Here is a 57,671-nt window from a genome sequence, read left to right as displayed (position 1 = left end):
TGCCGTTGAGCAAGTTCTTATTAAAATGCAACAAGAAAGGCTTGTTTTGCAATCGGTGCCCAATTCTCAATTGGTATCTTTTAGTGCTAGCGACAAAATCATTTGGGAAGAAGAAGCAAAAGAATGTTATTATCAAGGAGACTTGTACGATGTGGTTCGATCCGAATTAAAGAACGGCCAAACGTATTATTACTGCGTAAAAGATGGCGACGAATCTGAGTTGGTAAAAAACTACACAAGCCATTTCCCAAATCAGCAAAAAAGAACAGCTCAAATTAGTACGCTTACCTATTTTTTTGAATACAAGGAGTTTTCTATTGCTCCGGTATCGTTCAAAATTATTCGAGCAAAATCCCTTTTTTTAGTCTCCATTCCGGAAGACATTCATAAAGAAATACTCATTCCTCCTCCAAATTGTTAGTGCATTTGTTCACTGACCTACATTTTGATTTCATTTTCTAATTTAATGCATACATGAAAAGAGTATTTTCTTTCATGCTCTTGTCGCTTTTATTTATTGCGGCAAAAGCACAACAAATCATTTCTTCAGTAATAATCGACGCCAGCACTAACCAGCCACTATACGGAGCTACAGTTTCTATCGGGGCACAAAAAGTAACAACCGATGTAAACGGAGCCTTCAAAATCAATTGCGATGGCGCAAAACAAATTACCATTTCATTTATTGGCTATAAAACAGCTGTATTGGCTGTAACCAACTGCAAACTTCCGGCCACTATTTCACTGGCATCTACTTCTACTTTGCTGGAATCAGTAGAAGTAAGCGGCAGTACCAACAAAGCAACACTGTACCAGCCGGCTGCCATTTCGAAAATTAATATGACGGAATTGAATCGAGGAACGGGCTTATTTCTCGATGACGCTATTCAAACCAATATGACGGGAGTTATCATGAACCGTCGCTCTGTTGCCGGCGGACAACAATTCAATATTCGTGGATACGGCAATGGTACGCGCGGTACCAGAGGCGTGAGTAGTAATTTCGACGGACAAGGATACAAGGTCTACTTCAATGGCATAGCCCTTACCGACGCGGAAGGGATCACAACTTTTGATGATATTGATTACGGATCATTGCAACAAGTGGAGGTTATCAAAGGACCAGCAGGTTCGCAATACGGATTGGCTATAGCAGGTGTGGTGAATATCAGTACACGCAAAGCCGAGAAGAACAAAACATCGTTGAGTCAACAGGTGTTGTTGGGAAATTATGGTTTGAAGCGGTTTACCACCACCTTGCAAGCGGCTGGCGACAAGTCGTCACTGTTACTGATGTACGGCAAACAATCTTCAGATGGCTATACTATTCACAATGCTTCTAAGAAAGACTTTGTAAGCTTGGTTGCCGATTTTCAACCCACCGAAAAGCAAACCATCAGTACTTTTTTGGGCTACAGTAACAGCTATGATGAAAGAGCGGGCGAGTTAACGATTGCTCAGTACGAGGGAAACGATTATTCCGGTAATATTGAGTATATCAAACGAGATGCACACAGCAAAGTAATTACCTATCGTGCAGGGACCAGTCATTCCTATGTTTTTAATCGAGTTTGGTCGAATACAACCAGTTTGTTTGGAACTGCATTTAATAGCAATGCAGCTTCTGCTTCAGGTACTACCGATAAAGCAACACTTAACGTTGGCTTACGTTCTGTTTTTAATACCAATTTAGATTTGGGAAATGGAATCAGTTTGAAAGGGGCCACAGGAATTGAAACACAGAAGCAAGTAGCCAACACCATGGGTTATAGCATGAAGAAAGACCCTAAGGATACCACTACAACATGGACTTATGGCCGAAGCCCCTACTGGGTATTGAACGCTGCAACATCGAATGTGTTTACCGATGTAACCAACAGCCATCTTTTTACTGAGTGGACACTTTCGCTGCCCAAAGCATTTTCTATCACCGCCGGTATTGGAACATCCAGAATGAATATCTATTTAAACGATCGTTTTAATACTTCTACAGCAACCAAACCCGATAAGTTTGAAAAAACCTATAAGGATATGGTTTCACCGCATATTGCTATCAATAAAGTAATTAGCGATAAGATCTCGATTTTCGCTTCTTATAGCAAAGCCTACAAAGCGCCCGTTTCTTCCTACTTCTTTATAAGCACACCTGCAGTTGCCACTACTCCTGCAACCCCCGCTACTGCTTATTTGAATGAAGTGTTGAAGCCTGAAATCGGAAATCAATTCGAAATCGGAACCAAAGGGCAATTGTTCAAAGACAAATTCCAATATGAATTGGTGTATTTCAATACCGTATTCTCCAATAAAATGACGGCCGTATCAGTTCCGTCTCCTCTTTCAAGTACTACAACATTGTATAGTTATGTAGTAAATGGAGGTAAGCAAATTCATAAAGGAATAGAAGCTTCACTTCGTGTTAATGCATACGAGAGCAAGGGTGGATTTGTTCGCAGCTTCCGACCCTTCACCAATCTTACCTATTCTGATTTCAAATATGGCAACAACTTCACCATTCAAAAATCGGCTACGGTTACTGAAGATTACAGCAACAAAGCGGTTGCGGCTGTTTCAAAATACGTGTTCAACTTTGGCGTAGACCTCAGCTTTGCAGCTGGTTTTTATGCAAACATCACTTATAACTATCGCGATAAAATGCCCATCACTTCTTTGAATGATGTGTATACTACGAGTTATAATTTGTTGAATGGAAAATTAGGGTACAGCAAATCATTGGGAAAACATTGGAACATTGATTTGTCGGCCGGCGTAGCCAATGCAACCAATACCAAGTATTTTATCATGGTATTTGCCAATCAGTTGCCGGATGCCTATGTGCCTGCAGCAAGAAATGCGCAGGGATATGGATCAGCTATGTTAAAATATAATTTCTAAATTTAATGGGAGGGTTTTCCTCCCTTTTTTATTGTATGAAAAAAATACTTGTAGCAGCAGCATTGATTAGTTTGATAGCTGCTTGCGGCCGATTCAAAAACAAGTCAAAAGATGGCGATAGCGAAAGAATTGTTTGTTTGTCGAAACAGCTAACAGAATACGCTTTTGCTTTAGGTCAAGGCCATAAGTTGGTGGGTGTTGATTTGAGTTCAACTTATCCCGACAGTGCCAAACTGTTGAAAACCGTAGGCTACCATCGGGCTCTGAATGCAGAGGGCATTATTTCTTTGAATCCGGATCTGGTGATTCACAGTAATGATATTGGTCCGGAAGGCATTATCCCTCAACTTGAAAAAGCAGGATTAAACATCAAAGTTTTTGGTGGCGCTAATACCATTGATAGCAGCAAGCTATTATTGAAAGAAATGGGTGCTTATTTTAAAGTGCCGGCTAAAGCAGATTCTTTGATCAAGATCATGGAGGCTGATTTAACAAGGGCAGATAGCATTCGCGCTGCAAGTAAGTTCAAGGATACTCCTTCTGTAATGATCATTCATTTTGGGCGAGCTAGTAATATCTACTTTGTAATGAGTGGAAGAAAGGGCCCAGGCGATCTATACATTCAATTGGCGGGAGCAAAAGTGACCGGATATGATGCCAAAGGTGCACGTCAAATTAGTGGTGAAGCAGTAGCTGCTGCGAATCCGGATATCATTATTGCAACTGATTTTGGGTTCGATCAACAAGGCTCGATAGATAAGTTTATTGAACAAGTGCCCGGAGTAGCGCTTACGAATGCCGGAAAGAACAAGCGTATCATTCGTTTTGAGGAACACGATCTCGTTTATTTCGGTCCAAGAAGCGGAAAGAATATTTTGAAACTAATGGAATTGATACATGGCCAAAAATAAATGGCTCAATTGGTTGTTACCTCTGCTTCTATTGTTGGTGATTATAACTGCCACTGCAATAGGAGCAGTTTCTATTTCATTGGAAGATATGTACAACGCCTTGTTACATAAATTCCAAGGTCAGAAAGCGGCATCGGTATATGAAGGAGTGTTCTTGTATTTGAGAACACCTCGGGTATTGCTTTGCGTTATTACAGGTGCTGCTTTGGCAGTATCCGGGGTACTAATGCAAGGCCTGTTTAGAAACCCGATTGTTGAACCCGGCATGGTAGGAACCAGTGCCGGAGCTGCTTTTGGTGCATCAGTAGTCTTTGTGCTCGCTGCAAGTTGGGAGGCTTCGGCGAAAATCTATGCTTCGCTTACCATCGTCCCTTTATTTGCGTTTGCAGGGGCCATATTATCCACCTTGTTGGTGTATCGTTTGGCGGGGAATACAAAATCTGTTTCACTTGTACATTTGTTATTAATAGGAATTTCAGTGAATGCCGTTGCGCTCAGTGGAACCGGCTTCATGAGTTATACAGCCCGTGATCCTCAAGCGCGTAGCATTACCTTCTGGAATTTAGGAACCTTTACCGGTGCTAGTTGGACGCAGGTTGCCATAACGGGAAGCATCGTAGGTCTTAGTTTGATTTTTTGCCGTCGCTATGCTGCCCCATTGAATCTTTTGTTATTAGGTGAATCTGAAGCCGCCTATTTGGGAGTATCCGTTTCCAAACTAAAGCGTCAATTGCTTATTGTAAACACATTGCTCGTTGCTATAACCACGGCTTTTGTGGGGGTGATCAGTTTTGTAGGATTAATAGTGCCGCATATATTGCGTTCCTTGATTGGCAGCGACCATCGAAGATTGATACCTTACTCCGCAATGGCAGGAGCCATTGTAGTAGTATTGGCCGATCTTTTGGCGCGTATGTTATTGGCTCCAGCGGAAATTCCAATTGGTATCATTACTTCATTAGTGGGTGCACCCTTGTTTATAGTTTTATTGAAACGTTCTTCCTTTCTTCTAAAAAACAATCAAAGTTGATCACCATAAAAGACATACAATTTAGCATAGGTCAAAAGCAGATACTTACCGGTATTTCAGCTCAATGGAATAAGGGACGTTTTCATGCAATTGTGGGTCCGAATGGTTCGGGGAAGTCAACTCTGTTGAAACTGTTAACCGGAATTACAAAGCCGAGCCGGGGAGTGGTAGAATTATTTGGAAAGAATATAGAGCAGTATAGTACATCGGAATTGTCGAAGTTAAGAGCGGTGTTGAGTCAGCAGCAACCCATCGATTTCCCCTTAACTGTTTTTGAAGTGATCATGATGGGGCGGTATCCTTATTTCGATTTTCAACCCAATAAAGCAGATGAAGAACTGGTGTTAAAGCTTGCAGCTCAATTATCGCTTACTGCGTTTTTAGATCGTTCTTTTCAAACTTTAAGTGGTGGAGAGCAGCAGCGCGTTCAGTTTGCGCGGGTTTTGGCGCAATTAGATGGATTGAGGGCAGGGAAACAAGCTTGTTTGTTGTTGGATGAACCGTTGAATAATTTGGATATTAAATATCAGCATCAATTGCTGAAGGAATTAAAAGCTGCCATGCACGAGGATATGATTGTAGTGGCGGTGATTCACGATCTAAATTTGGCCTTGCAGTATGCGGATACACTTTCTGCAATGAAAGATGGGGAACTTGTTTTTTGTAAGAATAGAATTGAGATCAATGAATATGAGTGGGTGGAGGATGTGTTTGGGGTGAAGGTGGAGATGGGGAAGGGGATTGTAGTGAAATAGAGTTTTGAGTTTTTCGCAGCTTCGCTGCTTGCTGAGTCACAAAGTGACACAAAGGGAAATAAGTAGCACAAAGGGTTCATGTTTTTAGGAAGACTGATTCACCCCGTTGCTCATTAAATTTTATTTTTTTAACCGTAGCGGCGCGGCGTCCTTCGACAAGCTCAGGAACCGCTCAGGGCATGATCGCGGCGGAAACGCAGCGCTGAGAAGCTGACCGTATTTGTTCCGTCATAATCTATACCATAGATACACAGATTAGAGCTTGAGTTTCTAATCTGTGCTATTTTTTATTGAATCGTTAGGGTTATCTCGAATCGCTGCGCTCTTCCCGAATAAGCTGTGCTTTTCGGGACAGGCGGATGATTTTTTTCGCGGAGCGAAAAAAATCACATCCCGTATTGAGCTAAGAATTTGATGCGCATGATTTTCAATTGTTCCCAATTGAAATTGCCATCAGCGAGTTCTTCGAGTGCTACTTGTAAGGAAGATGTTTCGCAACCTTTGAAGTATTCGAGAATGTCTTCTTGTTCTTCTTCGTCCAACATTTCATCAATGGCGTAATCGAGGTTGAGGCGGGTGCCGCTTGCTGCGATGGTTTCCATCTCTTCCAATAATTCATCCATTCGCATACTTTTATTAGCTGCGATGGTTTCCAGTGGAATTTTCTTATCGGTTTGTTGAATGATGTACACTTTGTTACCGCTCTTGTTCACGACGCTCTTCATCACAAAATCATCGGGACGAACAATGTTATTGTCTTCCACATATTTCGCAATCAACTCCACAAAGGGTTTACCATAGCGAAGTGCTTTTCCTTTGCTTACTCCCGAGCATTTGTCGAGATCCGCAATAGTAGTGGGGTAGAGCGTTGCCATGTCTTGCAGAGAAGTTTCCAGGAAGATAACGAAAGGAGGCAGGGCCTTTTTCTTTGATTCTTTCTGACGCAACTCCTTCAACATTTCAAACAAGCGTTCATCCGTTGCACCACCGGCATTTGCTTCTGCGCCTTCATCGTCATCGGCATGTGCTTCTTCAAACAAATTGTTCATCACCATCATGAACGAGTGCGGTTTTTTCGCGAAGGCTGTTCCTTGTTTGGTGATTTTTAATACGCCGTAATCTTCGATGTCTTTACTCAACAGTTTCTCCAACAACATTTGACGAATCAAGGAATTCCAGTAATGATCGGGTTGATCGTTACCGATTCCGAATTCAGCAATGCCGTCGTGACGGAACATCGTAATATTTGGAGTTAATCTTCCAATTAAAATGTTCACTACGTATTCTGTGGCGAAGCGTTCGTCCAACGCTTTGATCACTTTGAGTGCTTTCACTACATTGTCTTGCGCTTCGTGTTTTTCTTTTGGATGCAAGCAGTTATCGCAAGCATTGCAATTCTCTTGCTCATAGGTTTCGCCGAAATAACTCATCAATACTTTTCGTCTACACACTCCACTTTCGGCAAAGGCTACGGTTTCATTGATCAATTGCGCGCCTACCTCACGTTCGCTCAATGGCTTGTCGCGCATTAAGTGTTCGAGTTTCGATACGTCTTTATGAGAATAATATAAAATACAACGGCCTTCCAAACCATCGCGACCGGCGCGGCCGGTTTCTTGGTAGAAGTTTTCGATTGATTTCGGAATGTTATAGTGGATCACGAAACGGATATCGGGTTTGTCGATGCCCATACCGAAGGCGATGGTGGCGCAAATCACTTGTACGTCTTCGTTCAGGAATTGGTCCTGACGCTCTGCTCTTAGTTTGCTATCTAAGCCTGCATGATACGCAACGGCTTTGATGCCGTTTGCCATAAGTATGTCGGCCATTTCTTCGGTGGTCTTTCTATTCAAGGTATAGATGATACCACTCTTTGTTTTCATACTCTTGATGAAGCGTACGATGCTTTCATCAGTTTGTGCTTTCTTGATCTTGGGTTGTACTTCGTAGTACAAATTGGGACGGTTGAAAGAGGAGATGAAAATTTGTGGGTCGCGAAGGCCGAGGTTTTCGGTGATGTCAATTTGAACTTTCGGAGTAGCGGTAGCAGTGAGAGCAATCACGGGAATATCGGGATTGATCTGTTGCATCATTTCATGAAGACGGCGGTATTCCGGACGGAAATCATGTCCCCATTCTGAGATACAGTGTGCTTCGTCTACTGCGAAGAATGACAATTTAAGATCAGAAAAGAATTCAAGGTTTTCTTGTTTGGTGAGGGTTTCCGGTGCCACATAGAGCATCTTGGTATGACCAGCCAACAAGTCGTCATGAACTTCTTTGATTTCTTTTTTGGTAAGGGTGGAGTTGAGGAAGTGGGCGATGCTGTCTTTGCTGCTATAACTGCGAACCAGATCTACCTGGTTTTTCATTAATGCAATCAGGGGGCTCACGATGATGGCTACGCCTTCACTTAAAATGGCAGGTAGTTGATAGCACAAACTTTTACCACCGCCGGTTGGTTTGATAACAAAAGTATCTTTTCCAGCCAGAAGGTTTTGGATGATCGCTTCTTGGTTGCCCTTGAATGCGTCGAATCCAAAATGTTCTTGAAGCGCTTCGTGAAGCACTTCGCTGCTATATTTAGAACTTGATTTCTTTGGTTTTGCTGCCTTTTTAGGGGCTGCTGTCGATTTTTTAGTTGCCATGCTCTGTTGTTTCCATCACACAATTGGTTTTTCTTAAGGTACCAAAAAAGCCGGACATAAAATGAAATTCAACCCTTTGGATTATAAATAATCCTCATATTCGGCAAGCAAGTAAAAGAGCCCGATTTTTTTGGAGGGATGCGAAGTTACTAAAATAGTGGGCTATCTGGTACTATTAAAATGGTAAAAAACAAGTCATAATTCAACAAAAGGGGCAAAAAACGATAATTTTGCGACCTATGACGGACAGATCACTCATTAAATCGGTGGCAGCCAGAACAGTAAAGCTGGAAGCCCAGGCGATTGCCAATTTGGAAACCTTTATTGATGCCGACTTTGTGAAAGCCGTGGAAGCGGTGTATCAGATGAAAGGAAGATTGGTGGTAAGTGGGATTGGCAAGAGTGCAGTAATTGGGATGAAAATAGTGGCCACTTTGAATTCTACCGGTACGCCGGCGGTTTTCATGCATGCTGCCGATGCCATTCATGGTGATTTGGGGATGATTCAGAACGATGATGTGGTGTTGATTATCAGCAAAAGCGGGGAGAGTCCGGAGATCAAAGTATTGGTTCCATTGGTGAAGAATTTCAAGAATATTGTGATTGGCATGGTGGGCAATACGGAGAGTTTCTTGTCGAAGAACAGTGACATTGTTTTGAATACAACGGTATCGCAAGAAGCTTGTCCGAATAATTTGGCGCCTACCTCAAGTACTACGGCTCAGTTGGTGATGGGAGATGCCATGGCGGTAGCTTTGATGGAGCTGAAAGGCTTTACCAGCGAGGATTTTGCGAAGTTTCATCCTGGTGGTGCGTTGGGTAAGAAATTGTATTTGCATGTGGCAGATTTGTATAAAAATAATGAGAAGCCGGTAGTGAGTCCGAAGGATTCTATTAAAACAGTAATCTTAGAGATATCGAAAAAGCGATTGGGTGTAACGGCTGTGTTGGATGAGAAGGGAGTGCTATTGGGGATTATTACGGATGGTGACGTGAGAAGAATGCTGGAGCATCATTCAGAATTGGGGGGAATTGTTGCGCAGGACATTATGACGAAGACCCCAAAGACAATTGAATCGGATGTGTTGGCGGTGGTGGCATTGGATGAAATGAGAAAGCAAGATGTGAACCAATTGGTGGTATTGGAGCAGGGAAACTATGTAGGCATTATTCATTTGCACGATTTGATACGCGAGGGATTGATATAGGTGTTATCTTTATAAAGAAGTGGCTCCTAACAAATTATGTAACCAAATCCTATGTTTACAGATACGAAACGGGAGTTCAGTTCGTTAATACCTAGAAACCAAGGGAAACATGAATAAAAACCAGTATGTGGCCATTATGGCCGGCGGAATTGGGAGTCGATTTTGGCCCATGAGCAGAACCAACTTGCCAAAGCAGTTTTTGGATATTTTGAATACGGGCAAAACTCTAATTCAAGCCACATACGATCGATTTGCTGCATTCATTCCGGCAGAAAATATTTACGTAGTTACTTCCAACGAATACATCAATATTGTAAAGAAGCAATTGCCTCAATTGCCTTTGCAGAATATATTAGGAGAGCCATCAAGAAAAAATACAGCACCTTGTATTGCTTATATTTCATTTAAGGTTCAAGAATTGGATCCCAATGGAACCTTGATAGTGGCTCCTGCCGATCATTTGATTCTAGATAATATTGCTTTTACGAAAGTATGTTTGGAGGCCTTGAGTTTTGTACAGAAGCACAATGCGCTCATAACTTTGGGAATCAAGCCAACCTATCCGAATACGGGTTATGGTTATATTCAGTATGAGCAACAGGAAGTAGCAAACAACGTGTATAAGGTGAAGACCTTTACGGAGAAGCCAAACCTAGAGCTGGCCAAGGCTTTTATATCGAGTGGTGAGTTTTTATGGAATGCGGGTATTTTCGTTTGGCAGGTGAAGAATGTGATCAAGGCCTTTGAGAAGTTTTTGCCGGAGATGTACGATGTGTTTCATGCCGAGCGAGAATTTTTTAATACTACGGAAGAGGTAACGGCAATAAATAGGATTTATCCGCAGTGTACCAATATTTCTATTGACTTTGGTATTATGGAGAAGGCCGATAATGTGTATGTGATTCCGAGTAGTTTTGGATGGAGTGATTTGGGAACTTGGAACAGTGCGTATGAGAATTTGGAGAAGGATTATTTGGAGAATGCGGTTGCCGGAGACAATGTGATTGTGTTTGACAGTTTAAGAAACATGGTGCATTCGCAGAATGATAAGTTGGTGGTGTTGCAAGGCTTGGAGGATTTTATTGTGGTGGATAGTGATGATGTGTTGTTGATTTGTAAAAGGGAAAAAGAGCAGGATATAAAGGAGTATGTGGCGGAGGTGAAGCGCAACAAGGGCGATAAATATTTGTAGTGAAAAGGTGGATTTAGTGTTGATATTTTTGGTAGAAAGGCGGGGATGACTTATTTTTGCGTCCCTGTTGAGCGATTAGGAAATATAACTAGTTAATTATCAGGCACATATTAGAACTGGTGCGGTAGCTCAGTCGGTAGAGCAAAGGACTGAAAATCCTTGTGTCGGCGGTTCGATCCCGCCCCACACCACAAACACTAACAAAAAGCCTTATAAATCAATAATTTATGAGGCTTTTTTTATTTGGGGTACACAGTGGGGTACACTTTATTTGGTCCAAATAATTACAAATCAACATTACTAATATAATAATATTTTGCCACTACGCCTTCTCTTGCCCACACAAATGCTTTTTTATTTAGGGTACACAGATTTTGTGATTTCCCTTTCAGGATTCTGATTTGACTTATCTATGTTATAAGATAAGTCTATTGAATTAAAATGTGAAGGGAATAGCTTTGATTTCTAAATTTTCATCTCAAATAAGGGTGTTTAAAAAATAAAGCTACGGGGGAATATGAAGGGTATTGAAATAAATTTAAAAGAATCACATAAATTGAGCCACTCAAATAAAGACTAGGTAATGAACTAATTATTTTGTTTTACTGAGACAAATATTTATTATAACTCCAGCTCTTTATTTTAAATGCACCAGAACTACTGAATATGAAAAATGAAATAACATCTTAAGAATTCCTTTACTGGAGATCAAATTGGCTCTTTTCATTGGCATAATATATCAATTCATCATTTGAAGCCTACAAAAAAACATATAAAGGATCACGCATTAAAACTCTTTAATGAAAAAGGATTTGTGAATGTACGTCTACAACATATCGCAGATGCTGCTTTTGTGAGTGTAGGCCATCTTGCGTATCATTTCAAAAATAAAGATTTAATCATTGAAGATCTTTATGATGAGTTAAGAAGAAATCAAGAAGGGTTATTGAATAAGTTTAGGGTGGTTCCATTATTTGAAGACATCAACTGTTATTTGATTGAAATATATATGCAACAGTCAGAGCATATTTTCTTTTATGCTGATATGCTTGAGGTGTTGCGATCATTTCCAGAGATACAAACCAAACATTCCAAACACCTGATGTGGCAATCTGCACAAATTAAAATGATGATTGCATTTAATTGTGCAAGGGGGTCAATGATAATGTTGACTGACCAACAGCAAGATTATCTTGCATGGCAGTTGCGCTCTATGATTGATATGTGGCATTATATTAAAAAAACCGAAGGGAAGAATGATGTATTATTACAACATTTTTTGGAAGATATTTGGGGTATTCTAAATCCATTTTTTACCGATATGGGTACCAGAGAATATCATCAGCTATCTGGGGGTATATAATTTTAATGTTTCTTTAGAGTATTTTTTCTAATTTCAAGCAAATAAATTTTAGAATTGTTTTCGAGATTTAAAATTGATTCTGAAGTATATGCTTCCATGTTGAAGTATATTGATGGATTTTCCTCTACTGAAGTAAATGGATTGAATGAGGATGCAACATTTATTAATGAAGATTTCTGGCTTCAAAATACCGCAGTAATAGAAAATGTAGAACGCAGGAATGGAGAATGGAATATCTATCTCATTTTTGCCCACCACCTTATTCCCCTGAAATTCATAAAGCGCAAGATTGTTAATATGTCTTGCCCCAAAAAAGCATTCCTGACTGCACATTATATGCGCAGACAGGCAGCAAAGGATCAAAGAGGAACTTTAGTATTAAATATGAAATTATTCCAAACTAATTTCAGTTAATTATGAGTGGTACAAAAGAAAAAATAATAGCCGAAAGCAAAGACCTTTTTTTTGAAACTGGTATTGCTAACACTAGGCTACAACAAATTGCAGATGCCTGTAGCATCAGTGTTGGTAACCTTGCCTATCATTTTAAAAACAAAGAGACAATAGTTGAGGCAGTGTATGATAATCTCTTTGAAGAATTGTCATCAATTTTATCTCAATATATTAACCATAAGCATTTACAAGGGTTTGATATTTTGTTTTCCCGACTCTATTTCTTTTATGAACATAATCGGTTTACTTTCAATAATACTTGGGAAATTGAACGCAACCATCCGGAGATTCAAAAAGAATGGCTCACTGTCAATAATAAAATTCTACAACAGTTAAAACGAAAAATTCAAGTTTGTCAGCAAGATGAAATCTTCAAACCCGAGCCTGTAAAGGGAAATTATGACTTACTAGCCCACAGTCTACTGATTCTGATCAACAGCTGGATTCCTCAACAAATACTACGACAAATGCCAGTTACAGAGAAATTATACAAAAATTGTTTATGGAATCTTCTTTATCCAAATTTTTCAAAAAAAGGGGCTTCCATTTATCATGAGATTATTGTCCCCGAAAGATTTATATAAAAAATTTGCTAGGTTAGAAAATTCTTTCTAGATTTAGAAATAATTTTCTAAATCAACAGTATAAAAACGATTGCTTATGGCTAATGTTTTATGGTTACAAGGTGGTGCCTGTAGTGGTAACACAATGTCTTTTTTAAATGCTGAGGAACCTACGGTTGTAGAATTGGTTGTGGATTTCGGTGTCAATATTTTATGGCATCCATCCATAGGTTTGGAGATTGGCCATCAGGTAACTCATCTTTTACATGATATTTTGGCAGGTAAAGTACAAATGGATATTCTTGTTTATGAGGGTTCTATAATTGAGGGACCGAATGGAACAGGGACTATGAACTATTTCTGCGACAGACCAATGAAAGATTGGGTGAAAGAACTTGCAGCAGTAGCTGGTTATGTAGTAGCCATTGGAGATTGTGCTACTTGGGGAGGTATCCCAGCAGTACCACCTAATCCTAGTGAAAGTACAGGTATGCAGTTTCTAAAAAAAGAAAAAGGAGGTTTCCTTGGAGCTGATTATAAATCAAAAGGCGGACTACCTGTTATTAATATTCCTGGTTGTCCTGCGCATCCAGATTGGATTACTCAAATTTTGGTAGCCATTTCTACAGGTAGAATTGGAGATGTATTGATTGATGAATTTCATCGTCCTAAAACATTCTTTACAGATTTTGTACAAACTGGGTGTCCTAATGCCATCAGTTTTGCCCAAAAAATGGATGGCGGCTTTGGTAAAAGAGGCGGATGTCTCTTTTATGAAGTGGGCTGTCGTGGACCAATGACCAGAGCAAGTTGTAACAGAATTTTATGGAACAGAACAAGTAGTAAGACCAGGGCTAATCATCCATGTCTGGGTTGTACTGAACCAGGTTTCCCGCACAATGATCTTGTAAAAGGTTCTGTATTTAAAACCATGAAGTATCTAGGCTTCTTGCCAAAAGAAGTGCCGACTGGTGTTTCCAAACTCGGCTATTACTCAAGAGCTGGAGTTGAAAAGGTAATGGGATCTATAGAACGGGTTATGGGAACAGAACAGGAACATTTTGAAACCAGTAAATAATCTTCAAATAAAATTCAAATAAAGAATATGTCTACAGTAAAAGAACTGAATATATCTCCAGTTGGTCGCGTTGAGGGTGATTTGGATGTAAAAGTATACATGGAAAATGGAGTTGTTACCCGTGCACACACGCAGGCTGCGATGTTTCGTGGTTTTGAAAGAATCATGCAGGGCAAAGATCCGCAAAGCGGATTAATTGTAACCCCACGTATTTGTGGTATATGTGGTGGATCGCATTTATATTGTGCATCCTCAGCTTTAGATACGGCATGGAAGACACAACTTCCTCCTAATGCATTACTTTTAAGGGCATTGGGTCAGGCTACTGAAACAATACAGAGTATACCCCGTTGGTTTTATGCCATTTTTGCAACAGATATGGCAAATAAAAAATTTGCTAACAAAAAACTCTACGATGAAGTTGTAAAAAGATTTGCCGCCTATGTGGGTACATCATTCCAATCAGGAGTTACTGCCAGCGGTAGACCGGTTGAGGTGTATGCACTTTTTGGAGGTCAGTGGCCGCATAGTAGCTATATGGTCCCTGGAGGTGTAATGTGCGCCCCTACTTTAAAGGATATTACAAGGGCACATTCCATTATGAATCAATTCAGGAATGACTGGCTTGAAACTACTTGGCTGGGTTGTTCTATTGAAAAATACAGAAGGGTACAGAGTTGGGACGACTTAATGGCGTGGGTAGACGAAAATGAAAGCCAACGTAATAGTGATTTGGGGCTGTTCATTAGGGCTTCATTAGAATTTGGACTTGATAAGTTTGGTCAGGGTTGTGGAAATTATGTGGCTTATGGTACTTATTTGCACAAGGACAAATATAATAATCCAACAATTGAAGGTAGAAATGATGCTTTGATTAGTCCTTCAGGATATTATGACAGTCACTCAAAAAAATATAGCGACTTCGATCATCTGCAAATTAAAGAACATGTTACGCATAGCTGGTATCAGGATCACAAAGCAGCTCATCCATGGGAAGAACCTATACCAACTCCAGTGACTTCACAAAATCTTGAAGAGACTGATTTCAGTGGAAAATATAGCTGGTCAAAAGCTCCGAGATATATGGATAATTCTGCAGAAGCTGGCCCGTTGTCAAGATGTTTAATGTATGCAAAACCAAATAATCTGGAACACCAAACCAAGGACTTTCTTATTAAGGATGCTATGGATAAAATGGGACCGAGTGTATTCTTAAGAACATTGGCGCGTGTACATGAAGCTCCTATGTTATATGATAACATCGATACTTGGTTAAGACAAATCAGACTAGATGATGAATTTTATATCAAGCCTGAGGAAAGAGATGGCAAGGGCTTTGGAGCTACTGAAGCGGCACGTGGCGCATTGGCACATTGGATCGAAATTGAAAATGGTGTGATAAAGAACTATCAGGTAATGGCACCTACCACCTGGAATGTAGGTCCAAATGATTCAGAAGGAAAGTCAGGCCCTATTGAATCAGCCCTTGAAGGAATTGAAATTGAAGATGCTAACGATCCTGTTGAAGTTGGTATGGTGGCTCGTTCTTTTGATAGTTGTTTGGTTTGTACTGTACATGCACATGATGCTAAAACTGGCAAGCAGTTAGCTAAGTTCAAGCTCTAATTTCATAAATACCAAAAGAAAAAGCCTGACGAAAGTTGGGCTTTTTCTTTGAAGTAACTAAATTTTTTTAGCTTTTGCCACGAATTTCTACCCTCCATACATTAATATTGGAATAAGAATGAGAAGTAAAGCAACAGCCATAATGGGCTTTGGAAATCCATGTCGAAGTGATGACGCCATTGGTATTTATGTTATAGACCAGCTAAGGAAATATGTCGGTGAAGAACCAAATATTTCAATATTAGATATGGGTACAAGTGCATTTGAAGTACTTTACCAATTGAAAGGTCATCAAAAAATAATATTGGTGGATGCAGTCGTAAATACAGGAGAGCAGATTGGAACTTTATACAAGGTGCCAGCACAAGAAGTGATGACGGCTCCTCAAGATGATCCTATGGTTTTTTTGCATAGTATTAAGTGGGATCAGGCACTGAGTTATGCAAAAAAAATTATGCAGAGCGATTACCCTGAAGATATACAAGTATACCTGATAGCAATTGAAAATACAAAATTAGATATGGAATTGAGTGACGAAGTAAAAAAAGCTGGAGATAAAGTAGTTCAAATCATTCTTAAAGAAGAACTCTCGTATATAGTTTAAGCAATCTAAGAAAATTCAACATTGATTACACTTACAAACAGGCACTTGATCATCAGCAACGAGATCGTTGAAAGTATTTTTGGGTTTTCTTCTCAGGTAAACTGGGTATATTATGATGTCAAGAAAATATTGATGATTGCATCGCAGCATGATGATATTTTTAAAGGCCTGCATAAAACTTCTATGAGTATGCTGAAATTCAAAAACAGTAAAGGTGACAGAAGTATATCGTTAGAAGAAATGCTGATTGACAACGAACTGGATAGTAGTGATAGGTCATTGGAATTTAATGCAGACGAAAAAATGAAAATACTGACAGTACATTTTTCATAAATTATGATTACAATATTTGTTTCGACAGAACTAAGAGAATCAGTAAAAAATCTGATTAATCAGGAGGATAGACTAAATGAATTAGTCAATTTATCCGTTGAAGACGCTGATGCAATTACAATTAAAGTTTCTTCTATAATTGAAGTGTTACCCGACTGGGAGAATCTGCAACCACCAGTTCTATTTCCTAGTGTTTCATATAAGGATAAAATTTTACTAGGGATTATTTATGCCAAACTAAATAATTACGAGAAGGCCTATGAGATCTTAGAAGAATATCCGGATATATTACAAACTGTTGATATTTTAAACCGACTCCAAAATTCAGTACCATTTCAAGGATATGAATGGCAATTTGATTCCTTTGAAAATCTGCACAATAAAGCAATTGCATTCCACTATGGATCACAGAATGAAAGCGCTTCAAGTTTAGATATAGCAGAGGCATATGAATCTGCCATTAACTGTAGTAAAGAAAAATCAAGAAGACAATTCACTGCGTATCATCTTGCACAATTTTATCTTGATCAGAATATTGAAGTAAAAGCACTGAATATCATCAATACTATTTTAAATGAATGTGATTCTCCTAAAATATGCATTGCATTTAAAGATATTCTTTGTAAAATATGGCAGAAAAATTTAGTAGTACCTTATGATGTTAAAGTACTAGGAGAATTGAAGACTACATTATGGGAATGCCTAGAATATTATGAGTTGAATGGTAGGATGACAGAAGCTGCAATGATTTTGATGGATGCTACTTATATTGCTACAATCAGCGAAAGTTTTAGTGAAGCGCTGGGTTATATCAGTAGGGCTATTACCATAATTGAAAAGGAACAACTTCTTGAGCTTCTAGCCCAAGCACAATTTTCAAAAGGAAATCTACTCCAAACATGGGCACAAAATGGGAATCCTCAGTTCTATCGGGCAGCAGTTCAATCATATCAGGCAGCATTGAAGACATTTACCAAAGAGGATTATCCAGATATTTTTGCTGAAATTCATCATCAATTAGGGAAAGTTTATGCAGAAATTCCAGACGAGGTAAAGAAGAAAGGGGTATGGGCTGCTGTTTCAGTTTCCTCTTTCAACGAGGCACTCAATTATTATAATAAGATTGATTTTCCTTATCAGTTTGCAATGATTTGTAATAGTATGGGGAATGCCTATACCAAATATCCGGCTGCTTTGCATACAGACAACTTCGATAAGGCACTTGCCTGGTATAGGGAAGCATTGGATATTAGAACCACAGCAACATATCCCTTAGAACGTGTTTTAACGCTCTGTAACTATTTAGAAGCTAGCTGGTTTGTTGGAAATAAGGAGGAATTTGACGAAGATCGATTCAACGAAATGATGAATGTAGCTAATGAAATCATCCTGCTTAGTAATGATGAGAAGATTCTCAATAGCGCTAAGAATGATATTCAAAGACTAGAAGCGCTCAAGGCAGAAACTCAAAATTAGAAAATATTTTCTAAGGACTCATTTTATATGTTGTTTCTAGTCTATGTTGACTTATTTTCAAGGTTCATTAGTTATGACTATGTTCCATGCATGAAATATCACTTGTTAGAAATATTTTTAATACTCTTGAGGCTGAATTCCCCGACAGATTCAGCGAAATCCGAAATATCTATTTAACTGTAGGAGAGTTGAGTAACGTACAACCTATCTTAATGCAAAATGCATTTGAGGCAGTGAAGGAAGATGACCCTAAATATAGAAATACAATACTTAATGTTGAAGTATTACCCATCAAAATATTTTGTGATTCATGTAATCAGGAGACTATTGTAAGTCAATATAAATTTATTTGTAAATATTGCCAGTCTTCCTCCCGCAACGTGATACAAGGGGAAGAATTATTAATCAGTAAAATTGAATTTATAACTTAAAAGCTATGAGTCAACCCAAAAGTAACAGAGCTCCAGTTGGAAGTGTACAATGTGAGAATACCACTTTGAATCTATTGAAGGCAAATGATTTTGTTGCAAAAGCAATTAAGGAGAAACTTGCTCCTTATAATGTGCTAGTATTAAATATATGTTCTTCTCCAGGAAGTGGTAAGACAACATTGATGCAGGAAACAGGGAAAAAATTAAAAGATACTTTGAATATTGGTGTTTTAGTAGGTGATCCCGAAACAGAAAGAGATGCTATTCGAATCAGGGAGTCAGGAATTGATTGTTTACAAATTGTAACTGGAGGAATGTGCCATATTGAAGCGCAGATGATATTACAAGCACTAGATCATTTTGATTATCAGCATCTGGATATATTATTTATTGAAAATGTTGGCAACCTGGTTTGCCCTGCTGCATTCGATCTTGGGGAAGATTACAGAATTACATTAATTGCCAGCACAGAGGGTGATGATAAACCCAAAAAATATCCACGAATGTTTTTGACTAGTGAGTTGATGGTGGTAAGTAAATCAGATCTTCTGCCTTATGTGCCATTTAGTGTAGAGGCTGTTACAAAAGATGCAAGGGAGATTAATCCTGATATAGAGGTTATAACTATAAGTAGCCTAAACGGTATGGGAATAGATGAATGGTGTAGTTGGCTGAAACAAAAAGTAAGTGAGAAAAAACAAAATTTAGTTACAACCTAAGTTCATTTGCAAAACATTCATACATATCATATTCACCTGACTGGTATAGTACAAGGAGTTGGCATGAGACCATTTGTTGTGCAGCTAGCGCTTCATTTTAAATTAAATGGTTGGATCAATAACACAACTGATGGGGTACATATTGAATTCAATGGTACTGAATATCAGGCAAATCAATTCCTTGATCGAATTATAAGTGCTCCACCTCCTTTTGCTTTAATTAGAAAGTATACTTTATTTAAAACCGATAATAAACTTTTCGATTCTTTTGAAATAATTGAGAGTGATGTTAATTCTATTCCAGATCTTTTATTAACTCCAGATTTTGGATTGTGTTTTGAATGCAGAACTGAACTGCATAGTGTTTCAAACAGAAGATTTCATTATCCATTCATAACTTGTACAAATTGTGGTCCGAGATTTTCAATAACCAAAAAACTTCCTTACGACCGATTGAATACTTCGATGAAAAATTTTTCAATCTGTGATACGTGTAGTCATGAGTATAGCACTGTTAGTGACCGGAGATTTTACTCTCAAACTAATTCTTGTCACAAATGCAGTATTTCAATGAAATTGTTTGAAAATGGTAAAGAGACAGAAACATTAAACCCGGAAATGATCTTGGAGATAATTCAACAATTTCTCAAAGAGGGTAAGATCGTTTCGGTAAAAGGTGTTGGGGGATATGTATTACTTTGTGATGCGACTAATTCCAGTAGTATACAATTATTAAGAAAGCGCAAACAGCGACAAGCTAAACCGTTTGCTTTATTGTTCCACTCAGTGGAACAGATGAAAACTTTTGTAGAATGGAGTGAATCTGAAAAGAAATGTCTTCAATCATCTGTCGCTCCAATTCTACTTCTCAAAAGCAAAAAAAATAGTGAACTTGCAATAGATGATATTGCCCCTGGCCTTTCCCATCTGGGTTGTATGCTTCCAAATTCACCACTATTGGAATTGATTGCTGAATCGTTCAATAAACCTTTGATTTGTACCAGTGCTAATATCAGTGAAAGTCCTATACTATTTCGAGATATAGATGCTTTGACCCATCTACATCACATTGCAGATATTATCTTGAGCCATAACAGAGAGATTGTAGCAGCACAGGATGATAGTGTGATCAAGTTCGCCAGATATTCAAATCAAAAAATTATTATCCGCCGGGCAAGAGGCTTAGCTCCGAATTTTCTGGGGTATATTCAAAATCAAGATAAATCTATTCTTGCTACAGGAGCGTTGATGAAAAGTAGCTTTACCTTTCAAACTCGTCAAAAAACATTTGTAAGTCAGTATCTTGGTAGCACCGGTACAATTGAGGCTCAAGAAATGTATCGGAATTCGTTGAAAAATCTGACTGATCTGTTGCAATTTAAACCTGAGAAAATTGTGTCAGACAATCATCCTGATTATTTTTCAACTCAGTTAGCGAAGGAAATATCTACTATTCATGCTATCCCGTTTAATCAGGTTCAACACCATAAGGCACACTTTGCAGCAGTCCTTGCAGAGCATTCACTTCTCGATAGTCATGAATCAATCCTTGGAGTAATTTGGGATGGAACAGGAATTGGTGATGATGCACAAATATGGGGGAGTGAATTTTTTAAATTTGAGAATAACAGTATGCTGAGGTGTTATCATTTTGACTATTTTCCTCAAGTACTTTATGATAAAATGTCAAGAGAGCCCAGGCTTTCTGCTATGGCAATTTGTGATGATGTATTAGGGAGTGATACTTTGTTGAAAGAGAAATTTACTGATGTTGAATGGTCCTATTATAAAAAGTTACTTGGAACAGGAACGAAAATCAATTGCTGTTCTCTGGGCAGAGTTTTTGATGCTGTTGCTTCTTTACTAGGTCTATCAGATAAGCAAAGTTATGAAGGGGAGGCAGCTATGCTTTTACAGGATCTTGCCGAGAAGTATACTGATGAATATGGTTATGATATCGGTGAGAGTTATTTTATGGAAGGAGCTCACTACTACCGAATCTCCACTAGTTCTTTATTCAGTTCAATCATACGGGATATTCACAAAAATAAAACTAACTCATTTATTGCTGCAAAATTTCATTTTTCGCTTGTTCATCTTGTCGAAATTATAGCTGGTAATATTGGTGTCAAAAAGGTAGCTTTTAGTGGAGGTGTATTTCAGAATAGTCTGCTCGTTGATATGCTTCAACAGTTGCTTCAAAAAAAGTTAGAACTTTTTTTTCACGATCAATTACCGCCTAATGATGAAAATATTTCATTTGGGCAGATGGTTTACGTTGATCGACAGATTGATAGCTCCTTAATTATCGATTTGAATGATGTTAGAAATCATGTTACTATAGAACAACCAGAAAATCAATTATTGATAACAGAAAAAGATAAATTTTAATACTATGTGTTTAGCAATTCCAGGTAAAATTCAAAGTATTGATACCATTCACAATGGGATGGTACGCATGGCAAAGGTCTCTTTTGGCGGAATCATTAAGGAAGCTTCGCTAGAGATGTTGCCTGCAGCTGATATTGGCGATTATGTTCTTGTACATGTAGGAGTAGCCATAAGTAAAATAAATGAAGAGGAAGCCGCCAAAACTTTTGAGTATTTAAAGGAAATCGGTGAAATAGATGAGCTTATTGAACATACACAAGTAGATAAACTTTAAAATCTAAAGAACATAAAACATGAGATCAATTTATTTGTTGGTTACGTTCTTTTGGGGTATAAATTCTATGGCGCAAAACAAAAAGGTAATCATTCTTGATATAGATTCAAAAACACCCATTCAGTCAGCAATAATGCAATCCCAGAGCGGAAACGTAACTTTACTAGCCGACGAAAATGGACTAATACTATTGAACAATGATATTCAGAAAAATTATTATGTAACTATTAGTTGTGTCGGCTATAAGGCTGAAACCCTTTTATTAAGCAAGTTAAACTTTACGGATGCGAGGGCTACCGTGTATTTGCAAAAATCTGTTTCTAGTTTAAAGGACGTAGTTGTAAGTTCAAGTTCCAAAACAGGATTATTCAAAACCATCAGTGATTTAGATATACATTTACGACCCATAAACAACTCTCAAGAAGTACTAAGAATGGTGCCAGGCTTATTTATAGGCCAACATGCAGGTGGTGGTAAAGCTGAACAAATATTCTTAAGAGGATTTGATATTGACCACGGAACTGACATTAATATTTCTGTAGATGGTATGCCGGTAAATATGGTAAGCCATTCCCACGGACAAGGGTATGCGGACTTACATTTTTTAATTCCAGAACTTATTCAAAAAGTAAATTTTAATAAAGGACCTTATTTTGCCGACAAAGGAAATTTTACGACAGCAGGTTATGTAGAATTTAGAACAAAAGACTATTTAACCAATAGTTTTGCAAAAATAGAAGCAGGGCAGTTTAATACTGCAAGAGTCGTTACAGGTATTAATTTATTAAAAGCAAAAGCAGATGGAAAAAATCAGAGTTTGTATATAGCAGGTGAAGGCTCTTATACTAAAGGTTTTTTTGCTAGCCCACAAGATTTTAGTAGAGTAAATGGTATTATAAAATACCGCACAAACTTAAATAATCAAAACACATTAACAGCTACCGCCACAGCATTTAGTAGTAAGTGGAATGCATCAGGTCAAATTCCCGACAGAGTAGTTGATGCAGGGACAATTGGTTTTTTTGGTGCTATTGACCCTAATGAAGGTGGTAATACATCAAGGTATAATGTTAACTTCGAATTACTATCGTATTTAAACGATGGAGGTACCATTAGAAATCAATTATTCTATTCTAAGTACAATTTTGAACTGTACTCTAATTTTACTTTTTTCAAAGAAGACCCAATAAATGGCGACCAAATACGTCAAAAGGAAAACAGAAATATATTCGGCTACAATTCTATTTACCACAAAGAATATTATATAGGTAAATATAAAACAGAAACAAATGCAGGTGTTCAGATTAGATACGATGATGTAAATGATATTGAATTAACAAGAACAAAAAATAGAACAATTGACTTAAGCCCATTAATGATGGGTGATGTTACTGAATTAAATGTAGGAAGCTTTTACAGTCAACGAATATCTCTCACAAAAAAAATGGATATAACCGGCGCAGTAAGAGTAGATTATTTTACAAATAAATACAATGATAAACTTTCATCAAATAAGCTGTCATCTAATTCAGCTATCTTAAGTCCGAAATTAAATTTTAATTATAAGGTAAATAATAATGTAAAATTATATTTATATAACGGCAGAGGTTTTCATAGTAACGATACCAGGGTTGCAGTTCAACAAAATGGGAAAAAGGTATTGCCACCAGCTTATGGTTCTGATTTAGGAGGCATATTCAAAATAGGTGATAAAATGTTTTTACAAACTGCCTTTTGGTATTTGTGGCTAGATCAGGAGTTTGTGTATGTGGGTGATGAAGGCGTTGTAGAAGCAGGAGGGCAAACTCGTAGGTATGGTATAGACGTTTCAGTAAGATACGAATTGGCCAGAAATTTATATGCAGATATAGACTTAAACTTCACAAATCCAAGATCTATTGGCGTTCCAGCAACTGAAAATTACATACCCTTGGCTCCCCGTATTACAAGTATTGGTGGTATTACTTATAGAAAACTAACTGGATGGAATGGTAGTTTGCGATACCGGTATATGGCAGACAGACCGGCAAATGAATCCAACTCAGTAATTGCGAAGGGTTATTTTGTAACCGACGCTGCGGTAAATTTTTCAAAGAAAAAATGGGAAGCAGGTTTCAGTATCCAAAATCTATTTAATGTGAAATGGAAAGAAACCCAGTTTGATACTGAAAGCCAATTGCAAACAGAAACTTCTCCTGTTTCAGAAATTCATTTTACGCCGGGCACTCCTTTTTATGCTCGACTCAATTATACAGTTTATTTTTAAAATAAATAAAATACCATGAAATATTTAAGCGAATACAGAGATGCAGAAGTTGTGCATGAATACTTAGCAGAGCTAAAAAAAATAACTACAAAGTCATGGACATTAATGGAAATATGTGGTGGGCAAACGCATAGTTTAGTAAAAAATGGCATACTATCGCTACTGCCCAAAAATATTCAAATGGTACATGGCCCTGGCTGTCCGGTTTGTGTAACACCATTGCATTTAATTGATAAAGCCGTGTTTTTAGCCGAAGAAAAGAAAGCTATTTTATGTTCTTACGGTGATATGTTAAGAGTGCCTGGCAGCAAAAAGAGTTTGTTGGAAGCTAAAGCAAATGGTGCAGATGTTCGTATTTTATATTCGCCTTTGGAGGCAGTAAAATTGGCAAAAGAAAACCCCAATAAACAAGTTGTTTTTTTTGCAGTTGGGTTTGAAACCACTGCACCTGCCAATGCATTAAGTGTATTGCATGCACAAAGAGAAGAACTTAGTAACTATTCCATTCTTACATCACACGTATTGGTGCCTCCTGCTATAGAAGCTATTGTAAACGATGAATCAAATATTGTGCAAGGATTTTTGGCCGCCGGGCATGTGTGTACCATAATGGGTATTCATCAATATTTTCCGTTGGTAAATAATAATAAATTACCTATTGTAATTACAGGGTTTGAGCCAGTAGATATTTTGCAAGGCATCGTAATGTTGGTAAAACAATTGGAAAGAGGCTCGTATAAATTAGAAAATCAATATGGTCGTTTTGTATCGGATGAGGGAAATGTGGAGGCACAAAAAATATTGCAAAAAGTATTTTCTGTAGTAGATAGAGAATGGCGTGGTATCGGCACAATACCCTTAAGTGGCTACGAGTTAAATGAAGCGTATGCTGCTTTTGATGCCAATAAAAAATTTGACATCACCATTGATAAAGTAGAAGAAAGCAAAGAATGTATTGCAGGCGAAATATTACGAGGTGTAAAAAAACCAATGCAATGTCCACAATTTGGCAAAGGTTGCACACCATTAAAGCCCTTGGGCGCACCCATGGTAAGTAGCGAAGGTGCTTGTGCTGCTTATTATCATTTTAGTAATGTAGATGTACTTGTTTAGGTTCCCCTCAAAAATAAGCTTCAATGGATGCTAATATAAAAATGCAATTATCTTGTCCCATGCCCAAATTCGATTTTGATACCATTAATTTAGGACATGGTAGTGGAGGAGTATTGACGCATAAATTATTGAGTAGTGGTGTATTTGATGTACTCAAAAATGATCAGCTTAATCAAAAGCATGATGGTGCTATATTTGATTTGAAAGGACAACTTGCTTTCAGTACAGATAGTTATGTAGTAAATCCTATTTTTTTCCCGGGCGGTGATATTGGAGAACTTGCTATTAATGGAACTGTAAACGACCTTGCTATGTGCGGAGCAATGGCTAAATATCTATCATTGGCGTTTATTATTGAAGAAGGTTTGCGAATGGAAACATTTTGGCAAATACTTGACAGTATTAAAAAATGCTGCGACAAGGCAGGAGTGCAAGTTGTAACTGGCGATACAAAAGTGGTAGAGAAGGGGAAAGGTGATCAGATTTTTATCAATACTTCCGGAATAGGGTTAGTTCATGAACACGCCAGAATTGGGTTGTCCAGTATTCAAAAAGGAGATGTTCTTATTGTGAGTGGGAATTTAGCGGCACATGGCATTGCTATCATGAGTAAGAGAGAAGGATTAGAATTTGAAACTGATATTGTGAGTGATACTACAAACTTGAATTTTACAGTTGAAAAATTACTTAATAAGTTCGGATTGGATATTCATTTTCTTAGAGATGCTACTAGAGGTGGATTGGCTTCAGTGCTTAATGAGATAGCAAAGGATGGTTCACAAGGAATCGATATTCGACAGATAGATATTCCTATGGAAGAGCAGGTGAGTGGAGCATGCGAAATGCTTGGACTTGACCCGCTGTATGTGGCTAACGAAGGTGTATTTATTTTAGTTGTAAAAAAAGAAATTGCTAAAGAAGTCCTTGATTTTCTTAAAAATGATGAAAACGGGAAAATGGCATCTATAATGGGGAGTATCACAGATCAACATATTGGACAGGTAATACTTGAAAGTAGCATAGGCGGTAAGCGTGTTGTCAATATGTTGCCTGGTGAACAATTACCACGTATATGTTAATTGAAATAATTATAATTGAATAAAATTAAAAAGATAGCAGAATTTTATGGGCAGTTGGATAATCCATTGCTTGCTCCTCGAGGGGTATTTATGCATGATAACACCTTAGTCGTTTCAGATACAGGTCAAAACAGAGTTTTTATATGGCATGATTTTAATTTTCAAACATTTCAAAAGCCAAATGTCATTTTGGGACAAAAAGATGATCATCAGATGGATCGTAATGCTGGTAAAGAGGTCTCAGGCTCTTCTTTGCAATATCCATCCGGCATTTGGACCAATGGTGAAAAAATAATAGTTGCAGATGCATGGAACCATCGAGTTTTGGTTTGGAATCAAATGCCAACTAAAAATTTCCAAGAAGCGGACATAGTAATTGGTCAAAAAGATTTCAATAGTAATCTCCCGAACATTGAAGGTATAGGAAAGTCTCCAGACAATAATACATTGAATTGGCCTTATGGTGTTTATAGTAATGGCTCAGAACTTTGGATTGCTGATACTGGAAATCGTCGAGTATTGTATTTTGAAAAAATCCCTTCTAAAAATTTTGCTAATGCTAGTGAAGTGATTGGGCAGAATAATTTTTTTGAGAAAGATTATGATAATAATAATGCGGTCTGGCCATATTCAATAAAAGTTGGACACAATAATGATATGTTGATTTCTGATACACAATTTTGCAGAGTATTGTACTGGGAGCAGTGGAAAAATGCTATTAATAATCCACCTGATCTGGTAATGGGTCAAAAGGATATCAATGATAGCGGCCAGAATCAATACCAGTTGAAGCCAAGTGCTCATACTTTAAATTGGGTATACGATGCATGTTTTTTTAATAATGGTATTGTAATTGCCGATACGGGGAATAGCAGATTAATTCTTCATGATAAAATACCATCAACAAATAATGCATCTGGTTCATTGCAGATTGGACAGCCAAATTTTGAAACACATGGTGAAACTTCTTTGAGCATGAAAAGCAATATTAATAATGAAATGTACTGGCCTTTTGCAGTTAATGCTTCAGTGGATTTTTTGATTACTGCAGATACAGGAAATCATCGAATTTTATTTTATAAAATATAACATGAATAATATACCAATCATATTAACACTCTACGTGGGATTTATACACGCATTTGAAACAGATCATATTTTGGCAGTAAGCAATATAGTTACCAATCGAGATAAATCAATCAAGGCATTAAAAGATGGATTATCTTGGGGACTTGGGCATACCTCCACTATTCTAATTATGGGTACGCTTGTTTTATTGATGAAGTTTAATATATCTGATTCTGTGTTCAGTTATTTTGAAGCTGTAGTGGGTGTAGTATTGGTCAGCCTTGGAATACACAGGATAATTCAATGGTACAAAAGAAAATATTCGATGGCTGCAACTCATACTCATGAAGATGGGTCTATAAACAATGGGTCACATTTGCCTGCTTTTTTAATTGGTTTATTTCATGGTCTGGCAGGAAGTGGAGCTTTAATTTTATTAGTAATGAGTGATTCTACTACAGTTGGAAATGGCCTTCTGTATCTGTTGTTATTTGGATTGGGCTCAGTGACTGGTATGACATTTGCAGCTGGAACTTTCAGCTTACCATTTAATAAAAAGATTATAGCTAATGTCAAACTTCAAATAATACTGGTATTTATTTCATCTACCCTATGTATTACATATGGGACAAAAGTCATTATTGAGAATATCTTCTGATATGAGAAAAAAGGAAAACTTGCTAAATGCTTTAATTTCTTATGGAATTAAAGTTCTTGATGATAGTTCAAGCAAAATCCAAATTGAAAAGGGGTATACTATAGAAATTGAATCAAATGGAATTTATAAATTATTGGGAGATGGACAGGTTATTGCTCCTTTTGATGATTTGGATGAGCTTTGCAGATTTATAATGATGTAATTAAATGTTTGAAAAATTATAAAAGTTGGAAAAAAGGGAAATTCAAATTTTAGCGCTGAGCACCAGTGAATCATCACCAGGAAATTTTTCATTAGTTCTTGAAGATCTGATTGATAAAAAAAGATTTGTTATAATTATTGGCACTTTTGAAGCTCAAGCAATAGCGATATATTTAGAGCGGATGCAATTGCCAAGACCACTTACACATGATCTTTTCAAAACCACAATTACGCAACTAGGGGCAACATTAAAAGAGGTAGTTATTCATAACATAGTTGATGAAATATTTCAAGCTTGGTTGGTGTTAACTGATTTTGAAAATAAAGAAAAAAAAGTAGATGCTCGAGCTAGTGATGCACTTGCGCTTGCAATAAGATTTGATTGCCCCGTGTTCATTTACGAACCTCTGTTACATAAGGCAGCAATAAGTGAAGAATTCGAAAAGTTTAGTTTTTTGAGAGGCTCTGTTTCGGAATATACACTGGAAGAACTTCAATCTCTTCTCAATGACCTCTTAGCCAAAGAGGATTATGAAAGTGCATCCAAAATAAGGGATCTGATACAGCGAAGAAAATGAGTATAAATGTCATATCTTAAATCAACTGGTTTAATTAATATTTGAACACAATGTTGATGATTTATTCCTATAAAATTTTGAACAGATTTTGGGGTTTCCTGAAATCTCCTCCTTTGACTTATCCATGTTATAAAATAAGTGAGGAGAGGGAGAAATTAAAGGGTTGAACTTCGTGCAATTTTACAGGAAGTTATTAATAGTTAGGTTTTTTTGCTCTTACAACTAAATCTGTGTCAATTAACTCTAATGACAAAACCATATCCTTTACTGTTTCCTTATATTTTTTGAAATGTGGCGTTAAAATATGGGACTGATATGCATCTAAATTAGCATAAACCTCAAAGATGGTAATGGATGTGGCATCTTTTTTATCGGCAACAACAGTATAGGATAATACACCCGGCTCTAATTTAATTGCAGCATTCATCTGCTCTTGAAGTGCAGACTTGTAATTTTCAAGCTGATTTTCATCTACTTTAATTTTTGCAATTCTATACATAGTAATTGAATCCTGAGCTTTTGAATCAACACTAATTAGAGTTAATATTCCAATAATGAAGATTGTTGAAAAAATATATCTAATCATAATTAGTTAAATAAAAAAGGTTACACTATAAAAGTATAACCTTTTTATCATTATTGCTCCCCTTAATGGACTTGAACAAATATGATCTAGATCAACAACTTACATGGGTTTTAAATAGGTAACATATTAACTTTTACGAATATCTTACCCTGCTATTAATTCATTTTGACGAGTCAGCGAAGGAATAAAATGTTTTTGGTGTAATAATTATGTGATCGAGTACATTAATATCCAAATACTTACATGCTTCTCTAATTTTATTTGTAAGCTCCTGATCAGTGTTTGATGGATTTAGATTACCCGAAGGGTGGTTATGCGATAAGATTATACTTGTTGCAGCAATTTTGAGTGCAACCGATAAAATAAGTCTGGGATCTGCTATGGTTCCAGTCAATCCCCCAACGGATGCTTCATATACCCCAATTACATTATGCGCCCGATTAAGATAAGCTACAACAAATCTTTCTTGTAATGATATGGTTTCTTGCGGGTAGAAATCTTTTAGCAATTGGTACGCGTCTTCTGAGCATGAAATCTTATTGCCAAGTGTCTTTTTGGGAATATAACTTACTTGAATTTCTGCTGCTGATTGAGTGAGTTCTTTCATAATTAATGTTTTGAAAAATCCCCCACCAAATGGCAGGGGACCTAATTAGATAATTCCGTTTTTGTGAACGGGTAATTGACTTAATAACTTTCGATCATCATCTGCTTTGATAATGAGCTTTCTTTTTTGACTTTCGAATTCTGGCTTTAGACTCTGCTGAAACTGAGGGAACATCTTGTAAAGGGTAAGTAACTCTTGCATGGATTTGCATTCGCCAATACGATCTTGCACATCACTTGAATTGATATCAGATCCTGATTGACACCATTCTAAGATGAACTTTCCTACATCAGCCGAAAGCTTCATTTCAGGTTTACCAAAGAATAATCCGGTCCTGTCTTTAGAGGCTATGGCATTGTTTTTCATATCTAGATCAAACACCAAGGTCATCTCGTAGTCAAGGCCTTCTCTTTGGACCGATTTCAGCCCAACTTTTTCTGGGGCTACTCGACCATTTTTCTCATTCAGAACGTAATCCTGTTTGGTGCGAACTGTTGAGATCACATGAAACGGTGTCTGAAGAATCTTCTGTACAAAAGCATTGTGTCTTGGAGTAATCTTGTTCCAGTTTGTAAAGGAGTTCCCTTGTAAGGAAGAATGATACTCAAGCAAGTTTTCCCACTCGTGGGTAACGGAATCAATAATTATCACCTCCATTTCTGCTTTCTGACACACATCTAACGCCTGAATGTATTTCTCAGGAGTAAAAGGACCGGTCAGATTTAGTACTTTGAATGCACCCAAGTGAGCGTACAATTCGGCTGAGTGATTCTCAGTATCAATGACTGCAACTTTACCAAAATCATTGCATAATCCAAAAGCTATCAGCAACGCTGAATATGTTTTACCTGAACCAGATGGTCCCTGTAATGACATTTTAATTTTTGCTCTTTTTCTTTCTGCTGTTTGTAATTGCATAAGTTTAAACTTTTAATGTTTAGAAATAAAAAAGGGGACCGGTTGAAACCAGCCCCCTGTTATCCATCAATCACAACTGCCAAGACGCTACGAACTACTTGTAGCGATTGATGGTGTTGTGTGTCCTACACTTGGTCGTGTGGGTCCGAGCAGTGTTCTGTGATTTTTTTGGATAATCTAGATAGAAGCAACTTCATGGACTCTTGTGTGTCCAATTGCATTTTCGACTTTGCTATCCTGAGAATAGGCATAGGAATGCTGGAGCTTCATGATCTCGCCAGTCCTTGGATTAACGAAGTCATATGGCTCTGTAATGACCTTTACAACTTCGCCAGGAAGCTTTTGACCAATCATTGCTTCTGCTACAATTGCATTGAAAGTGCTGGGAATTGAGCACTTGCGTACAGTCGCGTAATAGCGACCAGTTGTGCTGCTTTGGATGAGCTCAACGCCACCCGTGATTTCAAGGGCAATAAATGTCGAGCCGTCTTTGCGTGTTCTTTCTGCGTAACCTGTTACTGTTACCATAGTTTGTTTTTTAATTGTGATGAAATGGATGTTTGTTATCTACCATTGATCTTGACCTGATGCAGGTGTGCACCACTGCAGTTGATCTTGAAATGATGGCAGTAAGTTGTATGTACTGGGAGCACGATGGTTAGTATAACCTTGTTTGCTCTGTAACTTTTTTGTAGTCTGGGGTTAGAGAGAGGGAAAAGTGTATCTGGATTTGGGAGGGGGTGCGGAGCTTCAATGGAGGTTGGCGGGGAGCCTTATGGGGGAACCTATCAAAGACTCGAATATAAAAATGCTCATGATGTTATGAGTAGTATAATTGATCAATTTATGAAGAGTAAGCGAGCATAAATATTTATGATAAACTTGTAAAATCACCTTTTTGATAGTGATAGAAATATGGAGTATGCATTATTGAGTTTTCCCCATATTTCTTTGTTGTAATAGGAATTCATTAGTTTATTTGGCTTAAATCGTTCTTCTATCATATCACTCATTTGTATCCTATCTATATACATTTCCTTAATTACTCTTTTTTGCGGGTCGTTGGGTTTTAATTCATATAGATGTTGCTTGTACATACGGTAAACGTTGTTCAACCAAATAAATAACTCATCTTTAAAATGTTCGTTGTCAAAAAAATGGATGTTATACTTATGTAAAAAGTAGTTTGAAGCGTCTAGTTGAGAAAGTGGCGCTGCTTCACTAATAATTTCAACAAAATGCTCTGGTCTTAATTTCATATACGTTGTTACATGTATATCGGTATTGTTGAAAATTACGTAATAAAGTTTACTGCTCCTAAGACTTAGATTAAATTATAGCTATCTTATCCGTTATGCGTACTATTTTTTGCCAGTATCTGTTTACAAAATAAATTGTAGAGGTGGGATTACTCCTCATGTAAATACACTTAAGCAATTTCATTTTTCATTAGTTAAATCAAATTTCATCCTCCTAATCACTTAACTGACTTAACTAGGTTAACTAAGGTACTAATTATCAAATTCAGTTAATCGAATTAAGTCAGTTAAGCAGTACAGAGGTTGACTTACGTTTAACTAGGAAGATTAAGTTTGTAATTTCCTTTCTCCGGTTTAATAATTATTCCGTTCTTTTCTAGGCGCTTTAATGCAGCATGTAGAGTGGGTCTGGTCATAATTCCAGTATTAACTAACCGAGCATATAAATCTGCTGTCTTTATAAAAATTGAAGGATCTCCATTTGTCAACTCACTGAAATGAGTCTGTAAAGTGATATCACTTCCAAATGTTTCATTGGCTGTTGATGAAGACGATAGGATATCCGATTCATAAACCTCCTCTTCAGCTACTATCATTTGATTTGAGTCAATCGAAAACTTAAGGACAAATTCTGAGTCATCTGGCCAATAACGGTAGGCAACATCTTTGAGGTATCGAATATTCTGTGTACTTCGATTAACACCAATCATAAAGTCCATCTCTTGACCAATGACACGTGATCCTGCCATAGTAGCAATTGTTATAGGTCGATCATCCATTTTCTGTGAATGGTGAATTAAAACTAGTGCTATGTTGTGCTTGTGTGCCATTTCCCGAAAACGTTTCATCAGGCTTGTAGAAACTGCGGAGTCTTCGATTGAATCTGTTGTTGTCCTTGTTACTGAGTCAATCATCACAAAGCCAGGTTTTACCCTTTCAATTTCGGCATCCAGCAATTCCCACTGTTCCTCCGTTGTTATATACCTGGCAAACGAATCATCAACCACATATACATTTTCACTCCAGGTCGGGTCCAAATTATACTTACTTGTAAATGCTTCCATTTGTCTAACGTTTCTGACAGTCCTACTTCTGTAGTACTCTTCCAAGCTGACTAGCAGCACTCTTCTGTTATCACAGTTGAGATCATCATTTAGAAAACGTGTAAGCCCAGCAGCAATGCTAAAAGCAAGATTTTCAACCAGGGTTGTTTTGCCGGATTTTGAAGGACCAAAGAAGCATCCAAGGCTTGGGCGTATAATACCTCTGAAAATTCTAGGAGGCTCTGGTAATCCCTCAAGTTTTGCCGACATGCAGTCCAGTGTTAATGCAGGTCCTGTGCAATTATCTATTGTTTTTTCTATTGTCTCTTTCATTATGAACATGGTTTGCATTTATGAAATTCTTCAAATACTATTCTTTCCAGTGCCTCGAGGCCCTTTATCTTTACCCGGGTTACGTTTACAGTAAAAGGCGGATTTGCCTTGTGTATTGTCTTCGTAGATAATTCAAACCATCCCCAGTCGCAGTATTTTTGGTATGGCTCATTATTATTCATTAAATACTTTTTCTCTCTCAACCAGGCAGCGAATTTTTTCTCGCCCCCTGGGAATTTTGTAATCTTTGCCGTTTGTTGTAATGAAAATGTGGTAGCGGATTTAGTTTTCATGATTTTTTAATTAACTGAAAAAATATTTGGGTGTATTTTGACTGTACCTGTTTTCAAAAAGCGGTCTAGTATAATTAATACGCTTTCATCTTCAAGCGGAATAATTCTATTCGCTTCGCATCCTAAAGAGATAGGATCTCCGACTGCCAAAAGGGAATAATGGTCGATTTCCATGTCAGCATATTCAGTGCTGCAATCATAGATTGCGAAGTACCCATGTTCCTTGTAAAATTGTAGTAACTGATTTGCAGATTTAAATCTTAGTTTTTGCATGTTTTTGTTTTTATGATTTTAAATGAGAGAAAATTCAAGAAATTTAGAATCTGATATATCTATATAAATTTGTTTTCTTAATCACATTACGTATTTGGTAGTTGCAGTTGTTGCATTATCAAGATCTGATTTTCTGTAAAGTAGCCTGCTGCCAATCCTTTGCCCACGTATTCGCCCCCCCTTTGTATGTGTATGTAGGGTACCCAGGCTAATGTTTAGATACTCAGCTGCTTCCTTTCTGGTAAGCAATTGTTCCGTTTTTGGAGCTACATCAGTAGCCTTTGCAATGGCTTGGGTAATACACCCATCGATCATCACTTTGAGATCATCTACTGTTATTCCCTGTATAATTAACATAGGTTACCGTTTTGACAAAAGTCAGCATTGATTTCTGGGGGATTTTGTCATTTTCCCCATTTTTTAATACCCAGTCATTAACTGTTACCCAGCCCAAAAAAAAGACCCCAATATTTAATCGGGGTCTTTTTAATAGGTCCTGAAATATTCTCAGTCTAGATGATATTTTGAAAGAAGAGTTTTTGCCAAGTCTGGGTAGCCAATATTTTTGAGTAGTTCTGCTGCTTCAAAAATATTACAACGGTTAGCATACGGATTATTTTTTTTATTTGTACCAATCATGTCTTCCCGAATTTTCCGTATCGTAGATTCACTTTTATTAAGAATGATTCCTATTAACTTGTCAAACCTTTTTGTTCCCATTGGATCCATTTTTCTTTCGATAGCTTCATTCAAACCTGTTTCTTTCAAAACAATCATTAAACTTTGAGCGGAGACTTTTGGTCCGATATTCAGTGATAATTTTTCCATCAACTCTTCTAGAAGTTGTCCATTGTCACGTAAGGCGGAATTTTCAATTAATAATTGCAAATGTTGGTAATAGTAATGACAAGATTGGAAAAGGTAAGCGACAAAAAGAGGATTATTTTTATCTGACCCTTTTGCGTTCAAAAGAAATTGCATTTCAAAAGGCATAATACTTTGATACCGTTCAATCAAAGATTCCAAATTACGTTTGGATAAATCTGTAGTAAAATGATCAACCTGTCCCTCAAACTCATTTAGATACCTTTTGGAGTGGTCGTATACTTCTTCAGGTATATGACTGTTACCTATGACATTCTGCTCAATCCGCAACCACGGTACAATATTTATATCAGGATTCAGGAAGCGACGTTCAACTTCATCTCTTGATCTCAGTAGATATGTGATTCTTAATTTTTCATCACTGACCCCAGATAAAGCAATATCAATTTTCGATTTCAGGCGCTCCAGTAAATGGTACTTTGATTCGTATTCCTCAAAGTTTTCTCCAGCATTGAATTCGTTTTTTTTAAATTGCTTTTCTGGCTGCTTCCCACTTTTCTTTGATAATCGTGGCATGATCAATTGATTTTATTTTGATGTATCTTAAAAAGGCTTTTTCTGTTTTATGACCCGATATAGCCATTATTGACAACGATGGGGTACCTGCCATATATTCATTAGAGCAAAAAGATCTTCGTGCAGTATGAGTTGAAATTAGCTCATTTTTTTTGAACGTTTGCCTAGCTTTTTTTCCTCCTTTAGTTATAGATAACTCTACTTCTTCATTAAGCGCTGGTATCATGGCAGCAATTTCTTTTAACTCCCTGTTGGTAACTTGATTTACTTTTGCTTTCGGCAGAATCCCATTATACTTATCAATTATTTTTTTCACCATGGGATGGATTGGAACTGTTACTGGTTCACCGGTTTTAGCCTGTCTTATCATAATAAATGAATCTTTTATTTCACTCGGTTGGATATTTTTAAAATCCCCAAACCTAAGTCCAGTTTTACAACCCAAGACAAACAGATCACGAGTTTTATCGAGCTTCTTATGCTTGGATAGATCAAGCTGATAGATCTCTTCAATCTCTTTTTCCGTAAGGTAGATTGCATCCGTTTGTTCCTTTATTACAATAAATCGCTTGTTCTTAAACTTCATACTTGTGGTAATCCCAAGTTCAAGTGCTTCATTCAATACTAACTTGATGATTTGAATATGCTTGCCTAAAGAGTTGTTACTATAGTTCTTTTCCTTAATAAGCCATTCATTGAATTCGTTGTAGAAATTGAGGTCAAAGTCGGTGAACTTCAGTGCAATATTTTTTTCCTTCTCATACAGCAGTACATTATTATATATAGTAGAATAAGTTTTGATGGTATTGATGTGGATTGCATGACCTGTTCTGTGATTAGTTCTTATACCAGTCTTAGAGTCATCAATCATTTTTTTAAAGAATTTGATAAACTCGCCTCGTTCACCTGCTTTCATTACAAGTGGTCGCAGTTTGCTAGAAATTGCCTCCTGTAGTTTTTTTGGATCAGGAGGGTTTAATCCACTTTCCAGTTCCATTCTTCTAAATGTTGTTCGAATAAAATTATCAATGGTGTTTATGCGCTCATTAAACTCTGGATGTTGGGGGAAAGAACGATTCTCAATTGCTCGTTGACGTCTCGAACTCCAATGTGCCGGCTTAATGAATTCATTGATATAAACCTTGACCTTGTTTCCATTATAACAGATGCGGCAAAAAATTGGTCTTGGTCCTTTTGACCTGGTGCTTTTGAGGTAATAGCTAATTTTCATGGTTTACAGATTTAATGAATTAATGAAAGAGATTTGTTTTTGTAACCCAAGGGTACATTGAGGGGTACACCAGGGGGTACACTTTCCCTGTTTTTATCTGCATTTATTTGAATTTCTTTACAATTAATCATGTCGTAGGGTAGACATAAATAGCTGTAAATAAGCACAATTAGCTGTAAATCAACAACTTATGCACAGTTCGCCCCACACCACAGATCAGGATTAGAGAAGCAACGAATTTATTCGTTGCTTTTTTCTTGATCAGGATTTACAGGATTCAAGGATTTACGGGATGGATTTAAATGCTGGATGATTTGATTTTCTCTCTCAAAGTGTACATGATCAAAGTGTAAACCCAACATTGAAATGGAGTTGGGTATTGAATCTCTGGATGAATTAATCTCCGCAATTATAGGCTGCGCCATGAAGAGTCGCAATGAGTTAAGAAACGCAATTCAGGTAGTGATTTAATGGAAGTGGGTTCTTTTTTGATCGGGATTTACAGGATTCAAGGATTTACGGGATGGATTTGAATACGGGATGATTTGATTTTCTCTCTCAAAGTGTACATGATCAAAGTGTAAACCCAACATTGAAATGGAGTTGGGTATTGAATCTCTGGATGAATTAATCTCCGCAATTATAGGCTGCGCCATGAAGAGTCGCAATGAGTTAAGAAACGCAATTCAGGTAGTGATTTAATGGAAGTGGGTTCTTTTTTGATCGGGATTTACAGGATTCAAGGATTTACGGGATGGATTTGAATACGGGATGATTTGATTTTCTCTCTCAAAGTGTACATGATCAAAGTGTAAACCCAACATTGAAATGGAGTTGGGTATTGAATCTCTGGATGAATTAATCTCCGCAATTATAGGCTGCGCCATGAAGAGTCGCAATGAGTTAAGAAACGCAATTCAGGTAGTGATTTAATGGAAGTGGGTTCTTTTTTGATCGGGATTTACAGGATTCAAGGATTTACGGGATGGATTTGAATACGGGATGATTTGATTTTCTCTCTCAAAGTGTACATGATCAAAGTGTAAACCCAACATTGAAATGGAGTTGGGTATTGAATCTCTGGATGAATTAATCTCCGCAATTATAGGCTGCGCCATGAAGAGTCGCAATAAGTTAAGAAACGCAATTCAGGTAGTGATTTAATGGAAGTGGGTTCCTTTTTGATCAGGATTTTCAAGATTCAAGGATTTACGGGATAGATTTGAATGCTGGATGATTTTATTTTCTTTGGAATTGGCGGTATTAAGAATGGTACCAAAATACTTTGATCAGGATTTACAGGATTCAAGGATTTACGGGATGGATTTGAATACGGGATGATTTGATTTTCTTTTTTGTTTTTATTCTCGTTGTAAAAGGTGTTTTTGATCATTGTAGAAATAGCATGTTTAGGTTGATTTGTGATTTAAACTTGATGCAATGACACTGAATGAATTAACCTATGCTATCAATGGCTGCGCCATGAAGGTTCATAATAAACTTGGGAATGGATTTCCGGAAATAATTTATCAGCGATGTTTGGCTATTGAATTAGAAAGAGCGGGTCTGATTTTCTCAAGAGAACTGGAAAAGGATATTTTCTATGACGATATACACGTAGGAAGCAGACGAGCGGATTTTGTTGTGGAGGACAAGGTGATACTGGAATTGAAGGCGCTAGTGAATTTAGAGGCAGTTCATTTGGCGCAGACAAAGAATTATGTAGTGGCTTATAATATTCCTATTGGACTATTGATAAATTTTGGCGCCAATAGTTTACAGTTCAGAAAAATATTCAATCCAAAATTGAATAATGATCAACTCTGAATATCGCAACATTCTAGTAAATAGGTTGCGAAAAAGACTAGCCTGAGAATCCTTGAATCCTGTAAATCCTGGTCCTGATAATTGAAAGCATGTTTTCTTTTTTATACACAACTATCTAACTAATACCACGGTGCCCTGTCTGGTAATTTTACCACAAGGGGTGGTTGCTTTGATTCTGTACACGTAAGCATCAGTACCGGCTTTGTAGCCGTTGTAGTAACCATCCCAACAATCGCTTGGGTTGGTAGTGCTGAATACGCGTTGCCCCCATCTATTGTATATTTCCATTAGAAAATCGGTGACATTTCCCCAATGACGCACGCCGAAGCAATCATTTTTACCATCATTATTAGGTGTAAATGCATTAGGAATAGGATAATCATTAGGAGATGGGGTGTTTGACACGGTAACAGTAATGCTGTCAATGGCAAAGCATCCGTTATTTAATGATCCTTTTACTTTATATACGGTTGTAGAGGAGGGTGTTGCAACCGGGTTAGGGATGTTCGCATTCGTAAGTCCGAGACTGGGGGACCAAAGATAGCTGTCTGCTCCACTTGCGTAGAGTTTTGATACTCCAATGATACAGTTTACATCATTCGACTTGGTAATTTTGATGATTGGTTTTGAATTCATAGTTACATGAACCGTTCTTATCAAACTATCACATCCAAAAGCAGTTCGAGCAGTATCAATATACACTCCCGCCTGAGTAACAGATATTCCCCAGGGTAGCAGATAGCTATCTCCCGAACAAAAACTCGCGCTGATGTTCTCTCTTTTTGCAGGTGTTACACTTAAGGCAACTACGGTGTATATACTATCGCAATTGGTAACGCTGTAATGAAGGGTGTCACGATAAGTTCCAGCAGTATTAATAATTTTTCCGGAAGGAAGTCGATAGATTTGTCCCTGACAAATTGTAGCATTAATGCTAACATTCGCAGCCGTTTGAACCGTTAAATCTACTGATCTTCTTAGGCTATCGCAACCTGAAACTGAGTAACGAATCGTATCTCTATAGATTCCGGATTGACTAACACTAGTTCCCCAAGGCAAGGTATAAGAGCTACCGCTGCAAATAACCGCTTTTATTGGTGCAATTGTAATGGCAGGATTTTGAACGGTTAAGTTTACAATTCTATATAAACTATCACAATTTGTGGTGCTGTATCTTAAAGTGTCTCTATAGGTACCCGAGGTGGAGACTACAGTTCCCCAAGGTAAGGTGTAAGAACTGCCGTTGCAAACTGTTATACTCGACGTTTGAGTGCTATTTGTTTGTACTGTTAAGTTGATGATTCTATACACACTGTCACAATTGGTGGTTGTATATCTCAATGTGTCTTTGTAAATACCACCGACAGATACCACCGCACCCCACGGAAGTGTGTAGGAACTTCCTGCGCATATTTTTGGACTGAGTGTTTGGATAGTGCTTGTTTGAACTGTTAAGTTTACAATTCTATATACACTATCGCAGTTGGTGGTACTATACTTCAATGTATCTCGATAGGTTCCACCGGCAGATACCACTGCACCCCACGGAAGTGTGTAAGAACTTCCTGCGCATATTTTTGGACTGAGTGTTTGGGTGCTGCTTGTTTGAACTATTAAGTTTACAATTCTATACACACTATCGCAGTTGGTGGTACTATACTTCAATGTATCTCGATAGGTTCCACTGGCATTAACAACGGTTCCCCAAGGTAGGGTGTAAGAACTTCCTGCGCATATTTTTGGATTGAGTGTTTGGCTAGAAGTGGACTGAACGGTTAGGTTTACAATTCTGTACACACTGTCACAATTGGTAACACTGTACTTTAATGTGTCACGATAGATTCCGCTTGCATTTACTATTTGTCCGGAAGGAAGCGTATAACCTGAACCGCTGCAAATTTTAGCGGTGATTGTTTGAGTGGAACTTGTTTGAATAGTTAGATTCACAATTCGATAAACACTATCACAATTGGTAACACTGTATTTGAGCGTGTCTTTATAGGTTCCGCTTGCAGATACTATAGCTCCCCATGGTAATGTATAAGAACCACCTGCACAAATAACAGGGTTCAAAATTTGAGTATTGCTAGTTTGAACCGTTAAGTTTACGATTCTGTAAACACTATCGCAGTTGGTAACACTATATCTCAATGTGTCTTTATAAACGCCGCTAGTAGTAACAATGGTTCCCCATGGTAATGCATACGAACCTCCTGCACAAATTTTGGGATTGATTGTTTGGGTAGAGGTGGATTGAACGGTGAGGTTTACAATTCTGTACACACTGTCGCAATTGGTAATACTGTACTTTAATGTATCTCGATAGATTCCGCTGGTATTCACGACCTGTCCGGAAGGAAGGGTATAACTAGAGCCGGCGCAAATTTTGGCGGTGGTTGTTTGAGTGGTACTTGTTTGAACGGTTAAGTTTACAATTCTATAAACACTATCGCAATTGGTAGCGCTGTATTTCAGCGTGTCTTTATATGTTCCACTGGTGGTTACAATAGTTCCCCAGGGAAGCGTGTATGAGCTACCTGCGCAAATTTTTGGATTGAATGTTTGCGTACTACTCGATTGAACAGTAAGGTTAACGGTTCTATATACACTATCGCAGTTGGTAATACTATATCTCAATGTGTCTTTATAAACTCCACTAGTGGTAACAATAGTTCCCCAAGGAAGTGTGTACGAACTACCTGCACAAATTTTTGGATTAAGTGTTTGACTAGAAGTGGACTGGACGGTTAGGTTTACAATTCTATACACACTGTCACAATTGGTAATACTGTACTTTAATGTATCTCGATAGATTCCGCTGGTATTCACGATCTGTCCGGAAGGAAGCGTATAACTCGAACCACTGCAAATTTTAGCGGTGATTGTTTGAGTAGTATTCGTTTGCACAGTGAGATTAATAGTTCGATAGATACTGTCACAATTGGTAACAGTTGATCTAAGCGTGTCCTTATATATTCCTGCGGTGTTAACAATGGTCCCCGATGGCAAGGTGTAGGAGCTTCCACTGCAAATAATTGGGTTTATGGTTTGGGAAACCGGAGTAATTACTAATAAATTGATATTGTATAGAATACTATCACAACCTAGATATGATTTTAAAGTGTCTTTGTAAGCACCGCTGTTGGTCAATATTTTTCCACTCGGAGTTGTATAAGTTTGATTTTGACAAACAGTTGGATTTAAGTTTTTGATTGTTGCAACTAAATTAGATATCACGAAAGAATCTCTATAGGTACAGCCTCCGTAAGATACGTTGACCCAGTAGGTACCCGGAGTAGTAGCGGTAAAAGTGGGAGTAGTGGCGCCATTTTGCCAGCTATACCCGGTAGCTCCCGCCGATGTCGCATTTATGATATAGGGTACAGCAAGACAAAGGGCTGTGTCTTTTCTGTAGCGAGGAATGACTGCGTTGTTCATTACCACATTCCCGTTTGAAAGCTTGCCTCTAGCAGCACCATCAATATAACGCCATGGGCTGAATACTTGTCCGGTTATTGCATTTACGGAATTGAATCTTATTCTTGCTCTTGTAAGTGTATTTGATGGGGCAAAATATTTAGTGAGTGTTGATTTTAATTCTGTGCCTGTTAATCCAAGGTTGGTATAGCCAGCCTGTTGACCAGAGTATTGGGTGCTGTTAGTGATTGGAGAACCTGAGAATCGCGCTCCGTTTCCAATAGATTCCCAAACCAGTTTTCCCTTTTGAGTTCCAAGAAAAGATTTGGAATAGAGACCAGCTCCATACAATGATGGGTTTGCCACATTCGATTGGTCGAGTGGAGTGGTTAAATTGGTATTGTACAATCTTAAATTGTTGTGTAGCCCGCCTTTATCATTTGCATAGAATACCCAAGCGATTCCAAAACCCGCCCAGCTCCCTTTATAACCCCCCACCACTATGTCTGATAGGCCGTCTCCATTTACATCGCCTGCTCCCGCTACAGGGTAACCGAAGAATTGCTGGTTATTTACATTATCTGTGATAACAATTTCCGGAGTAGCCGAAACGCCTCCGGGTTTTCCTAGGTAGATATAAGCTCTACCTTGTGGTGGACCTCCACCGGGGTTGTTGTATTCCGGAATGCCCACGATGATGTCACTATATCCATCGCCATTTATATCGCCTGCACCACTAACAGAAAATCCCATTTGATCATTTGTTCTATTTCCAGCCACATTATTATCAAGCGCTACTCCGGAGGCTATGATTCCGCCACTGCTGCCATAGTATACATAGGCTCTTCCCGATGAAGCATTGTAACCCATCGATCCTATCACGATATCTCCAAATCCATCACCATTTATGTCGCCGGCTGAGGAAGTGGAGAAACCGTATAATGCCCCACCTTGTGCAACACCGGAAAGCTGCGTGGCAGTGCCCGGCACAATACCTGTGCAACTTCCATAATATATGAATGCTGACCCTTGATTTATAAATCCACCGTTGTCATATCCGTAACATCCAATAATTATGTCGCTGTATCCGTCGCCATTGATATCACCGGCGCTCGAAATGCCGTATCCAAAATAAGCCGAAGCTTGATTTGCATCTGAAAGTGTTACAGCCGGTGTAGGAATTAATCCGGTAGCAGCACCATAATAGATTGACACTCTTCCTTCGTCGGTATTGGCTCCATCATCGTAAGTATATGAACCAATGAGAATATCGCTAAATCCATCATGATTAATATCGCCAGCGGATGAAACCGAAACACCAAAAGCCTCTCCGGCTTGAGTTCCATCGAGTGTAAGGTTCGATGCCGCAGGTAGGCCAGTTGGACTTCCGTAATAAATGTATACACGACCTCTACCGTTGAATCCAAATGCTCCAACTAAGGCATCATTATAGCCATCACCATTGATATCACCACCTCCATTAGTGGTATAACCAAAATAGGCATTGCCTTGATTGGCTTCATCTAATACTAAACTTGGAGTAAGAGAGATACCGGTTGGGCTTCCATAGTAAACAAAGGCGCGCCCCTCGTCGGCGCCATTGTCGTCGTATCCGTAGCAGCCAATAATTATATCTCCATAGCCATCTCCATTCACATCTCCCAATGAGTTAACAGACTGACCAAAACCGGATTGGTTTTGTGTAACGTTGTTTAAGACCATTGGTGATGTTGACAAGTATTGCGCTGAACCATGAAATACATAGGCGATACCCTCATTTGTTTGACCATTGCTATACTGGGCAGATCCTACAAGCAGATCGCTGTAACCATCACCGTTTACATCTCCTGCAGAAGAAACCGAAGAGTTGGTGGTCGTCAAAGAAACCAAAGAACTGAGATTGAGACCGGTACTTGCTCCGTAATAAATTCTGGTGTTGGTAGCTTGAACACCAATAATTATATCACTGTATCCGTCGCCATTAATATCTCCCGCACTGTTTACCGAAACTCCTAAGAAGGCATTTGCATTATTTGATTCTACCAAGGAAGAAGGAGTTGGTAGTGTACCTGCTGCAGAACCATTAAAAAGATAAAAGGCTCCTTCATTTGCTTGCCCATTACTATAACCTGAAGCTCCAACTATAATTTCACTGTAGCCATCACCGTTAACATCGCCGGCAGATGCAACAGAAATTCCCATTGATGCATTTGGGATATTGCTTTCAACTATAGTGCTGGGTGCTGCACCAATTCCTGTTGCTGCACCAAGGAAAACAAAGGCAGCACCCTCTCCGGCTTGACCGTTGGCATATCCGCTTGCGCCTACAACTACGTCATTAAAGCCATCACCATTTACATCACCGGCGGAGGCTACGGCTGTTCCAAAGTTTGCGCCTGCACTGTTCATCTCAAGCTGAATTGCAGCAATTGTATTAATGCCAGTAGCGGAGCCATGAAAGACGAAAGCCACACCTTCGTCTATTTGTCCATTGTCGAATAGTTTTGCTCCAACAATTAGATCGCTGAACCCATCATTGTTTACATCTCCTGCCAAGGCAACTGAGCAACCCATGTTTGCGCCGGTCTGATTACTTTCTAAAACTGCAGCAGGTGCGGTTAGAATGCCACTTGCAGAGCCATGATAAATAAAAGCAGCCCCTTCGCCTGCTTCGCCATTTGAATAGCCAGGCGCGCCAATGATGATATCACTATATCCATCTCCATTTATATCGCCGGCGGTGTTCACGGAACTTCCAAATAGAGCACCCACACTATTGTTTTCAAGCAAAGCTGCCGGTGTGGTACTAATGCCGGTGGCTGAACCGTTATGGATGAAAACGGCTCCTTCGTTTGCTTGACCGTTGTCGTAAGTATTAGCGCCCAATAATATATCGCTGTAACCATCACCATTGATATCACCCGCAGAGCTAACCGAAAATCCCAATTGAGCATTAGCCTTATTACTTTCAATGCTCGTATTTGCCGTGGTGCTCAAGGGGTCAATTGTAATTGGGTAAACTGCATTGGCAGTGTTTACATTGATAGAAATAGTTTGGTTTTCTACACTGAAAAATGCTTCTAGTTGTGTATTTGTTGCGTCCCAAACTTTTAAATCGTTGTAGGTTAATTTTTTACTGAGACCATTGGCTTCTTCTATTGCAAATTGAATTTCCCTTTCATGTACTTTGTTTAGATACCAACCATTGTTCACTTTCAGTTTAACTGACACAATCTGGCTATTAGTTGAGGGAGCTTTTTCAATAATGAAATTTTGACGCACACCGTCTTCGTTATTGATGTATTGAGTAGTTAAGAAGTTGTTTTGTAACAGTAACTCATTTTTATCAGTTACTGAGATGCTTTTGGAATTGGGTTTGTAAAAAAGTTCATTGTTTACAAATAGGCCCTCGAGGCTAAGCGTTAAACGCCATTTTTCTGAGCTATCCAATCTTGGTTCAAGGGTAAGTTCTTTGTCGGAAAAGAAGGCTCTTAGGTTTTGGTTTCGATTGGGTGCCGAGTAGGAGTTGGACTTAGCTATTTGTTTTATCTCGTATTCTTTTAATGAAAGTTCCTTAACTGCTTTTTTATACCAGTCTGTTTTTTTCAAACTGTTCGTATCTGTTTGTGAAAGGTCAGCTGTTGTTGTAATACCACTATTGAGGTAGAAATTTTTAGTGTGTTGGCTCTTTGCGTTTGAAGTAACGCCTGCATTCTGTTCCTTTTTTGTAGCGTAAAAGTGGATAGTGAATATGATTAGTGCAAACCAATAAAGGTTTTTGACGAACCCATATTTCGGAGAATTAGTTTTAGTGCTCAAGATGTTGATTGGTGTCTTCTTTTATGGAGATTGGATTTCTTTTCGAAAAGCACCGACTCCTGCCAAACAACACATTATTGAAGATACATATTTGATTCTGTTTAAATATAATTTTTTTGAACTGAAAACCGAGTTGGTCATGATATTGAGAAAATGCTAGTTTGTTGAAAATAAACAAGATGGATATGAGTATTTGACAAGAATGAACACAATTTTGATTGATGTCAATTATACGCTGGCGACGTTTTTGACAACGTTTGTTAATAAAAGACTGCTACATCTGGTATCGATTGCGTTAAATAATAGAGTGATTTAAAGAGAGTTTCAATATGCAATATTCGTAGACGTTAGAAAGGAATGAGAATATTTGATTAACTTCAGGAAGCAACTAACTCATGGAGAGACTCCCATTTATACCTGATTATATTTACAAGCGATCTGCAATTCACGACCAATACGGCGGGAATAGACAGTCGGGTATTTCACCTTGTGGTAATGCACCCTATATTTTCATTTTTTCTGGAAGGACCGGTGAGCAATTTGGCTATAAAGATGGATGGGATAATGAAGACATCTTTAGTTATACCGGGGAGGGGCAAGAGGGAGATATGAAATTAACGAAAGGAAATTTGGCGCTTAAGGATCATGTTAAAAATGGAAAACGTGTTTTCTTGTTTCAATATCAAAGTAAAGGGTTTGTAAAGTTTGTTACAGAGCTAGAATTTTTTGATGTTGACAGCTTTAGTACGCTGGATAAAAATGAAACATACAGGGTGGGTCTGAAATTCTTTTTTAAGAGGAAGGGTGCATATATACCTGTAACACTAGATCAGATCAATCAATACCAAATTCAGGAAGGCATTGTAGATTATGGAGGTTTGCTGGTTCCTTCGGTTACGGAGAGATCAGGCTTAGTTACATCTCGTGTAGGACAAGGTGCATATCGAAAAAGGGTTATCTACCGATGGAAGTATCAGTGTGCGGTTACTAAGTTTGATCGCTTAGAAGTTTTAATCGCATCTCATATTGTTCCTTGGGCCAAAGCCAGTAATGAAGAAAGGTTGGATGTTAACAATGGCCTGCTCCTTTCACCAACATATGATGCTTTGTTTGATAAACACTTGATTACATTTGATCGTGCCGGAAAGATAGTGTTATCAAACAAGATCGAAACTTCGGCATTTGAAAAAATTGGTGTAACGGGTAAGGAGCGAATAGAAGGGCTTAGTACGTATAACTTTTCCTACTTAGAACGGCACAATGAACTGTTTGCGATTTAGCGTAGGTCATAATTTATTCAACCCTCAACCCATAACTCGTACTTCTACCACCACCCACTTCTTTCACTAATACCTTCTTGTTCAATAAATCAGTAATATCTCTCAATGCGGTATCGGGAGAGGTTTTGGTGAGCTTGGCCCATTTAGAGCTGGTGAGTGTACCTTCAAATCCGTCTAATAATCGGTTGATCATTTGGTGTTGACGGGAATTCAGAACGGTATTGGCATGTAGTTCCCAGAAGCGCGCTTTTTGGAGTACTTCGGAAAGTGTTTCGTTGCTCGATTCGAGGGCATGATCCAAGCAATTCAAAAACCAGTTGAGCCAGTCCGTTATATCCATAGAGCCTTTTTGGGTGTGCTCTAGGATTTCATAATAGCCTTTTCGCTCTTTTCTAATTTGAGCACTCATGCTGTAGAACCGTTGCGCTGATTCATCGGCACGAGAGAGCTGTAGCTCGGCGATTGCACGCGCTATTCTTCCGTTCCCATCATCGAATGGGTGTATGGTTACAAACCATAGATGGGCAATGGCGGCTTTGAGGATGGGGTCCATGGACTGGTCTTCATTGAACCAGTGAATAAATCGATTCATTTCCTCTTCAAGTCGTTCTGCTTCAGGTGCCACAAAGTGGACGATTTCTCTTCCCTTTGCACCGGATACAACCTGCATCGGATCTTCTTTTTTGTGGTTTCTCCAGTTGCCAACAGTTTTTGTATACATGCCGCTTCTTCCGGTTGGAAACAAGGCTGCGTGCCAGCCGAACAAGCGATCGGCCGATAAAGTGCGAGTATGGTTTTGAGTAGCATCGAGCAACATTTCAACGACCCCATCTACATGTCGATCAGAAGGGATCAAAACGGCAATATCCATTCCTAGTCGGCGAACTAGGGAGAATTAAGGCCTTTAATCTCAGCATTTTAACTTTCTCCGCATATTTTGCGGAGAATAGAGCCTTTAATCTCCGCATAGATATTGTACTAGAGCTCTAGCTTGAAAGGCAAGTCGCCGATTACTTAGTTAGTACCAACTCGGGAAGTATTATTTTTGATTCTCTACTGGTTGCCTCATCTTTCCAGTAAACAATAAAATTCACCTGCGCTTTGGCGATTTTGAATCCTTTCCTAGTGTAATCATTTAAGTGATCTTGAAATTTTTGAGAGAATTTGCAAATAATCTCCCCTCTTGAGTTCCCTAATCCATCTTTGAGTATCTGGAGATTTGCGCCGCTGTAAAGTCCCACTATTCTATGTTGGACATATTGAAAATAGCCAAGTCTGACATCTCTGTGAGATAGAAATAGACCTATTTGCTGGGGCTCTGGGTATGTTAACCTGTCTTCTTTATATGTTATACCACTGAACGAAAATGGTTTCAAATAATTACCGTTGTAATGGATTGATAGAATTGATTTCGCTCTTGTAATAGCAACGTACAGTTGTCTTTTGTGTTCATCTGTTTCTGGAGTGAAATTGCTCAATAATAAAAAAACGTTATCGAATTCTTTCCCCTTTGCTTTATGAATGGTTGAAGTATAAACAAGTTCTGATTCAATGTTAAGAAAGTCTTCTACTTTAGACTCTAGTAGAAATGAATTCCAATCACTTTTGTATTTTTTTGCTGTATTGGAGTCTTCGAAAGCTTTGATAATTGCATTAACTAGTTCCCTTTTTGAGCTATTATGTATGTGAATGTTTAATTGTCGTTTTGCATCGGCCCAGTCTTCTTCGTTTATCAAAGGACTTTCAGTATGATTACTAATTTGATCAGAAAAGTAACGAAGTTCGTAGAGATTATTCAGATTAAATCCGTCGTTTGATTGAATCAATTTAGTTTGTATCCCCTTTTGTAATAACAATCCGGAAACAAGCATTGCATCTTCATTGGTTTTGGTAAGTATACAAGTGCTCCCCGACAGCGCTATTTGGCTAATATGATTTGCTAGCGGCACAATAATGTTGTTGTTAGTGTATTGTGTAATATCAATAAAGCCATTTTGTTGTTGCTTTGCGACGCCGGGTTCTGTTTTGAGACGCTTGCTTATTGTAGCTGCCCAGTTGTTTGCAAAGGACACAAGATTTTCCGTGCTTCTATAATTCTCTGTAAGTTGATATTTTGTGGCTGCCTTTTCGCTTACTAAGCTCTGCATAAAAGCAGAATCTGCACCCCTAAAACCGTAAATATTCTGATCATCGTCTCCAACCAAAATGACACGCATCTCCTCATTTTGCTCCATCAGTACTTTTACTAACTCATACTCCTCTTTGTTCATATCCTGTGCTTCATCAACTACCAGTACAGATTTAGTGATACGAAAAGGCTCGATTTCCCCTGAACGAATTTTATTAACTGCAGTACTAATTATTTTTTCCGATTCAAAAAGACTCCCAACTCTTCCCAAAAGATCAAAACAATAGGAATGAAAAGTTTTTATTTCAATGAAGTTGGCAGCGTTTCCGATTAGGTCAATCAAGCGTTTTTTAAATTCAGTGGCAGCAGCTCTAGAAAAAGTAAGCATTAATAATTGTTCGTGCTTCACGTCTTCTGTCAATAATAATGAAGCTAGTTTGTGAACCAACACTCTGGTCTTGCCACTTCCCGGTCCGGCGGCAACTACTATATATTGATTACCCGAGTCTTTAATAATTTCTAGCTGATTGGCGGAGAGGGTGCCGAATAGTTTCATGAATTTTTCGGGTGTCAGTGTTCGCTTTATATCCTCCTGTCTGCTTCCTGGAAAATATTTTGACAAAAAAGAGAAGTAATTCAGTCGGAAATAGTCGTCTACAAACTGCAAGGCTTCATTGTAGTTACGAATCATTTTTTTCGCATATTCTCCAACAATATGAATTTGCTGTACTTTTTGTTGGTAAAACTGCTTTAGTTTTTCATAATCACTCTCTTTATATTGAATGCGATTGTTCATTTCAATTCTGTCAATGGTGAGTTTATTGTGAACAACCAAAAATCCTCCTTCAATCTTAATTGCCTCTATTCTTGACAGGTAGAATAGGGTATCTTCAATGTCATCGATTGTTGCCTTAATGGAAAACATACTTTGCTCCTTCTCTGCTATTTCTTTTAACTCCTGAATAGAAGATTCGATCAATATTTCTTCCTGTTTACCATCAAGCACAGATAGTTCTGAAGCCTTTTTGTACAGATACTCAGTAATTGATTTTGCCAGCAAGTGTCTTTTCTCTTGTTTTTTCTGAAAGCTTGATTTTTCAATCAACATGCCAATCTTCAGATGATTCTTTGAGTACTCGAGATTGTGTTTCTTGATCCAGTTTTTTATTGACCAAAAATTTAAGATTGTTTTGAGCTTGTTTAAAGAACTGTCTTTGACCCCCGATTGAAGGAAAAACTCAATAACCTCTTTTAAGTGATAAGAAGTATCGCCTTCATTTAAATAATTCAGAAGTAGTTCTTCTTGCTTTCTAAAACTTTCAGCTATTGCCAAAGATTTATTGACCGAATCGCTTTTTTTAACGAAGATCGTGAGATCTCTAGTTTGTGCTAGAATCCCTTCTTCACGCATTATTTCTACGAGACGTATAACTTCTTCTTTAACAATTCCCAATTGATCGGAAATGTAATCAATCCTTGATTCGGCCATTTCTTCAGTAGAAAGCCTTTTGCTTTTGCTAGAAAAAAGTTTTTTAATGATACGGGCTGCCTTTGACTTTTGCGAATCAGAAAATTTCTCAGATGAATTAATTTTGTCAAGTGCTTCTTGAGCATTCTTACTGAGTATGCTATTTGCAAAAACCTTAGGCATATTCTGCCCTCGCTTGAGATAGCCAGCATCTTCAAGGGCTGCTATTGCTGTTGTAACTCTCGTTTCAACTTCATTTATGCCATCGTCCCAGCCGGCTTTTCTGGCAATCTCAAGGGCAGAATTTGATACCTTATCTCTAGTTTTTGTTAGTTCTTTAATTGCTTTCCATATCTGGTTAATTTCTTTACTACTGATTTTTGTTTGATTTAACAGAATAAAGTGTTTATCTAAGTCTTCTTCGTTAAACAACACATAGCAGTTGGCACTTATATTTTCATCTCGTCCCGCCCTTCCTGCTTCTTGCACATAGTTCTCTAGTGAATCAGATATATCGTAATGTATAACAACTCCAACATCGCTTTTGTCAACCCCCATACCAAAAGCAGATGTAGCGACCATTATGTTAACATCGCCAGACATGAATGCATTTTGGTTTTCGGACTTTTCGTCTTTATCCATTTTTCCGTGGTATGGTTTTGCTACAAACCCATCATCATTTAATCTTTTGGCAAGTTTGTAAGCTTTTTTTGTTCGAGAAACATATACAATAGTCGGACAGTTATTGGCTTCTATAATACTTCTCAATTGACTGTACTTTTCTTCTTCATTGTCTTTTTGATAAACACTATAATGTAGGTTTGTTCTTGAAGCGTTTGCCCTAAACAGATTTAAATTGAGGTTTAATTTTTCTTTGAAATACGATCTTATATCCTCTATTACTTTTTGCTTGGCGGTAGCTGTGAAGCAAGAAACGGGAATGTTAGATTCAAGGCCTTTTTTTTCTTGCAGGCTTTTTATGAAGTCTCCGATATACAGATAATCAACCCTGAAATCTTGTCCCCAAGAGGAGAAGCAATGCGCCTCATCAATTACAAATCGTGCAATTTTTCTTTTTAGAAGAAGCCGCTCAATCGTAATTGACCGGAGCGACTCAGGAGAGATATAGAGAAGACTTACCAAACCGTTTTCGATTCTTTCGATGGCTTTACTACGTTCAATCGGATCTAATAGCCCATTTATTGTTACAGCTTCTGTAATTCCCTTTTTTTCAAGATTGTCTACTTGATCTTTCATTAAAGATTGTAAAGGGGATATCACAACCGTAAGGGCTTTTGCATTTTCGCCGCTCATTAGGGCGGGAACTTGAAATGTGATAGACTTGCCACCACCAGTGGGAAATACAGCTAGAATTGATTCTCCGCGAATTGCAGCATCTACAGCATCCTGCTGCAATGGCTCCTCATTATAAGTTCGAAAGATTGAGAAGCCAAAGTGCTTTTTTAATGCAAGAATTGGATTCAGAGCAAGCTTACAATAGTCACATCCCGATATGCATGGATTGTTTTTCATAAGGAAAATCAATCTTTCTACTTCAGGATAATTTCTCAGTACCCAAGGAGGTGTAATTGAATATCTATCGTCACAATTTAGTAGCGCCAAGGTATAGGCTAAAGCTATAGGTGATTTTTCAATGAATGATGCAAGTTCACTTTGACTACATATTTTGCCCTGAAATCTTTTCCATATAAGGTTTTCTGCATGTTTTTTTTCTTTTGAAGATAAATATTGAAGGTATTGAAAGAAGTTGCTAAATCCTTTTTGGTCAAAAAGCAATAAGTAAATAATTTCCTTGAATTCATCATCAAGTTTCTGAAAAGCAGCGACTTCATCAAAGAAGAGATTCTTTGCCTTCTGTGAATCGTTCAATGGATTGTTTAGTTCGTCTGTTTGAAGCTTATCGTCTTTTAGTAGGTTATGGTATGGGTTTTTTGGAAACAATAATGGAGATAGAAAAAGTGTATCAATTGCGCGCTCCTCTCCCCAACTATTTGCACCAAGATGCTTGGCTATATAAATCAAATCATGATTGATTATATTATGACCGCATATAAAATCGGCTTTTGACAAAAAAGAAACAAGTTCGTTTAGATCATTTCTATGCAGAAGTAAACCATCTGAGCTGATAGCGCCTATGTCCAGGATCTGTTTTGAACTGGGATTCACCTCTAAATCAAAAAAGGAGACTGTTGGCATTAGGATAGGTAGGTTTGGGTTAGTTCTAAGTTAGTTTAAGGCAGTGAGTTATAGAAACCTGTTTTACTTAAACAACACTTAATTGGTTTTATTATTCATTCGGAAGAAAATTTTCATTATTAAACCGTACAGCACAATTTATTTAAGTTAGCCTGTCAGTCTATTCCGAAATGATTTCAACCAGCCCTTATTAATCCTTAGTAGTGAGAGAGATACGCTTTAAGTAATATTGCTATAGAAAGCCGGTTATGAAATAAATGGTGATAGGAAGCTTTAGCTTTTTAGAGATGCAACTTCGATTTTTCTTTGGATTATATACATATCTAGAGCGTTCTCTTTCTGACTCTTATACATCTTTACTATTTCTCTCATTCAAAAGCGATCTTCGAAGTTCAATCCCTTTCATCGAACTAGAGTGTCGTTTTGTATAGCGGTTCTGTCTGAATTTATCCGCTTGAAGCTCGATCTTCTTGTTTTAAACTTTTTTCATCTTCCTGTAAGGAATCCTTCTCCCCTACGTATAAACTAATAAAAACATGAAAAAGACGCTCAGTATACTCTTGTTAGTAGCAACTATTTTCTTACAAAATTCGGGCTTTGCTCAATCGCAGGATCAGAGAAAGCAGCAGTATAATTTGGGGAAAGCGGGCCTGGCCATTGAAGGGTACGATCCGGTGGCGTATTTCGTGTCGGGAAAGGCGGTTCAGGGCTCTAACAAATTCGCTACTTCTTATCAGGGCGTGCTGTACTATTTCTCTAGTCAACAAAACAAAGACTTGTTTAAGGCAAATCCCGATAAATATGAGCCTCAATACGGTGGCTGGTGTGCCTATGCGATGGGCGCTACGGGAGAAAAAGTGGAAGTGGATCCTGAAACATTCAAGATTACTGATGGGAAACTCTATTTGTTTTATCATTCGTGGACGAACAACACACTTTTAAAGTGGAATAAAGACGAAAAGAGTTTGAAGTCTAAGGCCGATGTTTCTTGGAAAGTATTTATAAAATAACAATATCAAATAATGAAAAAATTAACACTGTTACTAGTGGTCGCTTTCGCATCATTTACTGTAATGTCGCAGTCTTCCGGAATTTTCACCGTAAATGGACTCGCAATAAAGGGCTATGATGTGGTTGCATTTTTTAAAGATAGTGCAGCCGTAAAAGGATACGATTCACTACGTTTTACCTGGAAGGATGCAGTTTGGTTGTTTTCTTCTACACAAAATTTAGAGGCGTTTAAGAAAGCGCCGGAGCAATATGAACCTCAATATGGCGGCTATTGCGCTTATGGAGTTTCGGATGGCGAAGGGCATAAAACACCGGTTGAAATTGACACTTGGACGCTTTTAAACGGCCGGCTTTATTTCAACTACAATAATAAAGTAAAAGAATACTGGAAGAAATCTCAACAGGAACGTATTTTAAAGGCAGATGCGAATTGGCCAAAGCTTAAAGAAAAAGGTTAGTGTTTATGTTGTAGTGTAATGAGCCGCCAGAAATGGGGGCTCGTTTTCTGGTTTTTCAAGAAAAATGTCGCCCACGCGATATGTTCATTCAAAAAAGCTTGTCGATATTTATAGTTCAAAAGGCCTTAAACTATTGAATTAAATGTCTGACAATCATTTTGTAAACGACCCCAAAAAATGGGTTGAAGAATACTCTGATATGCTTTATCAGTTTGCACTTAAAAGAATTGCTGATAAGGAGTATGCCAAAGATTTGGTGCAAGAAACCTTTATTTCAGCATGGAAAAATGTGCATCAATTCAATGCCAGTGCCAGTTTTAAGACTTGGATCGTTACGATTCTAAAAAATAAAATAATTGATCATTATAGAAAAACAGCAGTCAATACCCAATCCACTATGGTTGAGGCTGAATCTGTTTTTTTTGATGAAGCGGATCATTGGCGTGAAGGATACTATCCTGTTGAGTGGCAAGTGACAGCCACAGCAGATAATAAGCTGGAATCTTTTGAATTTATGAAAGTGCTTCAATCTTGCAAAAGCAAATTGAAAGAAATCCAGCAGCAGGTCTTTGCCTTAAAGTATTTAGAGGGTATGGAAAGTGAAGAAATTTGTAAGGCATTATCTATTACTTCCGCTAACTATTGGGTGATTATTCATAGAGCGAAAGTTCAGTTAAGAGCTTGTTTGGAAAAAAAATGGTTTGCTTAATAAATCAATAGCATGCGAATTACCTGTAAATCAGCTTCGGAATACATTGTTAGAAAGGAAGAAGGCAAAATCTCTTTCAAGCAGAGAATACAGCTCTTTATTCATTTAATTGAATGCTCGCTTTGCAAACGATTTAGCAAACAAAATAAGCTCATCAATCTGCTTCTAAAAAAAGAAGTAACCACTCCCGAAACTTTGACTGCTGATCAAAAATCATCCATCATAAGAAAAATGGAAGAAGCAGAGCAGGACAATAAAGAGGCATAAGGCATTCTTCTTTTCTCCGCATACTTCTTCATCTTAGCCGAAATAAACGAAGCAACTGCAGTTTACATGAGTTCTCTCAATTTTTAATCACTAATGGATCCCTTGTATTGACGTGGTCTGTTTTGATAAAATAAATTGAAAAAATTTGTAAGGAGTTTCGGACTTGTTCGTATAAAATAGAAACACACAACATGACAACAAGAACACAACTCATTATTGATTGGGCGCTCCGTCTTATTGCTGCCGGATTGATGGTGCAATCTCTTTTCTTTAAATTTTCTGCTTCTGAAGAATCAGTATATATTTTTTCGACCCTCGGAATTGAGCCTTGGGGAAGAATTTTAACCGGCAGCCTCGAGTTAGTGGCTTCTATTTTAATCCTTATTCCTGCTACAACGGGCTATGGAGCCGGCTTGGCAGCAGGGGTACTTGCCGGTGCTATATTTAGTCACTTGTTTACAAAACTCGGAATTGTAGTGAAAGACGATCACGGCCAACTATTCATTTACGCGCTCATTATTTTTATCTCATCATTGATACTGCTGTATCGTTACCAGCACCAAATTTGGGCAGTTCTGAATCGATTCACTTCAAAAGGAAAGTAAATACCGAATGTTAAGTACGATGCCATTAACCAACAGCGTGGTTACTATACTCCTAGAGTTAAAGGAGGTGCTTCATCAGCTAAGCGCTGAAGAATATGCTGAAAAAAGAGAAAGCCTGTTGGGTTCTTCTATTGGAATGCACGTGCGTCATACCCTCGAATTCTTTTCTTGTCTTACGAGTGCATTGGAAACGGTTACGCTCAATTATGACCAGCGAAAACGGAACCCGGTTTTAGAACTGGATCTGGCTGCAGTAAATGAAACCATTGACGAGCTTTCTGCAAGATTGATTTCAGAGGACAAAACGCTTCTTTTGAAAGCCTTTTATCCAAAAGGTCCGGTTGTGATTTTCACCAGTTATTTTAGAGAATTGATGTATGGAATCGAACATGCGATCCATCATTTTGCCATGATTCGGGTTGCGTTGCAAGAAGTTCCGAATCTGCAGATTCCGGCGGGTTTTGGGTTTGCGTTTTCTACCTTGGCTTATTTGGAAAGTAAGTAGTAGAGCCTGAAAGCGTATCTGTTTGAATTACAATTAATTGTGCCATCTTCCCGCTCACAAGCGGGATAGATGGCTTTTTAGTTTTACCGGATACTAAAGCGTTTGCAACAAACGGTGCTAGCTGTGTTGTAAAAAGAAATTGACCGGTTATTCCCATTATTCAGGAGGAGCGCCAAATCTTGTCCCCACCTCAGTTTCGATGCCGTATTTTCGACTATATTACACGCCCCGAAATACAAGGCAGGAATGAATTCTGTAGAACTGTACGAACTTTTTGTTACGAACCCCGCGGTTCAAATGCTGCGTTTGCGAAACGCCGGCTGGGTGCTGCCCTTTTTGTACAAAGTGTTCAAAGAGGAAAACAGACCCATTATTGAAGAATCGACCCTCATTCAATTACTCGCAGAAACCTTAAGCACACAAGAAGAAGGTTTGGAAGATATGGAGGAGTCAAAGATTGTTTTTGGAGAAGATGAACAAACACGCAGTCGCAAACACTTGATGAACTGGGTGCAAAAAAGACTCTTGCAAGATTTTATACATGCCGATGGCTCCATTCAATACCAACTGAGTGCCTATTCCGAGAAAGTGTTTCAATGGATGCACAGTTTGCAATTGCGCAAGCACGTAGGTACGGAGAGTCGCTTCAAATTGCTTTTTAACTCGCTGCAAGATATTGTTGAGCATACGGAAGACAATAACCTCAAACGTCTGCAAATTCTTAAAGACAAAAGAGCAGAGATCGATAAAGAAATCAAAGCCATTGAATTGGGTGTTGCTCCCGAAAGTTATTCTAACTCTCAAGTACAAGAACGCTTGGAGTTGTTCACTCGCTTGTGCTACGAATTGATCAGCGATTTTAGAGAAGTAGAAGATAATTTCAAACAGATCCACCGCAGTATCGTAGAGCAACATACGAAATCGGAGCAGGGTAAGGGCGCCATTGTTGGATTTGCCTTTGAAGCGTATGATTCTCTCCGCCAAAGCCCACAGGGGAAAAGCTTTTATGCGTTCTGGGATTTCTTGATTTCACGAGCCGGAAACCAACACTGGGCCGAGCTTACAGAGAAAGTAATGGAATTGATCAATGAGCGGGAAATTACTGC

50 protein-coding genes and 1 tRNA gene (2 of these 51 cut by a window edge) are annotated in these 57,671 nt (G+C 38.1%); 36 read left to right on the top strand and 15 right to left on the bottom strand.

What is annotated here, in order from left to right; translation table 11 throughout:
- The 5 genes in view from ACQ2HE_RS01925 to ACQ2HE_RS01905 are tightly spaced (at most 53 nt apart) and all read left to right on the top strand, a layout consistent with a single transcriptional unit that may run on beyond the window.
- A protein-coding gene (locus ACQ2HE_RS01925; protein WP_430895076.1) for a hypothetical protein crosses the window boundary here: on the top strand, positions 1-421 show its 3' portion. It extends 71 nt beyond the left edge of the window; the window shows 421 of its 492 coding nt (coding positions 72-492); its start codon lies beyond the left edge, outside the window; it ends in the stop codon at positions 419-421.
- A gap of 53 nt (positions 422-474) precedes the next feature.
- The gene (locus tag ACQ2HE_RS01920; protein WP_430895078.1) at positions 475-2,892 is read left to right on the top strand and encodes a TonB-dependent receptor; all 2,418 of its coding nucleotides are present in this window, start codon (positions 475-477) and stop codon (positions 2,890-2,892) included.
- Positions 2,893-2,927: 35 nt separating this feature from the next.
- Positions 2,928-3,803 carry a heme/hemin ABC transporter substrate-binding protein gene (locus tag ACQ2HE_RS01915; protein WP_430895080.1) on the top strand — a complete coding sequence of 292 codons (876 nt, stop codon included), beginning with the start codon at positions 2,928-2,930 and terminating at the stop codon, positions 3,801-3,803.
- On the top strand, positions 3,790-4,833 hold the full coding sequence (locus ACQ2HE_RS01910; protein ID WP_430895082.1) for a FecCD family ABC transporter permease: 1,044 nt from the start codon (positions 3,790-3,792) through the stop codon (positions 4,831-4,833). Before ACQ2HE_RS01915 ends, ACQ2HE_RS01910 begins: the two co-directional genes overlap by 14 nt.
- Positions 4,830-5,588, top strand: coding sequence for an ATP-binding cassette domain-containing protein (locus tag ACQ2HE_RS01905; protein ID WP_430895084.1), 759 nt, complete (start codon positions 4,830-4,832; stop codon positions 5,586-5,588). The genes ACQ2HE_RS01910 and ACQ2HE_RS01905 overlap by 4 nt, the downstream gene beginning before the upstream one ends.
- Before the next feature lie 386 nt (positions 5,589-5,974).
- Here the strand turns inward: ACQ2HE_RS01905 and recQ are convergent, their stop codons facing one another.
- Positions 5,975-8,236 carry a DNA helicase RecQ gene (gene recQ / locus ACQ2HE_RS01900; RefSeq protein ID WP_430895086.1) on the bottom strand — a complete coding sequence of 754 codons (2,262 nt, stop codon included), beginning with the start codon at positions 8,234-8,236 and terminating at the stop codon, positions 5,975-5,977.
- A 239-nt stretch (positions 8,237-8,475) separates the two neighbouring features.
- Here recQ and ACQ2HE_RS01895 point away from each other — a divergent pair, with 239 nt between their 5' ends.
- From ACQ2HE_RS01895 to ACQ2HE_RS01790, 22 genes are all read left to right on the top strand, one after another.
- Positions 8,476-9,444: a KpsF/GutQ family sugar-phosphate isomerase gene (locus tag ACQ2HE_RS01895; protein WP_430895088.1), complete on the top strand. Its 969-nt coding sequence runs from the start codon at positions 8,476-8,478 to the stop codon at positions 9,442-9,444.
- A 109-nt stretch (positions 9,445-9,553) separates the two neighbouring features.
- Entirely contained in the window at positions 9,554-10,636 is a 1,083-nt protein-coding gene (locus ACQ2HE_RS01890) for a mannose-1-phosphate guanylyltransferase (protein WP_430895090.1), read from the top strand.
- Positions 10,637-10,754: 118 nt separating this feature from the next.
- Positions 10,755-10,827 (top strand) — tRNA-Phe (locus tag ACQ2HE_RS01885).
- A 560-nt stretch (positions 10,828-11,387) separates the two neighbouring features.
- Positions 11,388-11,999 carry a TetR/AcrR family transcriptional regulator gene (locus tag ACQ2HE_RS01880; RefSeq protein ID WP_430895092.1) on the top strand — a complete coding sequence of 204 codons (612 nt, stop codon included), beginning with the start codon at positions 11,388-11,390 and terminating at the stop codon, positions 11,997-11,999.
- A 96-nt stretch (positions 12,000-12,095) separates the two neighbouring features.
- Positions 12,096-12,413, top strand: a complete 318-nt coding sequence (locus ACQ2HE_RS01875; protein ID WP_430895094.1) for a hypothetical protein — start codon at positions 12,096-12,098, stop codon at positions 12,411-12,413.
- A gap of 2 nt (positions 12,414-12,415) precedes the next feature.
- The gene (locus ACQ2HE_RS01870) at positions 12,416-13,036 is read left to right on the top strand and encodes a TetR/AcrR family transcriptional regulator (protein ID WP_178888493.1); all 621 of its coding nucleotides are present in this window, start codon (positions 12,416-12,418) and stop codon (positions 13,034-13,036) included.
- A gap of 76 nt (positions 13,037-13,112) precedes the next feature.
- A complete protein-coding gene (locus tag ACQ2HE_RS01865; RefSeq protein WP_178888494.1) occupies positions 13,113-14,093 on the top strand; it encodes an NADH-quinone oxidoreductase subunit B family protein in 981 nt (326 codons plus the stop codon).
- Positions 14,094-14,120: 27 nt separating this feature from the next.
- Positions 14,121-15,719, top strand: a complete 1,599-nt coding sequence (locus ACQ2HE_RS01860; RefSeq protein WP_430895096.1) for a nickel-dependent hydrogenase large subunit — start codon at positions 14,121-14,123, stop codon at positions 15,717-15,719.
- A 118-nt stretch (positions 15,720-15,837) separates the two neighbouring features.
- Positions 15,838-16,323 (top strand): hydrogenase maturation protease, encoded by a 486-nt coding sequence (locus ACQ2HE_RS01855; protein ID WP_430895098.1) that lies wholly within the window; start codon positions 15,838-15,840, stop codon positions 16,321-16,323.
- A gap of 45 nt (positions 16,324-16,368) precedes the next feature.
- Positions 16,369-16,656, top strand: a complete 288-nt coding sequence (locus ACQ2HE_RS01850; protein WP_430895100.1) for a hypothetical protein — start codon at positions 16,369-16,371, stop codon at positions 16,654-16,656.
- Between the two features lie 3 nt (positions 16,657-16,659).
- The gene (locus ACQ2HE_RS01845) at positions 16,660-18,132 is read left to right on the top strand and encodes a hypothetical protein (protein ID WP_430895102.1); all 1,473 of its coding nucleotides are present in this window, start codon (positions 16,660-16,662) and stop codon (positions 18,130-18,132) included.
- An 86-nt stretch (positions 18,133-18,218) separates the two neighbouring features.
- Entirely contained in the window at positions 18,219-18,563 is a 345-nt protein-coding gene (locus ACQ2HE_RS01840) for a hydrogenase maturation nickel metallochaperone HypA/HybF (protein ID WP_178888499.1), read from the top strand.
- Between the two features lie 5 nt (positions 18,564-18,568).
- Complete coding sequence (hypB, locus tag ACQ2HE_RS01835; protein WP_178888500.1) at positions 18,569-19,282, top strand: hydrogenase nickel incorporation protein HypB; 714 nt, start codon at positions 18,569-18,571, stop codon at positions 19,280-19,282.
- Between the two features lie 6 nt (positions 19,283-19,288).
- On the top strand, positions 19,289-21,673 hold the full coding sequence (hypF, locus tag ACQ2HE_RS01830; protein WP_430895105.1) for a carbamoyltransferase HypF: 2,385 nt from the start codon (positions 19,289-19,291) through the stop codon (positions 21,671-21,673).
- A gap of 4 nt (positions 21,674-21,677) precedes the next feature.
- Entirely contained in the window at positions 21,678-21,947 is a 270-nt protein-coding gene (locus ACQ2HE_RS01825) for a HypC/HybG/HupF family hydrogenase formation chaperone (protein ID WP_430895107.1), read from the top strand.
- A 19-nt stretch (positions 21,948-21,966) separates the two neighbouring features.
- Entirely contained in the window at positions 21,967-24,213 is a 2,247-nt protein-coding gene (locus ACQ2HE_RS01820) for a TonB-dependent receptor (RefSeq protein WP_430895109.1), read from the top strand.
- A gap of 15 nt (positions 24,214-24,228) precedes the next feature.
- The gene (gene hypD / locus ACQ2HE_RS01815; RefSeq protein WP_430895111.1) at positions 24,229-25,326 is read left to right on the top strand and encodes a hydrogenase formation protein HypD; all 1,098 of its coding nucleotides are present in this window, start codon (positions 24,229-24,231) and stop codon (positions 25,324-25,326) included.
- 23 nt (positions 25,327-25,349) lie between these two features.
- Positions 25,350-26,405: a hydrogenase expression/formation protein HypE gene (hypE, locus tag ACQ2HE_RS01810; RefSeq protein ID WP_295194375.1), complete on the top strand. Its 1,056-nt coding sequence runs from the start codon at positions 25,350-25,352 to the stop codon at positions 26,403-26,405.
- Between the two features lie 15 nt (positions 26,406-26,420).
- Positions 26,421-27,494, top strand: coding sequence for an NHL repeat-containing protein (locus ACQ2HE_RS01805; RefSeq protein WP_430895113.1), 1,074 nt, complete (start codon positions 26,421-26,423; stop codon positions 27,492-27,494).
- Position 27,495: 1 nt separating this feature from the next.
- The gene (locus ACQ2HE_RS01800; protein ID WP_430895115.1) at positions 27,496-28,131 is read left to right on the top strand and encodes a hypothetical protein; all 636 of its coding nucleotides are present in this window, start codon (positions 27,496-27,498) and stop codon (positions 28,129-28,131) included.
- A 1-nt stretch (position 28,132) separates the two neighbouring features.
- Entirely contained in the window at positions 28,133-28,333 is a 201-nt protein-coding gene (locus ACQ2HE_RS01795) for a hypothetical protein (protein ID WP_178888506.1), read from the top strand.
- 25 nt (positions 28,334-28,358) lie between these two features.
- The gene (locus ACQ2HE_RS01790; protein ID WP_430895117.1) at positions 28,359-28,910 is read left to right on the top strand and encodes a bifunctional nuclease family protein; all 552 of its coding nucleotides are present in this window, start codon (positions 28,359-28,361) and stop codon (positions 28,908-28,910) included.
- 193 nt (positions 28,911-29,103) lie between these two features.
- Here the strand turns inward: ACQ2HE_RS01790 and ACQ2HE_RS01785 are convergent, their stop codons facing one another.
- The 11 genes from ACQ2HE_RS01785 to ACQ2HE_RS01735 all read right to left on the bottom strand — a co-directional run bounded on the left by ACQ2HE_RS01785 (position 29,104) and on the right by ACQ2HE_RS01735 (position 36,854).
- Entirely contained in the window at positions 29,104-29,496 is a 393-nt protein-coding gene (locus tag ACQ2HE_RS01785) for a putative quinol monooxygenase (protein ID WP_430895119.1), read from the bottom strand.
- Positions 29,497-29,656: 160 nt separating this feature from the next.
- Positions 29,657-30,103 carry a JAB domain-containing protein gene (locus tag ACQ2HE_RS01780; RefSeq protein ID WP_430895121.1) on the bottom strand — a complete coding sequence of 149 codons (447 nt, stop codon included), beginning with the start codon at positions 30,101-30,103 and terminating at the stop codon, positions 29,657-29,659.
- A 45-nt stretch (positions 30,104-30,148) separates the two neighbouring features.
- On the bottom strand, positions 30,149-31,021 hold the full coding sequence (locus ACQ2HE_RS01775; protein ID WP_430895123.1) for an AAA family ATPase: 873 nt from the start codon (positions 31,019-31,021) through the stop codon (positions 30,149-30,151).
- Positions 31,022-31,198: 177 nt separating this feature from the next.
- Entirely contained in the window at positions 31,199-31,549 is a 351-nt protein-coding gene (locus ACQ2HE_RS01770; protein WP_430895125.1) for a hypothetical protein, read from the bottom strand.
- Between the two features lie 362 nt (positions 31,550-31,911).
- Positions 31,912-32,280 carry a hypothetical protein gene (locus ACQ2HE_RS01765; RefSeq protein WP_430895127.1) on the bottom strand — a complete coding sequence of 123 codons (369 nt, stop codon included), beginning with the start codon at positions 32,278-32,280 and terminating at the stop codon, positions 31,912-31,914.
- Between the two features lie 314 nt (positions 32,281-32,594).
- On the bottom strand, positions 32,595-33,656 hold the full coding sequence (locus tag ACQ2HE_RS01760; RefSeq protein WP_430895129.1) for an AAA family ATPase: 1,062 nt from the start codon (positions 33,654-33,656) through the stop codon (positions 32,595-32,597).
- A complete protein-coding gene (locus ACQ2HE_RS01755) occupies positions 33,656-33,949 on the bottom strand; it encodes a phage antirepressor KilAC domain-containing protein (protein WP_430895131.1) in 294 nt (97 codons plus the stop codon). Before ACQ2HE_RS01755 ends, ACQ2HE_RS01760 begins: the two co-directional genes overlap by 1 nt.
- Positions 33,950-33,955: 6 nt before the next feature.
- Positions 33,956-34,222 (bottom strand): hypothetical protein, encoded by a 267-nt coding sequence (locus ACQ2HE_RS01750; protein WP_178888515.1) that lies wholly within the window; start codon positions 34,220-34,222, stop codon positions 33,956-33,958.
- Between the two features lie 81 nt (positions 34,223-34,303).
- Positions 34,304-34,579, bottom strand: coding sequence for a helix-turn-helix domain-containing protein (locus ACQ2HE_RS01745; RefSeq protein ID WP_430895134.1), 276 nt, complete (start codon positions 34,577-34,579; stop codon positions 34,304-34,306).
- Positions 34,580-34,729: 150 nt separating this feature from the next.
- A complete protein-coding gene (locus ACQ2HE_RS01740) occupies positions 34,730-35,623 on the bottom strand; it encodes a hypothetical protein (protein ID WP_430895136.1) in 894 nt (297 codons plus the stop codon).
- Positions 35,574-36,854 carry a site-specific integrase gene (locus ACQ2HE_RS01735; RefSeq protein ID WP_430895138.1) on the bottom strand — a complete coding sequence of 427 codons (1,281 nt, stop codon included), beginning with the start codon at positions 36,852-36,854 and terminating at the stop codon, positions 35,574-35,576. Before ACQ2HE_RS01735 ends, ACQ2HE_RS01740 begins: the two co-directional genes overlap by 50 nt.
- A 1,440-nt stretch (positions 36,855-38,294) precedes the next feature.
- On the opposite strand from ACQ2HE_RS01735, the gene ACQ2HE_RS01730 reads away from it, so the two are divergent.
- Positions 38,295-38,681, top strand: coding sequence for a GxxExxY protein (locus ACQ2HE_RS01730; protein WP_430895139.1), 387 nt, complete (start codon positions 38,295-38,297; stop codon positions 38,679-38,681).
- Positions 38,682-38,792: 111 nt separating this feature from the next.
- Here the strand turns inward: ACQ2HE_RS01730 and ACQ2HE_RS01725 are convergent, their stop codons facing one another.
- Positions 38,793-45,707, bottom strand: coding sequence for an FG-GAP-like repeat-containing protein (locus ACQ2HE_RS01725; protein ID WP_430895141.1), 6,915 nt, complete (start codon positions 45,705-45,707; stop codon positions 38,793-38,795).
- Between the two features lie 605 nt (positions 45,708-46,312).
- On the opposite strand from ACQ2HE_RS01725, the gene ACQ2HE_RS01720 reads away from it, so the two are divergent.
- Complete coding sequence (locus ACQ2HE_RS01720; RefSeq protein WP_430895143.1) at positions 46,313-47,197, top strand: HNH endonuclease; 885 nt, start codon at positions 46,313-46,315, stop codon at positions 47,195-47,197.
- 13 nt (positions 47,198-47,210) lie between these two features.
- On the opposite strand, the gene ACQ2HE_RS01715 is transcribed toward ACQ2HE_RS01720, so the two are convergent.
- Both ACQ2HE_RS01715 and ACQ2HE_RS01710 read right to left on the bottom strand, forming a co-directional pair.
- Positions 47,211-48,068 (bottom strand): Fic family protein, encoded by an 858-nt coding sequence (locus tag ACQ2HE_RS01715; RefSeq protein WP_430895145.1) that lies wholly within the window; start codon positions 48,066-48,068, stop codon positions 47,211-47,213.
- 139 nt (positions 48,069-48,207) lie between these two features.
- Positions 48,208-53,010: a RecQ family ATP-dependent DNA helicase gene (locus tag ACQ2HE_RS01710; RefSeq protein ID WP_430895147.1), complete on the bottom strand. Its 4,803-nt coding sequence runs from the start codon at positions 53,008-53,010 to the stop codon at positions 48,208-48,210.
- Positions 53,011-53,546: 536 nt separating this feature from the next.
- Here ACQ2HE_RS01710 and ACQ2HE_RS01705 point away from each other — a divergent pair.
- The 7 genes from ACQ2HE_RS01705 to ACQ2HE_RS01675 form a co-directional block, all read left to right on the top strand.
- Entirely contained in the window at positions 53,547-54,020 is a 474-nt protein-coding gene (locus ACQ2HE_RS01705; RefSeq protein ID WP_430895149.1) for a YHS domain-containing (seleno)protein, read from the top strand.
- A 12-nt stretch (positions 54,021-54,032) separates the two neighbouring features.
- Positions 54,033-54,479, top strand: coding sequence for a YHS domain-containing (seleno)protein (locus ACQ2HE_RS01700; protein ID WP_430895151.1), 447 nt, complete (start codon positions 54,033-54,035; stop codon positions 54,477-54,479).
- A gap of 142 nt (positions 54,480-54,621) precedes the next feature.
- Positions 54,622-55,188 (top strand): sigma-70 family RNA polymerase sigma factor, encoded by a 567-nt coding sequence (locus tag ACQ2HE_RS01695; RefSeq protein WP_430895153.1) that lies wholly within the window; start codon positions 54,622-54,624, stop codon positions 55,186-55,188.
- Positions 55,189-55,200: 12 nt separating this feature from the next.
- Complete coding sequence (locus ACQ2HE_RS01690) at positions 55,201-55,455, top strand: hypothetical protein (protein ID WP_430895155.1); 255 nt, start codon at positions 55,201-55,203, stop codon at positions 55,453-55,455.
- A gap of 191 nt (positions 55,456-55,646) precedes the next feature.
- Positions 55,647-56,060, top strand: coding sequence for a DoxX family membrane protein (locus ACQ2HE_RS01685; protein WP_430895157.1), 414 nt, complete (start codon positions 55,647-55,649; stop codon positions 56,058-56,060).
- Between the two features lie 7 nt (positions 56,061-56,067).
- The gene (locus tag ACQ2HE_RS01680; RefSeq protein ID WP_430902416.1) at positions 56,068-56,565 is read left to right on the top strand and encodes a hypothetical protein; all 498 of its coding nucleotides are present in this window, start codon (positions 56,068-56,070) and stop codon (positions 56,563-56,565) included.
- Positions 56,566-56,811: 246 nt separating this feature from the next.
- On the top strand, positions 56,812-57,671 hold the 5' portion of the coding sequence (locus ACQ2HE_RS01675) for a DUF3375 domain-containing protein (RefSeq protein WP_430895161.1). The gene runs 607 nt beyond the window's last position; the window shows 860 of its 1,467 coding nt (coding positions 1-860); the start codon lies at positions 56,812-56,814; the stop codon falls past the right edge of the window.

Source organism: Endoryza foliicola (assembly GCF_050589245.1).
Classification (GTDB): Bacteria; Bacteroidota; Bacteroidia; order Chitinophagales; family Chitinophagaceae; genus Endoryza; species Endoryza foliicola.
This window is presented reverse-complemented; position numbering and strand designations above follow the sequence as displayed.

Excerpts from the sequence above, each read along its gene's own strand:
- ACQ2HE_RS01920 (WP_430895078.1), top strand. The coding sequence starts at position 475 with ATGAAAAGAGTATTTTCTTTCATGCTCTTGTCGCTTTTATTTATTGCG.
- ACQ2HE_RS01915 (WP_430895080.1), top strand. The coding sequence starts at position 2,928 with ATGAAAAAAATACTTGTAGCAGCAGCATTGATTAGTTTGATAGCTGCT.
- ACQ2HE_RS01910 (WP_430895082.1), top strand. The coding sequence starts at position 3,790 with ATGGCCAAAAATAAATGGCTCAATTGGTTGTTACCTCTGCTTCTATTG.
- recQ (WP_430895086.1), bottom strand. The coding sequence starts at position 8,236 with ATGGCAACTAAAAAATCGACAGCAGCCCCTAAAAAGGCAGCAAAACCA.
- ACQ2HE_RS01895 (WP_430895088.1), top strand. The coding sequence starts at position 8,476 with ATGACGGACAGATCACTCATTAAATCGGTGGCAGCCAGAACAGTAAAG.
- ACQ2HE_RS01890 (WP_430895090.1), top strand. The coding sequence starts at position 9,554 with ATGAATAAAAACCAGTATGTGGCCATTATGGCCGGCGGAATTGGGAGT.
- ACQ2HE_RS01875 (WP_430895094.1), top strand. The coding sequence starts at position 12,096 with ATGTTGAAGTATATTGATGGATTTTCCTCTACTGAAGTAAATGGATTG.
- ACQ2HE_RS01870 (WP_178888493.1), top strand. The coding sequence starts at position 12,416 with ATGAGTGGTACAAAAGAAAAAATAATAGCCGAAAGCAAAGACCTTTTT.
- ACQ2HE_RS01865 (WP_178888494.1), top strand. The coding sequence starts at position 13,113 with ATGGCTAATGTTTTATGGTTACAAGGTGGTGCCTGTAGTGGTAACACA.
- ACQ2HE_RS01860 (WP_430895096.1), top strand. The coding sequence starts at position 14,121 with ATGTCTACAGTAAAAGAACTGAATATATCTCCAGTTGGTCGCGTTGAG.
- ACQ2HE_RS01855 (WP_430895098.1), top strand. The coding sequence starts at position 15,838 with ATGAGAAGTAAAGCAACAGCCATAATGGGCTTTGGAAATCCATGTCGA.
- ACQ2HE_RS01845 (WP_430895102.1), top strand. The coding sequence starts at position 16,660 with ATGATTACAATATTTGTTTCGACAGAACTAAGAGAATCAGTAAAAAAT.
- ACQ2HE_RS01840 (WP_178888499.1), top strand. The coding sequence starts at position 18,219 with ATGCATGAAATATCACTTGTTAGAAATATTTTTAATACTCTTGAGGCT.
- hypB (WP_178888500.1), top strand. The coding sequence starts at position 18,569 with ATGAGTCAACCCAAAAGTAACAGAGCTCCAGTTGGAAGTGTACAATGT.
- ACQ2HE_RS01825 (WP_430895107.1), top strand. The coding sequence starts at position 21,678 with ATGTGTTTAGCAATTCCAGGTAAAATTCAAAGTATTGATACCATTCAC.
- ACQ2HE_RS01820 (WP_430895109.1), top strand. The coding sequence starts at position 21,967 with ATGAGATCAATTTATTTGTTGGTTACGTTCTTTTGGGGTATAAATTCT.
- hypD (WP_430895111.1), top strand. The coding sequence starts at position 24,229 with ATGAAATATTTAAGCGAATACAGAGATGCAGAAGTTGTGCATGAATAC.
- hypE (WP_295194375.1), top strand. The coding sequence starts at position 25,350 with ATGGATGCTAATATAAAAATGCAATTATCTTGTCCCATGCCCAAATTC.
- ACQ2HE_RS01800 (WP_430895115.1), top strand. The coding sequence starts at position 27,496 with ATGAATAATATACCAATCATATTAACACTCTACGTGGGATTTATACAC.
- ACQ2HE_RS01795 (WP_178888506.1), top strand. The coding sequence starts at position 28,133 with ATGAGAAAAAAGGAAAACTTGCTAAATGCTTTAATTTCTTATGGAATT.
- ACQ2HE_RS01785 (WP_430895119.1), bottom strand. The coding sequence starts at position 29,496 with ATGATTAGATATATTTTTTCAACAATCTTCATTATTGGAATATTAACT.
- ACQ2HE_RS01780 (WP_430895121.1), bottom strand. The coding sequence starts at position 30,103 with ATGAAAGAACTCACTCAATCAGCAGCAGAAATTCAAGTAAGTTATATT.
- ACQ2HE_RS01775 (WP_430895123.1), bottom strand. The coding sequence starts at position 31,021 with ATGCAATTACAAACAGCAGAAAGAAAAAGAGCAAAAATTAAAATGTCA.
- ACQ2HE_RS01770 (WP_430895125.1), bottom strand. The coding sequence starts at position 31,549 with ATGGTAACAGTAACAGGTTACGCAGAAAGAACACGCAAAGACGGCTCG.
- ACQ2HE_RS01765 (WP_430895127.1), bottom strand. The coding sequence starts at position 32,280 with ATGAAATTAAGACCAGAGCATTTTGTTGAAATTATTAGTGAAGCAGCG.
- ACQ2HE_RS01760 (WP_430895129.1), bottom strand. The coding sequence starts at position 33,656 with ATGAAAGAGACAATAGAAAAAACAATAGATAATTGCACAGGACCTGCA.
- ACQ2HE_RS01755 (WP_430895131.1), bottom strand. The coding sequence starts at position 33,949 with ATGAAAACTAAATCCGCTACCACATTTTCATTACAACAAACGGCAAAG.
- ACQ2HE_RS01750 (WP_178888515.1), bottom strand. The coding sequence starts at position 34,222 with ATGCAAAAACTAAGATTTAAATCTGCAAATCAGTTACTACAATTTTAC.
- ACQ2HE_RS01745 (WP_430895134.1), bottom strand. The coding sequence starts at position 34,579 with ATGTTAATTATACAGGGAATAACAGTAGATGATCTCAAAGTGATGATC.
- ACQ2HE_RS01740 (WP_430895136.1), bottom strand. The coding sequence starts at position 35,623 with ATGCCACGATTATCAAAGAAAAGTGGGAAGCAGCCAGAAAAGCAATTT.
- ACQ2HE_RS01735 (WP_430895138.1), bottom strand. The coding sequence starts at position 36,854 with ATGAAAATTAGCTATTACCTCAAAAGCACCAGGTCAAAAGGACCAAGA.
- ACQ2HE_RS01730 (WP_430895139.1), top strand. The coding sequence starts at position 38,295 with ATGACACTGAATGAATTAACCTATGCTATCAATGGCTGCGCCATGAAG.
- ACQ2HE_RS01720 (WP_430895143.1), top strand. The coding sequence starts at position 46,313 with ATGGAGAGACTCCCATTTATACCTGATTATATTTACAAGCGATCTGCA.
- ACQ2HE_RS01715 (WP_430895145.1), bottom strand. The coding sequence starts at position 48,068 with ATGGATATTGCCGTTTTGATCCCTTCTGATCGACATGTAGATGGGGTC.
- ACQ2HE_RS01710 (WP_430895147.1), bottom strand. The coding sequence starts at position 53,010 with ATGCCAACAGTCTCCTTTTTTGATTTAGAGGTGAATCCCAGTTCAAAA.
- ACQ2HE_RS01705 (WP_430895149.1), top strand. The coding sequence starts at position 53,547 with ATGAAAAAGACGCTCAGTATACTCTTGTTAGTAGCAACTATTTTCTTA.
- ACQ2HE_RS01700 (WP_430895151.1), top strand. The coding sequence starts at position 54,033 with ATGAAAAAATTAACACTGTTACTAGTGGTCGCTTTCGCATCATTTACT.
- ACQ2HE_RS01695 (WP_430895153.1), top strand. The coding sequence starts at position 54,622 with ATGTCTGACAATCATTTTGTAAACGACCCCAAAAAATGGGTTGAAGAA.
- ACQ2HE_RS01690 (WP_430895155.1), top strand. The coding sequence starts at position 55,201 with ATGCGAATTACCTGTAAATCAGCTTCGGAATACATTGTTAGAAAGGAA.
- ACQ2HE_RS01685 (WP_430895157.1), top strand. The coding sequence starts at position 55,647 with ATGACAACAAGAACACAACTCATTATTGATTGGGCGCTCCGTCTTATT.
- ACQ2HE_RS01680 (WP_430902416.1), top strand. The coding sequence starts at position 56,068 with ATGTTAAGTACGATGCCATTAACCAACAGCGTGGTTACTATACTCCTA.